This is a genomic window from Kineococcus sp. G2, assembly GCF_037154035.1.
GTDB lineage: Bacteria > Actinomycetota > Actinomycetes > Actinomycetales > Kineococcaceae > Kineococcus.
Genome location: NZ_JBBBEM010000020.1, coordinates 1 through 57,671, shown reverse-complemented (window position 1 = coordinate 57,671; position 57,671 = coordinate 1). Strand labels below are relative to the sequence as shown.

The following is a 57,671-nucleotide window of genomic DNA, read 5'->3' as shown; positions in this document are numbered from 1 at the left end:
GTGATCGCGCCCACGAGCAGCAGCACGGCCGCCACCGCCACCGCCGCGCTCGGCTCCGGCGGCTGCGCCACCAGCTCGGAGATGCGGGTGGTGCCCGTCTCGACGGCCAGCAGCACCACGCCCACCAGCAGCGCCAGGCCGCCCGCGGTGGTCACCAGCAGCGCGTGCACGGCCGCGCGCCGCGCCTCGCCGCTGCGCCCGCCGGAGCCGACGAGCCACCAGCTCAGGACGGTGGTGACCTCCCAGCACACGTACAGCAGCACCAGGTCGTCGGCCAGGACCAGCCCGAGCATCGCGCCGGCGAAACCGACCAGCGCCGGCACCGTGCGCACCCGGGCGCCGGCCTCCTCCTCGTCGGCGAAGTAGCCGGCCGAGTACGCGAGCACCAGGGCGCCGACGGCGGCGACCACCAGCACCAGCAGCCCCGACAGGGCGTCCAGCCGCAGCGCCACCGCCAGGTCCAGGCCCGGCACCCACGCCAGGTCCGCGGTGCGCACGGCGGAGACCCCGTCGGCCGCCCACACCGCCGCCAGCCACACCACCGCCGCCAGCGGCAGCAGCGCGGTCAGCAGGACACCGCGGGTGCCCCAGCGCCGCACGACGGGCACGGCGAGCAGGGCACCGGCGACGTGGGCGATCAGCAGCAGGGCCATGGCCGGGCCCACGCTAGGGGGGGACGGCGTCCTCGGCCCGTCGAGCCGGGCGCTCGGCCCGGCGGGGGAGGGGGGTCAGGCGTCGTTCGAGCGGCAGGGCCGCGCCCGCAGCGCCAGCACGTAGTCGTGCGGTGCGCCGCCGGCCTCGGCCGCGTCGGCCAGCCCGCCGAGGTAGCGGGCCGTGGGCTGCCCGCCCTCGTAGTCGTCCAGCACGTACGTCCACGCCACGACGTCGCCGTCCAGCGTCTTCACCCGCACCCGGACCTTGCGGAACAGGCCCAGCGCGGCGCCCTCCAGCTCGTCCAGGCGCTCGGCGTCGGCCTCGGCGATGTCGTACAGCGCCACGTACACCTGGTCGCCCGGGGCCTCCACGACCGTGGCGACCGGACCCTGCCAGCTGCGCTCCTCCCCGCCGAACGTCAGCCGCCAGTCCAGCAGCCAGCCCGTCGAGCGCAGCGGCGAGTGCGGCGCCTTGCGGGCCATCGTCTCCGGGTCGAGGTTGCTGGCGTACGCGGCGTAGGCGGGCACGTGGGCGGGCACGAGGGAAGACTGTAGGGCGCCGCGCGCCCCCGCCCTCGCGCGGCGTGCGGCTGACGTGACCGATGTCGGGGGCGTGGGCGACCATGGTCCCGTGAGCCCCACCAGCGCGTCCCCCATCGCCCAGCGCCAGCGCGTCGCCGTCCTCGGCGGTGGCCCCGGCGGCTACGAAGCGGCCCTGGTGGCCGCGCAGCTCGGCGCCGACGTCACCGTCGTCGAGCGCCAGGGCCTCGGCGGTTCCACCGTCCTGACCGACGTCGTGCCCTCCAAGACCCTCATCGCCACCGCCGAGACGATGGCGACCGTGGGCGGCGCCAGCGAGCTCGGCGTGCGCTTCCCCGGCGGTCCGACCGGCGACACCGAGCCCGCCGGGGCCGTCAGCGTGGACCTCGCCCGCGTGCACCAGCGCGTGAAGTCGCTGGCCCTGTCGCAGTCGGCGGACGTGCGCGCCCGCCTGGAGAAGGAGGGCGTGCGCATCCTCTCCGGCGACGGGCGCCTGGACGGCCCGCACGCCCTGGTCGTCGCCGACGGCCCCGACGCGGGCGAGCGCGTCGAGGCCGACATCGTGCTCGTCAGCACCGGCTCCAGCCCGCGCACGCTGCCGGACGCCCAGCCCGACGGCGAGCGCATCCTCACCTGGAAGCAGGTCTACGACATCGAGGAGCTGCCCGAGCACCTCGTCGTCGTCGGCTCCGGCGTCACCGGCGCCGAGTTCGCCAGCGCCTACGACGCCCTCGGCGCGCACGTCACCCTCGTCTCCAGCCGCGACCGCGTGCTGCCCGGCGAGGACGCCGACGCCGCCGAGGTGCTCGAGGAGGTGTTCCGCCGACGCGGCATGGACGTCGTCTCCCGCTCGCGCGCGGAGAAGGTCGAGCGGCACGGCGACACGGTCACGGTCACGCTCTCCGACGGGCGCACCCTGGAGGGCTCGCACTGCCTCGTGGCGGTCGGCGCGATCCCCAACACCGCCGGCATCGGCCTGGAGGAGGCCGGGGTGTGGACGTCGGAGTCCGGGCACGTCGACGTCGACAAGGTCTCGCGCACCTCCGCGCGCGGCGTGTACGCCGCCGGCGACTGCACCGGCGTGTTCCCGCTGGCCTCGGTGGCCGCCATGCAGGGGCGCATCGCCATGTGGCACGCCCTGGGGGACACGGTCTCCCCGCTGCGGTTGCGCACGGTCTCCTCCACGGTGTTCACCAGCCCGGAGATCGCCACCGTCGGCTGGACGCAGAAGCAGATCGACTCCGGCGAGGCGCAGGGCGAGATCGTCAAGCTGCCGCTGTCCACCAACGCGCGCGCCAAGATGCTCGGCATCCACGACGGCTTCGTGAAGCTGTTCTGCCGCAGCGGCTCCGGCACCGTCATCGGCGGCGTCGTCGTCGCCCCGCGGGCCAGCGAGCTCATCTTCCCGCTGACGCTGGCGGTGGAGAAGCGGCTGAACGTCGACGACGTCGCGCACGCGTTCACCGTGTACCCCTCGCTGACGGGCTCGCTGGCCGAGGCCGCGCGCCAGCTGCACGTGACGGGGCAGTAGCGGGACGCCCGGTGGCGCCGGTTCCGCTGGTCGGCGCGTGTCGCCCGTGGTGGCCGGGTAGCGTCGGCGGCTCGATCCGACCGAGGGGGACGAGCGCGTGGCTCGACGGCTCCGGGGGCTGGTGACCGCCACCGCGGTCCTCGTGGTGGGCGCGTGCGGTGCCCCCTCCTTCGAGGAGGTGGTCCCCGTGCTGTCCCGGCCGCAGGCCGAGCAGGACCGGCTGCCGACCCTGGAGGACGGGACGAGCATCGAGGTCGTGGACGCCGACTCGACCAGGTACCTGGGCAGCACCCGGACGGCTGAGCACTGGGTGGGCCTCGACGGGAACGAGATCTGCCTCGTGCAGTTCCTGAGCCGCGCCCAGGTCGTGGGCTCGTCCTGCGCAACCGTCGAGGAGTTCACGCAGACCGGGCTCCGGGTGAGCACGGGCGCGCCCGGCGTGTCGGCCACGGGGCTCCTCGTCCCCGAGGGGTTCGACCTGGCCGACGCCGCGCAGGACGAGGACTGGGTGAGCGTCGGCGACAACCTGGCGGCTCCGGCGGGTGAGGTGGAGCCGGAGGCGTCGCCCGGGCGGTGAGCCGCCGGTGGACGACCACCGCGCCTCCCGGCGCGGTGGTCCGGACCGTGGGGCGGTGAGCCGGTGGCTGGAGCAGGTGGTTCTCCCCGCAGCACCGGCAGACGGTCGAGGACGTCGAGGAGGTCCACGCCCACCGACGGGGGAGGGGCGGTTCAGGCGTCGACCGCCTCACCGCGCACGTGCCCGGCCGCGCCGCCCTGCGCCGGCACCACCTGCCGCACCGGTCGCCCCCCGGCCCGCCGCCCCATCGCCCGCAGCGCCGCCGGCAGCACCAGGGCGCGCACCACGGTGGCGTCCAGCAGCACCGCCACCGCCAGCCCCACCCCCAGCTGCTTCAGGCCCGGGTCCGACAGCGTCCCGAACAGCGCGAACACCGCCACCATGACCGCGGCCGCGCTCGTCACCACCCCCGCGCTGCGCGCCACCCCCACCCGGACCGCCCGCGCGGGAGCGGAACCGGCGGCGAACTCCTCGCGCACGCTGGAGACCACCAGCACGTGGTAGTCCATCGACAGCCCGAACAGCACCACGAACATCAGCACCGGCAGGTACGCCACGACCGTGCCCGTGGACGTGAACTCCAGCAGGTCCTGCGCCCACGTGCCCTGGAACACCCCGGCCACCACGCCCAGGGCCGCTGCGCAGCTCAGCGTGTTCAGCAGCACCGTCACCAGCGCCAGCAGCGGCGAGCGGAACGCCACCGCCACCACCGCGAACGTCAGCACCAGCACGAAACCCACCACCCACGGCAGCCGGTCCACCATCCAGCGGGCCAGGTCGCTGCCCGTCGCCACACCGCCGCCGACGGACACCTCCGCGCCCGGCACCCGATCGGCCACCGCCGGGCCGACCCGCTCCCGCAGCGCCGCGACCGCCCGGTCGGCCTCCGGCCCGGAGTCCGCACCGCTGTCCAGCGGCACCGTCACCACGTGGGTGCGCCCGTCGGCGGAGGACCTCACCGGCGCCGCGCCCCCGCCCTCGCCCGCCAGGTCCGCCAGCGCGGTGCGGGCCGCCCCCGCGGAGGAGGCCGGTGCGGTCACGACGACCTGCGCCGTCGCTCCCTGCGCGGGGAACGCGTCCGTCAGCCGGTGCAGGGCCTGCACCGTCGGCAGCTCCCGGGGCAGCGCGTCGTCGCCGGGCAGACCCGTGCGCAACCCCGCCAGGGGCAGGGTCAGCGCCACCAGCAGCCCCACCCCCAGCACCAGCGACAGCACCGGCCGGCCCGAGGCGGCGGCCGCCGCCCGGCCCACCGGGGAGACGCGCTCCGCCCGCCGCGCGCCGCGGTGCGCGTCCCGGCGCCACGGCAGGCGCAGCGCGTCCACCCGCTCGCCCAGCACGTCCAGCAGCACCGGCAGCAGCGTCGCCGAGGCCAGCACCGCCACCGCCACCACGAACGCCGCCCCCAGCGCCAGCGACGTGTACAGCCCACCCGCGACCAGCATCCCCAGCATCGAGACGACCACCGTGGCGCCGGAGACGACCACGGCGTGACCGGCGGTGCGGGTCGCCAGCAGCACGGCCGCGCGCACCGGCAGCCCCGCCCGCCGGGCCGCGCGCGCCCGGTGCAGCACGAACAGGGCGTAGTCCACGCCGACCGCCAGGCCGATGAGCACCGTCAGGCTGGTCGCCTCGTCCGCCACGGGGTGCACGCGCGAGACCAGGGCGCTGGCACCCAGCGCCACGACCACCGCGACGACGCCCAGCAGCAGCGGCACGACGGCCGAGACCACCGAGCCGAACGCCAGCAGCAGGACCAGCAGCGTGATCGGCAGGCTCACCAGCTCCGCGCGGCGCAGGTCCCGCTCCAGGCGGCCACCGACCTCCTCGCTGATCGAGGCGGAACCGGCCTGCCCCACCACCACGTCGGAGCGGCCCAGCCGCTCGCGCAGCACCTCCTGCACGGCACCGGTGTGCTCCAGCACGGCGGGCACCCGCTCGACCGCGTCGTCGAACCCCGTCTCCGGGTCCACCGACAGCACCAGCGGGACCGCCACGACCCGCCCGTCCGCCGAGCGGGCCGGCTCGCCCACCTCGCGCACCAGGCCGTCGCCGCGGTGCGCGGCGGCGACCGCCTGCGCCGCGACGCCCTCGGTGCCCGCGGGCAGCGGCGCACCGCCCCCGGCGAGGGACACCACGACCGTCTCGGTCAGCGGCTCGGAGAACCCGGCCGCCTCCAGGGCGTTCGCGGCGCGCTGCGAGTCGCCGACGCCCTCCTCGTCGCTGGTGGTGGTGCCGCCGGCGACCGCTGCGAGACCGGCCAGGAGCAGCAGCAGCCAGGCCGCGACCACGAGGCCGCGGTGGCGCAGCGAGAAGCGCGCCACCCCGGACCCGCGGTCCTCAGGCGCGCCGTGCGGCCCCGGTGGTTCGCCGGGGCCGCCGGGGCCGCCGGGTTCTGCGGGGCGGGCGGTCGGTGCGTTCACGGGAACCTCCCGGTGGTGGGCTGGGGCGCACCCGGGCGGGTGCGGTCCGAACCTGCCGCTCCCGGAGCCCGTGGTCGCTGGCGCGCACCCCCGTCCCGCGGTGGGGTTGACCCCACCCCGGGGAGGACACCGGGTCGACTCGTGCGGTATGCGGATATGCTGATGTGCGTGCGCACCACGATCAACCTGCCGGACGAGCTGTACCGCGACGTGCGCGTCCGCGCTGCCGAGCAGGGGCGCACGGTCACCTCGCTGATCGAGGAGGCCCTGCGGCGGTCCCTCGCGCAGCCCGCACCGCCGGCCTCGCCCGCCTACCGCGTGCGGCCGCTGCCACCGTCCCCGTCGGGGGCCCGGTCGCCGGAGATCGACTACGACGACAACTCCGCGCTGCTCGACGCCATGGAGGGCGATGACCTGCGCGCGGGACGTGCCGAGCGACCCGCGTGAAGAGCGTCGACGTCAACGTCCTCGTCCCCGCCTGGGACGCCGGGGCGCCGGACCACCCCGCCGCCGCCGCGTGGCTCGAGGCCGCCGTCGCCGCCGCGGAACCGCTGGGCGTCAGCGAACTCGTCGTGTCCGGCGCGCTGCGCGTCCTGACGCACCCGCGCGTCCCCGGGATGGGGCACGACCCCGGCGCCGTCCTCGAGCGGGCCGGCGAGCTCCTGGACGCCCCGGGTGTCGTCCGCCTGCGTCCCGGCCGCCGCCACTTCGCGCTGTTCCGCGACGTGGTCCGCGCCACCGGGGCCACCGGCAACGAGGTGCCCGACTGCTACCACGCGGCGCTGGCGCTCGAGCACGAGGCGACCTGGATGAGCCGCGACGGCTTCTTCGCGCGCGTCCCCGGTCTGCGGTGGAGCCGCCCCTGGTGACCTCGCCCGCGGCGCCCGTCGCCCGCCGCGGTGGGGTTGACCCCACCCCGGACCGGGGTGCGCGCACGCTCCCGCCGCCACCGCCCACCGCCCTACTGTTCTCGACGTGAGCGACGAGACGATGCGCTGGGCCCCAGCGGTTCCGGCGGCGAACCACCCCGGCGGTGCGCTGCGCCGCTGGGCGTCCGGCTGGTGGTCGGTGGTGCACCTCGTGCTGCACCCCCTCGCCCTCGCCCTGCACGTGACCGCGCTGGTGCTGCTGGTGACGGGCACCGCCCTCGTGCCCGTGCTGGGCATCGGGTTCCTCCTGCTGGTGCCGGCGCGCCTGCTCGTCGCCGCCGGCGCGCACCTGGAGCGCTACCGCCTGGCCGCCGTGCTCGGCGTGCACGTCCCGGCGTCCGGGCCGTGCCCCGTGACCGGAGCGTGGTGGCGCCAGCTGGTGCTGGACCCGCGCCCGTGGCGCCGGGCCGGGCACCTCGCCCTCGTCAGCACCTTCGGGGTGATCGGCGCCGGCGTCGTCCTGGCCCTGGCCGGCACCGGCCTGGCCGCGCTCGCCGCCCCCGCCGTCAGCGCCGGCCTCGGCCACGCCGGCGAGTACTCCTGGCCGTTCGGCATCCCCGGCACCCTGCACGCCCCCGCCCTCCTCGTCGCCGCCGCCGGCGTCCTGCTGCTGGCCCTGACGCCGCCGGTGGCGCGCGCCTTCACCGCCGTGGAGGTGCTCACGGCCCGCGCCCTGCTCGGCCCCGGCCGGGGGGAGCGGGAGGCGGTGCTGCGCCGCCGCGTGGAGACCCTCACCGAGACCCGCTCGCGCACCGTCGACTCCGTGGAGGCCGAGCGCCGCCGCATCGAGCGCGACCTGCACGACGGCCCGCAGCAGCGGCTGGTCTCCCTGGCCATGCAGCTGGGCATGGCCAAGCGCGCCCTCGACCGCGGCGGCCCCGACGCCGCCCGGGAGTTCCTCGACGCCGCCAGCAGCTCCGCCTCCGCCGCCATCTCCGACATGCGGCACGTCGCGCGCGGCATCCACCCGCCGGTGCTCACCGACCGGGGACTGGACGCGGCCGTCTCCGCGCTGGCCGCCGCCAGCCCCGTGCCCGTGGACGTCGAGGTGCTCCTGCCGGCCGGCGGGCGACCCAGCCCCACCGCCGAGGCCATCGCCTACTTCTGCGTCTCCGAGGCGCTGACGAACACCGCCAAGCACGCCCGCGCCTCCCGCGCCGTCGTGCAGCTGTGGCACGAGGCAGCCCCCGGTGCCGGGCTGCTGCGGCTGCGCGTCAGCGACGACGGCGTCGGCGGCGCCGCCCCCGCCGGCGGGAGCGTCGCCGACGGCGGCAGCGGCCTGCGCGGCCTGGGCGACCGGCTCGCCGCCGTCGACGGGTGGCTGCACCTGGACAGCCCCCCCGGTGGGCCCACCGTGCTGGAGGCCGCCGTGCCGTGGACCGTCGGCGGCGACCGGTGAACGCGGACCCGGTGGGCGCGGCCCCGGTGGGCGCGGACCCGGTGAACGCGGACCCGGTGGGCGCGGCCCCGGTGGGCGCGGACCCGGTGAACGCGGACCCGGTGGGCGCGGCCCCGGTGGGCGCGGGTGCCCTGAGCGGGACCCCCGCCCCCGCGGCGCCCGGCGTGCGCGTGGTGCTCGCGGAGGACTCCGTGCTGCTGCGCGAGGGCCTCGTGCAGCTGCTGCGCGCCGAGGGCGTCGACGTCGTCGCCGCCGTCGACGACGCCGACGCGCTGCTGCGCGCCACCGCCGAGCACCGCCCCGACCTGGTCCTCACCGACGTGCGCATGCCGCCCACGTTCACCGACGAGGGGCTGCGCGCGGCGATCGTGGTGCGCAGCGAGCACCCCGGCACCGCCGTGCTCGTGCTCTCCCAGTACGTCGAGGAGCGCTACGCCGCCGAGCTGCTCGGCGGGCGGGCGCGCGGCGTCGGGTACCTGCTGAAGGACCGCGTCGGCGACGTCGACGAGTTCGTCACCACCGTGCACCGCGTCGCCGCCGGCGGCACCGCCGTCGACCCCGAGGTCGTCGCGCAGCTGCTCTCGCGGGCCCGCCGCGACGACCCCCTGGAGCGCCTGACCCCCCGCGAGCTGGAGGTCCTGCAGCTCATGGCCGAGGGCCGCTCCAACACGGCCATCGCCGCCCGGCTGGTCGTCACCGACAAGGCCGTGGAGAAGCACGTGTCGAACATCTTCGCCAAGCTCGCCCTGCCCCCGGACACCGAGGACCACCGCCGCGTCCTGGCGGTGCTGCGCCACCTGGAGGCCGCCGCGCGCCCGGGGAGCCCCGCGTGAGCGCCCCCACCGCGCCGCTGACCGTGCAGGCGCCGCCGCCCGCGCCGCCGCGCCGCCCACCGGGCCGCGCCGCGCTCGCGGTGCTCACCGCCCTCGTCGTCGGCTTCGGCGGCCTGGACGTGCTGGGCGACGTCACCGCCACCCGCACCGAGTCCACCCGCGAGTTCGAGGGGGCCGTCGCCGCCGTGCGGACCGTGGGCGGCACCGGCGACGTCGTGGTCGTCGCCGACCCCACCGCGCAGCGGGTGCAGCTGCGCACCCTCGTGCACGACGGCTGGTCGCGGGCCCGCTCCAGCGCCGACGTCGTCGATGGCGAGCTGCGGCTGAGCACCGACTGCGGCAGCGGCAGCTGGCTGAGCCCCTGCGAGGTGGACTGGGAGCTGACCGTCCCCGAGGGGCTCGACCTGGACCTGCGCACCGGCACCGGCGACCAGGAGCTGACCGGCTCCTTCGGCGCCGTCACCTCCCGCGCCGGCACCGGCGACGTGCGGTGGGACGGCGCGAGCGGCGGGCCGCTGGACGTGGAGACCGGCACCGGCGACCTGGACGTGCGCGGGCAGGTGGCGTCGTTGCGCGCCCGCGCCGGCACCGGCGACGTGGAGGCGTGGCTCGACAGCGCCCCCACCGCGGTGGAGGTGACCACCGGCACCGGTGACGCCACGGTGCGGGTGCCCACCGACGGCACCTACGCGGTGGACGTCAGCACCGGCTTCGGCGACGAGGTCGTCGAGGTGCCCGTCGACACCACCTCCGGGCGGCGGATCGCGGTGCGCACCTCCACGGGCGACGCCTCCGTCCTGCCGCGCTGAGGGCAGCGGTTCAGCGCCGGGCGGGTGCGGCCGGCTCGCCGGTCGCACCCTCGGCGGTGCCCACCGGCCGGCGCGACCACCAGCTCGCCAGCAGCGCACCGGAGACGTTGTGCCAGACGGAGAAGATCGCCGCCGGCAGCGCCGCGGCGGGCGTGAAGTGCACGGTGGCCAGCGCCGCGGCCAGGCCCGAGTTCTGCATCCCCACCTCGATGCTCACCGCGCGCCGGCTCGCCGGGGACAACCCGCAGACGCGGCCGACGCCGTAGCCCAGGAGCAGTCCGCCGGCGTTGTGCAGGACGACGGCCAGCACCACCAGGCCACCGACCTGGCGCACCGTGGCGGCGCTGCCCGCCACGACCACGAGCACCACGACGGTGATGCCGGCCACCGACACCAGCGGCAGCACGTCCAGGCAGCGCTCCACCAGCCGCGGCACCAGCAGGCGCAGCGCCAGGCCGGCCAGCACCGGCACCAGGACGATCCGCACGATCGAGGTGAACAGGTCGCCGCCGCTGACCGGCAGCGACTCACCGACCAGGGCGAGCACCAGCAGCGGGGTCAGGAACGGCGCCAGCAGCGTGGACACCGACGTCATCGCCACCGACAGCGCCGTGTCGCCGCGCGCCAGGTAGACCACGACGTTCGAGGCCGTCCCGCCCGGTGCGGCGCCGACCAGGACCATGCCGGCGGCCAGCACGGCGGAGAACCCCAGCAGCTGCGCGATGCCCCAGCCGAGCAGCGGCATGATCGTGTACTGCGCGACCACGCCCAGCAGCAGCGCCCACGGGCGCCGGCCGATGACCGCGAAGTCGGCCGGGCGCAACGTCATGCCCATCCCGAGCATGATCACGCTGAGCAGCCACGGCACCGCCGGCGACCACCCGGAGAACGTGCCCGGCGTCGCCAGCCCCACCGCACCCGCCACCAGCACGACGACCGGGAACCACCGGCCGACCACCTCGCCCACCCTGCGCACCCTCGTCACGGGCCCGAGGGTGCCACGGCCGGTGGGGCGCACCCGGCCGGACGCGCCCGCGCGCCCGGCCGGGGCGGGTTCAGTCGACGATCTCGCAGACCACCGTGCCGGTCGTGGTGGTCTCGCCCGGCGTCGCGGTCAGCCCGCTGATGGTGCCCGCCTTGTGCGCGGTCAGCGGCTGCTCCATCTTCATCGCCTCCAGCACGGCGACGAGGTCGCCGGCCTCGACGCGGTCGCCGTCGGCGACCTCCACCTTCACGATCGTGCCCTGCATGGGCGCCACCAGCGCGTCCGGGTTGCCCGAGGCGCCGCCCTGCGCCTTCGAGCCCCGCTTGCCGCGACCGCCGCGGTGGGTGGCCGAGCGGTAGGCGCGGGCGACGGCCGCGCCCGTGGCCACCCCGGCGCGGGAGATCTCGTGCCCGGCCCGGGACAGCTGCGCGTTCAGCTGCTCCACCGGCAGGGAGACCTCCAGGCGCTTGCCGGCGACCTCCACCACGATCGTCTCCCGGTGCGCCGCACCGCCGTCCGCGGCGTGCAGCTCCCCGGAACCCGGCAGCCCGGAGGCGTCGAACTCCGTCTCGATCCAGCGGGTGTGCACCGCGAACGCCTCCGGCGAGGTGGCAGCGAACGCCGGGTCGGCCACCACCGCGCGGTGGAACGGCAGCACCGTCGGCACGCCCTCCACCTGGAACTCCTCCAGCGCGCGCTTCGCCCGCGCCAGCGCCTGCTCGCGGGTGGCGCCGGTGACGATCAGCTTCGCCAGCAGCGAGTCGAAGTCCTGGGAGATCTCCACCCCGCCGCTGATCGCCGCCGCGCGCGGGTCGATGCCGGTGTCCACCCGCACCCCCGGCCCCGACGGCAGCGAGAACCGCGTCAGCTTGCCCGGGCGCGGCAGGAAACCGGCGTTCGGGTCCTCGCCGTTGACGCGGAACTCGATCGCGTGGCCGCGGGTGGGGACCTCCTCGTAGCCGAGCGCCTCGCCCCGGGCGATGCGGAACTGCTCGACCACCAGGTCGATGCCGGCGACCTCCTCGGTGACCGGGTGCTCCACCTGCAGTCGGGTGTTGACCTCCAGGAACGCCAGCGTCCCGTCGGCGGCCACGAGGAACTCCACCGTGCCGGCGCCCACGTACCCGGCCTCGCGCACGATCGCCAGCGACGCGCGGCGCAGCTCGGCCTCCTGCTCCGGGCTCAGGAACGGCGCGGGCGCCTCCTCCACCAGCTTCTGGTGCCGGCGCTGCAGCGTGCAGTCGCGGGTGGAGACGACCACGGCGCCGCCGTGCGCGTCGGCCAGCACCTGCGTCTCCACGTGCCGCGGGCGGTCCAGGTAGCGCTCCACGAAGCACTCCCCGCGCCCGAACGCGGCCTCCGCCTCGCGCACCGCGGACGCGAACAGCTCCGCGACCTCCTCGCGCCGGCGGGCCACCTTCAGCCCGCGCCCGCCACCGCCGAACGCCGCCTTGATCGCGATCGGCAGGCCGTGCTCGTCCGCGAACGCCAGGACCTCGTCCGCGCCGGCCACCGGGTCGGGGGTGCCGGCCACCAGGGGCGCGCCCGCGCGGGCGGCCAGGTGACGGGCGGAGACCTTGTCGCCCAGCGCCTCGATCGCCGCCGGCGGCGGGCCGATCCACGTCAGGCCCGCGTCCATGACGGCCTGCGCGAACGCCGCGTTCTCCGAGAGGAACCCGTAGCCGGGGTGCACCGCGTCCGCCCCGGCGCGCAGCGCCACGTCGACGACCTTCGCGGCGTCCAGGTAGCTCTCGCGGGCCGTGGTGCCGCCCAGGGAGTACGCCTCGTCGGCCATCCGCACGTGCAGCGCGTCGCGGTCACCCTCGGAGTAGACGGCCACCGACGCGATGCCGGCGTCGCGCGCGGCGCGCACCACGCGCACCGCGATCTCGCCGCGGTTGGCGATGAGCACCTTGGTGACGGGGCCCGTCACCGCCGGCCCGGTCGTCTCGACGGGGGCGGGGTCGGGGGAGGTCATGCGGGGTTCTCCGGGTGTTCGGCGGGGGTTCGGGCGACGGCTGAGACTACTGCCCGCTCCGCGGTGCCGCCCGTCCCGGACTACCGCCGGGTCCCGCCGCCGCGCTCCGCGCGCTCCCGGGCCGCCGGCGTCCACAGCTGCGGCCACGCCACGCCCGCCTCGCGCACCAGCTCGCGCAGCAGCGGCAGCGAGACGCCGACGACGGCGTGCGGGTCGCCCTCCACGCCGCGCACGAAGGCGCCGCCGAGGCCGTCGAGGGTGAAGGCGCCCGCCACGGCCAGCGGCTCACCGGTGGCGACGTACGCGTCGACCTCCTCGTCGGTGAGGTCGGCGAAGTGCACCGTCACGGACGCGACCCCGCCCAGGGTGGCGCCGGAGCCGTCCTCGCGGGCGTCGACCAGCCAGTGCCCGGTGTGCAGCACGCCGCTGCGCCCGCGCATCGCCCGCCAGCGCGCGCGGGCCTCGTCCGCGTCCGCGGGCTTGCCGTGCACCTGCTTGGCGCCGTCCGCGCCCTCGACCTCCAGCACCGAGTCGCAGCCCAGCACCAGGGCGTCGTCGGGGACCTCGTCGCGGCCGGCGACGTCCTCGGCCTTGGCGCGCGCCAGGACCAGGCACACGTCCTCGCCGTCGGTGACGCCGTAGCGCTCCACGACCGCCGGCTCGTCGACGTCGGAGACGATCACGGCGGGGTCCAGCCCGGCCGAGCGCAGGGTCGCGAGGCGGGCGGGGGAGGCGGAGGCGAGCAGCAGCGACGGCACGCCGGCATCCTCCCACCCGCCCCGCCGCGGTCCTCAGCCGAGCAGGGCCTCGCGCAGCACGTCCAGGCCCACCGAGCCCAGGTCCAGGGCGCGGCGGTGGAAGGCGACCGGGTCGAAGGCGGCGCCCTCGCGGCGCTGGACCTCCGCGTGCACCGACTCCCACAGGCGCTCGCCGACCTTGTAGCTCGGCGCCTGCCCCGGCCAGCCCAGGTACCGGTCCAGCTCGAAGCGCAGCACGTCCTCGTGGTTGCCCGAGCAGCTCGTCAGGTAAGCCCACGCCTTCGCGTACGTCCACGCCCCGCCGCCGACCTCGGCGGGCGCGTCGAAGCCGCAGTGCACGCCGACGTCGATGACCACGCGCGCGGCCCGCAGCAGCTGGGCGTCGAGCATCCCGAGGACCTCGCCCGGCCCGCGCAGCAGGCCCAGGTCCGCGGCCAGGCGCTCGGCGTACAGCGCCCACCCCTCGCCGTGCCCGGAGACCCAGCAGCCCTGCCGGCGCCAGCGGTTGAGGACCTCGGCGCGCACCGCGGCCTGCCCGATCTGCAGGTGGTGGCCGGGCACGCCCTCGTGGTGCACGGTGGTCGCCTCGCGCCAGGTGGAGAACGTCGTCTGCCCCGGCGGCACCGCCCACCACATGCGCCCGGGGCGGGAGAAGTCCTCGCTGGGCCCGGTGTAGTAGATGCCGCCGCCGGTGGTGGGGGCGATGCGGCACTCCAGCCGCCGCACCTGCTCGGGGACGTCGAAGTGGGTGCCCGCCACGGCGGCCACCGTCTCGTCGGAGCGCTGCTGCATCCAGTCGCGGAACGCCTCCGCGCCGGCGACGACGGTGGCCGGGTCGGCGTCCAGGGCGGCGACGGCGGCGGGCACGTCCGGCGAGCCGGTGATCTCCCGCGCGGTGCGGGCCATCTCGTCGCGCACCCGGGCGACCTCCTCCAGGCCCCACGCGTACGTCTCGGCGAGGTCCACGGACGCGCCGAGGAAGTAGCGCGAGAACAGGCGGTAGCGCTCCTCGCCGCTGGCGTCGGCGGCCGGTGCCAGCGGCAGCAGCTCGGTGCGCAGGAACCCGGCGAGGCGCTCGTACGCGCGCGCCGCGGCGGCCGCGCCGCGGGCGACGTCCGCGGCGAGGGCGCCGTCCAGGGGTTCGCCGTCCACGGCGGCCGAGGCGGCGAAGACGGCGAAGAAGCCGTCGCCGGCGGCGTGGGAGGCGGCCTCGGCGGCGCACCCCTCCACCTGCCGCCGGGCGGCGACCCGGCCGCGCGCCGCCGCCGCGCGCAGGCTCTCGACGTACCCGTCGACCGCCGCGGGCACCGCGGCCAGCCGCCCGGCCACGTCCGCCCAGTCCTGCGCGCTGGAGGTGGGCACGAGGTCGAAGACCATCCGCAGGTCCTGCACGGGGGAGGCGATGACGTTCAGCTCGCCGAGGTCCTCGCCGGCGTCGTGCAGCTCCAGCTCCACCCCGAGGCGCTCGCGCAGCGCGGCGGCCGTGACGCGGTCCACGTCGTCGGTGACCGGGGCGGCGTCGACGGCGGTGAGGGTGGTGCGCGCCAGGGAGGCCAGCTCGGCCAGGCCGGCGGGGGAGCGGTCGCCCAGGCCGGGCGCCGGGTCCGGGGCGCCCACGGACAGCGCCAGGGCCGGCTGCAGCCGCAGCAGGGCGGAGAAGTGGTCCTCGGCGATCGCGTCGAGGACGGTGGGCCGGCGCGGTGCGGTGCTCACCGCGCCGACCCTAGCGGCGCCCCCCACGGGGGGCGGACCTCACGCGGCGGACCTCACGCGGCGGCGTCCGCGGCGGTGGCGGCGTCGGCCAGCTGCGGCACGAGCCGGTCCATCTGCCACGGCAGGTTCAGCAGCGTGGTGGAAGTGGCGGCGATGAGGTTCGGGTCGGTCAGCCACACCACCGCGCCGTTCGCGACGGCCGGCATCGTGGCGTACACCGGGTCGGCCCGCAGCTCCTCGAGGGAGATGTCGCCGTAGCCGACGAGCACGTCGGAGTCGAGCTCGCGCACCCGCTCCTTGGCGACCTCGACGTAGAACTCCCCGGAGGACTCCGCCAGGGCGGTGACCCCGGGGGCGTCGACGAGGCCGAGGCCGTGCAGGGTGTCCACGCGCGAGTCGCCCGGAAGGTACACGGACAGGCCCGCGGAGGTGGCGTACACGTACGCGAAGCTCTTGCCCTCCAGCTGCGGGTTCGCGGCGGCGCGCTCGGTGAGGTCGGCCTCGGCCTCGGCGACGAGGTCCTCGGCCTCCTGCTCCTTGCCGACGGCCCGCCCGATGAGCCTGGCCTGGTCCTGCCAGGTGGTCTGCCACGGCTGGTCGGGGTAGGCGACCGTCGGGGCGATCCGCGTGAGGGTGGTCCAGTCCTGCTCGGTCAGGCCCGAGTTCACCGCCAGCACCAGGTCGGGGGCCAGCTCGGCGACCTTCTCGAACGGCACCTCGCCGGTCTCGCTCGCGCCGATCGACGTGGTGACCGAGGGGTCGTGGTGGCCCTCCCACCAGGGGTAGGCGCCGTCCTCGCCGCCGTAGGTGATCTCCGGGACGCCGACCGGCTGCAGGCCCAGCGCCCACAGCACGTCCTGCGAGCCCCAGCCCCAGGTGACGATCCGCTCGGGGGCGGCCTCGACGGTGGTGCTGCCCAGCGCGTGCTCGACGGTCACGGGGAAGGTGCCCTCCGCGCCGGCCGCCGCGGCGGTGCCCGCGGACCCGGTGGTGGTGCCCGTCTCCTGCGACCCGCAGGCGGTGGCGGCGGCCAGCGCCGCCAGGGGGGCGCTCAGCAGCAGGGAACGGCGGGTGGCGCGCACGGGCACGGTGGCCTCCTCGGGCAGGGCTGGGGTAGGAGAGGCAAACCTAAGCACACGGACGCCCCGGAGGGGAAACCCGGCCCGCCGCTACCGTGGCGGGCGTGGAGGAGGCCGCCGACCGCACGGGTGCCCAGCGTCCCTGGACCGACCTGGAGCGCCCGCCGCTGCACGCGCTCGCCCTGCGCCGCGCCCTCGTCGGCCCCGGCGGCTGGGCGGCGCTGGACGTGGTCGCCCGCACCGGCTCCACCAACGCCGACCTGCTGGAGCGCAGCGCCCGCCAGGACGTCGCCGACGGAACCGTGCTCGTCGCCGAGCACCAGGACGCCGGCCGCGGGCGGCTGGGGCGCACGTGGACCTCGCCGCCGCGGGCGGGCCTGGCCGTCTCGGTGCTGCTGCGCCCCGCGGCCGCCCCGGAGCGGTGGTCGTGGCTGCCGCTGCTGACCGGCGTCGCCGTCGTGGACGCGCTCGGCGCGCTCGGCGTGGACGCGGGCCTGAAGTGGCCCAACGACGTGCTGGTCGCCGGGCCGGGGCGGCCGGGGAAGGTGTGCGGGGTGCTGGCCGAGGTGCGCGGTGGCGCCGTCGTGCTCGGCGCCGGGCTCAACGTGACGCAGCGCGCCGACGAGCTGCCGCCCCCCGCCCCGGGAGCACCCGCCCCGGTGCCGCCCACCTCGCTGGCGCTGGCCGGGGCGCGCAGCACCGACCGCGACACCGTGCTGCGCCGCTACCTGCGGGCGCTGCGCACCCGGCTGGACGAGTGGGCCACCGACCCGGGCGCCACCGCCGACGCCTACCGCGCCGCCTGCCTCACCCTGGGTGCCCCCGTGCGCGCGCACCTGCCCGGCGGGGACGTGCTCACCGGCACGGCCGAGGACGTCGACGGCACCGGCCGCCTCGTGGTGCGGACCTCAGGCGGTGCCGCGACGAGCCTGGCCGCCGCCGACGTCGTCCACCTGCGCGGCGTGTGAGGTCCCCGGCGGACGCAGCGCCTCCCCGGGCCGGGGAGCCTCCCAGCCCTCCTCGCGCAGCTCCTCCACGAACACGAAGCGCCGGTACGCCCACCAGCGGAACAGCGTCCCCAGCCCCACGCCGACGACCTTCGCGGAGATGTTCGACGCCAGCGGCCCGCGCAGCCCCAGCACGTAGTAGGTGAAACCCAGGCAGGCGGCGCTGATGAGCAGCCCCGCGCCGTTCATCAGCGCGAACAGCAGCAGCTCGCGCGGGGCCGAGGCGCGCCGGCGGTGCCGGAAGGTCCAGTAGCGGTTGCCCAGCCAGGCCACCACGACGCTGACGGCGATGGCGATGCCGTTCGCGGTCAGCGGCTTGTGGTGCAGCACGCCCACGCCGTCCGGGCCCGCGAAGCTCAGCAGGTTGAAGACGCCGAAGTCGGTGACGAAGGCGACCGCCCCCACCACGCCGAACTTGGCGGCCTCCCGGGCCAGCACCTCGTAGGTGCTGCGCAGCCGTGCGATCAGCCCGGGGCGGGGCGTGCCGGGGGGTGGGTCGGCCGTGTGGGAAGCCACGGTGGGCGGTGCTCCGTTCTCGCGCCCCGCGGGCGGGGTCGTGCTCATCGACCCCGCAGTGTGGCGGATGCCGCTGGGAGCCCCCTGGGCGCGGCGGTCAGCGGTCGGCGCCGCTGCGGCTCTTCGACGGGTCGAGGTGGTCCTCCATCTTGACGGCACCCAGGATGCCGACGACGACGAGCGCCACGCAGGCGATGACGGTGAGCACTGCAGTTCCCCCTCCGTGGGACGCGCCGCGGGTCCGCGGAGCGGACCCAAGGATTCACCACCCGTCCGGTACGGGCATCCCGGAACCAGGGTGGACCCACAGGTCGTCACCGACCGTGTGAAGGCCCTCGACACGCCGTGCGGATCGGTGCCCGACACGCCGGGCGCGGGGGTTCGCGGCCGTCGCCTACCCTCCCTGCTGTGACGAGCGCCCCCTCCGACGCCGCCCCCGCCGCAGCCCCCGACGCGCCCGGCGCCACCGGAGCCCGCCCCGACCCCGCGCCGTATGACCGGCCCGGCGGGTTCCCCGTCGTCGGCGTCGTCGGCGGCGGTCAGCTCGCCCGCATGATGCAGCCGGCCGCGGTGGCCCTGGGCCTGCGCCTGCGGGTCCTCGCGGAGGGGGAGGGCACCAGCGCCGCCCAGGTCATCACCCCCGCCCCGGTGGGCGCGGCCGGCGACCTGGACGCGCTGCGCGCCTTCGCGGCGGAGTGCGACGCCGTCACCTTCGACCACGAGCACGTGCCCGCCGAGGGCCTGCGCGCCATGGCGGAGCTGACGAGCGTGCAACCGGGCGCCGACGCCCTCCTGCACGCCCAGGACAAGATCGTCATGCGCGAGCGGCTCACCGCCCTCGGCCTGCCCTGCCCGCGGTGGGCGCGGGTCGCCGGCCGCGCCGACGTGGAGGCGTTCGCGGCCGGCGCCGGCTGGCCGGTGGTGCTGAAGACCCCGCGCGGCGGCTACGACGGCAAGGGGGTCCTCGTCCTGGACGGCCCCGGCGACGCCGGGTGGGCCACCGCCGACGCCTGGTTCGCCGACTGGGCCGGGCGCGGGCCGCTGCTCGCGGAGGAGCACGTGCCCTTCACCCGGGAGCTCGCCGCCCTCGTCGCCCGCAGCCCCTCCGGCCAGGCGGCCGCCTGGCCGGTGGTGGAGACGGTCCAGCGCGGCGGCGTCTGCCACGAGGTCACCGCCCCCGCCCCGGACCTGGACCCCGACCTGGCCGCCTCCCTGACGGACGTGGCGCTGCGCGTCGCCGACGGCCTGGGCGTCACCGGGGTGCTGGCCGTGGAGGTGTTCGAGGTGGAGCGCGACGGCCGCCGCGAGGTGCTCGTCAACGAGCTGGCGATGCGCCCGCACAACTCCGGGCACTGGAGCATCGACGGCTCCGTCACCAGTCAGTTCGAGCAGCACCTGCGCGCCGTGCTGGACCTGCCGCTGGGCGACACCTCCGCCCGCGCGCCCTGGACGGTCATGGTCAACGTCCTCGGCCCGGCGAGCATCGAGGAGCGGCACGCCGACCTGTACCGCTCCTACCTGCACGTCATGGCGCACGACCCGGGTGCCAAGGTGCACCTGTACGGCAAGGAGCAGCGGCCCGGCCGCAAGCTCGGCCACGTCACCGTCTACGGCGACGACCTGGAATCCGTCCGCGCGCGCGCCCGGCACGCCGCGGCCTTCATCGCGGGGGAGATCGACGAGTGAACGCACGCGCGCAGGCGGTCGAGGTCGGCCTGGTCATGGGCTCGGACTCCGACTGGCCCGTCATGGAGGACGCGGCGAAGGCGCTGGAGGAGTTCGGCGTCGGCTACGAGGCCGACGTCGTCTCCGCGCACCGCATGCCGCACGACATGGTCGCCTGGGGCGCCTCGGCCGCCCAGCGCGGCCTGCGGGTCGTCATCGCCGGAGCCGGCGGCGCCGCGCACCTGCCGGGGATGCTGGCCAGCGTCACCCCGCTGCCCGTGATCGGCGTGCCCGTGCCGCTGCGGCACCTGGACGGGATGGACTCGCTGCTGTCCATCGTGCAGATGCCCTCCGGCGTGCCGGTGGCGACCGTCTCCATCGGCGGCGCCCGCAACGCCGGGCTGCTGGCCGTGCGGATCCTCGCCGCCACCGACGAGGCGCTGCGCGAGCGGGTCGTGGAGTTCCAGGAGTCGCTGCGGCAGACCGCGGTCGACAAGGGGGAGAAGCTGCGCGCGCGGGCCCGGCGCACCGGCACGGGTTTCGGCGCCTGACTCAGCCGGTGGGCACGAGGTGGCGTTCCTTCACGGCGCGCCAGGCCGTCTCGACGTGCGGCGGGGTGAACAGCGACGCCTTCCGAGGGCTCCACGCGCGGACCTTCGCGTGGGCGTCGCCCCAGGAGCCCGCCGCTGCTTCGTCGTGCTGCAGGAGCCAGTGGACCGTGGCGAGCAGCTCGAGGCCGTAGGTGCTCTCGAAGCCCTCGATGGCCGCCAGCACCTCGTGGATGCGTCGCTCCGTCTCGGGGTGCTCGGCCAGGTAGTCCGCGAGGACCGGTGCCGTCTCCGGTCGCACCCGGATCGGTTCCGCCTCGTCGACGCGGGCCGAGCCGTCCCCGAAGCCGCTGATGTAGTGCCCTTCCATCGCGCGCAAGGACTTCCGCAGGTCGTCGGCGTACGGGCCGTAGCGGTGCTGCACGAAGTGCAGGCGCAGAGGTTCGCCGGCGTTCTGCAGGAAGTAGGCGAGCTTCTGGACCTCGACGGGAGTCGGTGGTTCGAAGGTGAGCTGCTCGTAGAAGGACATGAGCGCGAGCAGGGCAGCCCGCCCCGGGGTGAGCTGCGGGGCGCGCTCGCGGTGGACCTGCTCCGCGGCGGGCGGCGCTCCCGCGGGGGCGAAGACCCGGACGTCCACCCTGTCGGCGACGGGGCTCAGGGCGCCCGCGATGAGCGGTTCGACGTCACGCCAGGCGAGCCCGCCGTTCCCGCACCCCAGGGGTGGGACGGCGATGGAGGTGATGCCGTGCTCGTCGACCACGCGGACGAGGTCGGTGAGGCCGCTGCGGACGTCCTCGAGTCGCGACCGGTCCTTCCAGTGACGCTTGGTGGGGAAGTTGATGATGAACCGCGGGCCGGTCAACGCCCCCGTCTCCCAGACGTGCATCCGTCCGGGCTGCACCTCGCCGCGCTCGCAGGCCACCGCGTAGGCGGTGAACATCTCGGGCCAGGCGCGTTTGAACTGCAGGGCGATGCCCTTGCCCATGACACCGACGGTGTTGACGGTGTTGACGAGGGCATCGACGTCCTGAGTCAGGAGGTTGCCGCTCGTGACGGTGATGGGCATCGACACCTCCTCAGAAGTACCAGTGGGGTCGGACATCGACGTAGGTCGTCCCGCCGCAGTCTCGCAGCACAGTCTCCACCTTCCGCGCCGCCTCCTCCGTCCGGGTGACCACTCCCGCCACGGCCGACCAGGGCACTGAAGGGTGGGCCAGGCACTCGGCCTGGCGCCTTTCCTTGCGGTCGGGCTGGTCGGGGGTCGGAGCCCACATCCGTGCCTCCATGAGCCCCCAGTCGACGAAGTCGTCGCCGTCGAGATCGGCGTCATCGGCGCTCAGCCGGGCGAGCTGGAGCACCGCGTGCCGGTCGCTCGCGACGACGGTGACGCCCGCCTCCCGCAGGCGCTGGGTGGAGCTGACCACGTAGACGATCTCTTCCGTCTGCGCGGCCTCGGCGCCGACCTGCCCCTTCGTGATCGCGTAGAGCATCGGGCTCCGCGGCGCGAAGTACCACCGCACGTAGTCGGCCAAGGTGCCGCCCGCGCCGCACGGGACGGTGCGGTGGGCGCGTCGCTCCTTGAGGTGGCTGTAGCCGATGCCGACCCCGGTGATCCCCCGGCGTCGGCACTCGGTGTCGGACAGCAAGCCCTCCCGGACCATGCCAGCGAGCCGCTCGATCCGCGTCATGTGGTAGACGAGGGTCGGCTGCGGGCGCGGCATGGCCTCATCCCGCCCTGACGCCGCGACAGCTCGGCCCGTGTCGGCGGCGATCGGTAGATTGGGCGGGTGATCACCGGCGAGCTCAAGGGCAGGATCGACCGCGTCTGGGACGCCTTCTGGTCGGGCGGCATCTCCAACCCGCTCGAGGTGATCGAACAGATCACGTACCTCCTCTTCATCCGCCGTCTTGACGAGCTGCACACCCGCGACGAGAAGATGGCCCAGCGCACGGGGGAGCCGATCGAGTCCCCGATCTTCCAGCCGGGCCAGGACGCCCTGCGGTGGTCGCGCTTCAAGGACCTCGAACCGGGTGTCATGCATCAGCTCATCGCCGACCAGGTCTTCCCCATGCTGCGCCGCCTGGGCGTCGACGGCTCGACGTACTCCGAGCACATGAAGGACGCCCGCTTCACCATCCCGACGCCGGCGCTGTTGTCGCGGGTGGTCGACATGCTCGACGACATCCCGATGGTCGACCGGGACACCAACGGCGACCTCTACGAGTACCTGCTGTCGAAGATCGCCAGCGCCGGGGTCAACGGCCAGTTCCGCACGCCGCGCCACATCATCCAGCTCATGGTCCACATGACCGCCCCGCAGCCCGACGACGAGATCTGCGACCCGGCGTCAGGGACCTGCGGCTTCCTCGTCGCCGCCTCGGAGTACCTGCGCCGCGAGCACCCGTCGATCATGACGAACGCGGAGCAGCGCCGGCACTTCCACCACAGCATGTTCCACGGCTACGACTTCGACTCGACGATGCTGCGCATCGGCAGCATGAACATGCTCCTGCACGGCATCGAGTCACCCGACGTGCGCTACCGCGATTCGCTGTCCGAGGGGGCCTCGGATGAGGAAGGCTTGTACTCCCTCATCCTCGCCAACCCGCCGTTCGCGGGGAGCCTCGACTACGAGTCGACGGCGAAGGACCTGCAGCGCGTCGTCAAGACGAAGAAGACCGAGCTGCTGTTCCTCGCCCTGTTCCTGCGGCTGCTCAAGCCGGGTGGGCGGGCGGCGGTCGTCGTCCCCGACGGGGTGCTGTTCGGCTCCAGCAAGGCCCACAAGGAACTGCGGCGGATCCTCGTCGAGGACCAGAAGCTCGACGCGATCGTGAAGCTGCCGTCCGGGGTGTTCAAGCCCTACGCGGGGGTGTCGACCGCGATCGTGTTCTTCACCAAGACCGACTCCGGTGGCACCGACGACGTGTGGTTCTACGACGTCGCCGCCGACGGGTTCTCGCTGGACGACAAGCGCAACCCCGTGGAGGCGAACGACCTGCCGGACGTGCTGGCGCGGTGGGGGCAGCGGAATGGGAGCGAGCGGAAGCGGGCGCGGACCGAAAGGAGCTTCTGCGTGCCGAAAGCGGATATCGCGACGCAGGGGTATGACCTGTCGGTGAACCGGTACAAGGATATGATTCCCGATGACATGGAACATCGGGAGCCAGCGGAAATTATTGCAGAGCTAGAGGCGCTAGATGGCGAGATTAGTCGAAATCTCAGCGTGCTCAAGGAGATGCTGGAATGAAGATCGTCTCGCTTGGCGATATTGTTCAGTTCGCGAGCGGGGGAACTCCTGCGCGCTCGCGACCCGAATATTATCGAGGGGATATTCCGTGGGTTACGGGGGCTGATATCACTCCTGAGGGGAATATCTTGGAACGTCACCGTATTTCGCGAGAAGCAGTCTCCCAGTCTGCTACTACGGTCGCATCACCTGGAGCACTCTTACTCGTTACTCGCACGAGCGTTGGAAAAGTGGCCCGGGTAAAGGATTCTGTGGCTTTTAGTCAAGACATCACCGCAATCCTGCCTGACGCGCTTGTCTGCGATGTAGGCTATATCGAGCATTTCCTGCGGTCGCGGCAGACGTTTCTTGTCGCCCAAGCCCGTGGAGCAACGATTCGAGGTATTACTCGGCAAGTCGTTGCATCACTTCGCATGGAGTTGCCGCCCCTCGCTGAGCAGCGTCGGATCGCGGCTCTCCTTGATGGAGTCGCCACTCTTCGACGCCAGCAAGAGAGTTTCGTCACTGCATGTCAGGACGCGAAGGCATCGTTGTTCAACAAGTACATCGAGTCCGACACCACGACTGCTCGAGATATGAAGCCTCTGGCTGCCGTTGTCCGTGACGGCACGGTCGTGACCTACGGGATCGTCCAGGCTGGCCCCGATGTTGAGGACGGAGTTCCCTATATCCGAACAGGCGATCTTGTTGATGGTCAGATAGCCGTAAATCAACTTCGAAAAACATCGCCGGAAATTGCTGAGAGATTCAAGAGATCACGCGTCTCGGTGGGGGACATCGTCATGAGCATTAGAGCCACTGTTGGTACGACGGCCATGGTTCCGCTCGGTCTTGAGGGTGCCAACTTGACGCAGGGAACAGCGCGCATCGCTCCAGGGCCGAGATTGCACCCCCTCTTCTTGCTGGAGTATCTACGCTCTCCCCGTGCTCAGCGATGGATTCAAGCTCAGGTAAAAGGGGCAACTTTCAGGGAGATTACACTGGCGCGACTTCGGCAACTCCCTGTAGTTCAGCCTCCGATGGAAGTGCAGCAGCGATTCGTCTCGGCTTTGGAGGCGGTGGAAGCGATGGCGCAGATTAGTCGACGAAAGAGCTATTTGCTGACCGAACTTCACGCTTCGCTGCAACACCGCGCCTTCTCGGGAGAGCTGTGACAAATTTCGTCTTCCTTGCCGACGATTGGCCACTCCTACACGCTGACTGTGCCCGCGCCGAGTCCTACCTTGCTTCCGACCCGCGCTCGGCATGCTTCTACGCCCGCCGTGCCGCCGAACTCCTCGTCGCCCACCTCTACGAGCTGAACCGCCTCCCCGCCCCGTACCGGGACGACTTCTCCGCCCGCCTGAACGACCCCGCGTTCCAGCAGGTCATCACGGTCGGCATCGGGCAGAAGCTCAACCTGCTGCGCAAGGTCGGCAACCGCGCCGTCCACGACGCCCAGCAGATCCCGGCGCGCACGGCGCTCGACGTCGTCCGCGAACTGCACCACGTCATGCTGTGGGCGGCGTTCCACTACTCCACGGATCCGGACGCGGTGCCGCGGCAGGCGACGTTCGACCCTGACCTCGCCGCGCAGCGGGCGCCGCTGAGCCGCGACGAGGTCGTGAAGCTCGCTGCGAGGTTCAAGCAGCAGGACGAGGAGCACGCCAAGGCGCTGCGCGAACGCGACGACCTCGCCGCCGCGAAGGATGCGGAGATCGCGGACCTGCTCCAGCAGATCGCCGCCGCCAAGGCCGCGTCGACGGCCAGCGACGACCGCGACTACGACGAAGCCACGACCCGCGCGCTCATGATCGACGAACTGCTCGCCGAAGCCGGGTGGCGCCTCGACGACGAGCGCGACCGCGAGTTCGAGGTCGTCGGCATGCCGAACGAGAGCGGCATCGGCTACGTCGACTACGTCCTGTGGGGGGCGGACGGCCTCCCGCTGGCCGTCGTCGAGGCCAAGCGCACTACGACAGACCCAGCGATCGGTCAGCAGCAAGCCAAGCTCTACGCCGACTGCCTGGAGGCCATGACCGGACGTCGGCCGGTCATCCTCTACACCAACGGGTACGTCACCCACCTCTGGGACGATGCCTCCGGCTACCCGCCGCGGAAGTTGCAGGGCTTCCTCACCCGCACCGAGCTCGAGCTCATGGTCGCCCGCCGCACCACGCGGCTCCCGCTCGCCGACGCCACGATCGATGCCGCGATCGTCGGGCGGCCCTACCAGACCCGCGCCATCCGGGCGATCGACGACGCCTTCACCCGCAAGCAGCGCGCCGCCCTGCTCGTCATGGCCACCGGGGCGGGGAAGACCCGCACCGTCATCGCCCTGGTCAAGCAGCTCATGGAAGCCGGCTGGGTCAAGCGCGTCCTCTTCCTCGCCGACCGGACCGCGCTCGTCAACCAGGCCGTCGGCGCGTTCAAGGAACACCTGCCCAACGTCGCGACCGTCAACCTCGTCACCGAGAAGATCAGCGAAGGTCGGGTCTACGCCTCGACCTACCCGACGATGATGAACCTCATCGACGCCACCGACGGCGGTGAGCGGCTCTTCGGGCCCGGCTACTTCGACCTCGTCGTCATCGACGAGGCGCACCGCTCCGTCTACCAGAAGTACAAGTCCATCTTCGCCTGGTTCGACTCCCTCCCCGTCGGCCTCACCGCCACCCCCAAGGACGAGGTCGACCGCAACACCTACGAGCTCTTCCACCTCGAGGACGGCGTCCCCACCGACGCTTACGGCCTCGCCGAGGCCATCGACGACGGCTTCCTCGTACCCGCCCGCGCCGTCGCGCTGCCGACGAAGTTCCTGCGGCACGGCATCACCTACGACGACCTCAGCGAGCAGGAGAAGGACGACTGGGACGCCGCCGAGTGGGGCGAGGACGTCGACCCGCCCGACGCGGTGTCCGCGGAGGAGCTCAACCGCTTCCTCTTCAACACCGACACCGTCGACAAGGTCCTGGCGAAGCTCATGGCCGACGGGCGCAAGGTTGCCGGCGGCGACCGCCTCGGGAAGACCATCGTGTTCGCGAAGAACCAGAAGCACGCCGAGTTCATCCGCGAGCGCTTCGACCAGGCCTACCCCCACCTGGCCGGCCACTTCGCGCGGGTCATCACCCACGCCGTCCCGTACGCGCAGACCCTCATCGACGACTTCTCCCAGCCCGACAAGGCCCCCCACATCGCGATCTCCGTCGACATGCTCGACACCGGAATCGACGTCCCCGAGATCGTGAACCTCGTCTTCTTCAAGACCGTGCGGGCCAAGAGCAAGTTCTGGCAGATGATGGGCCGCGGGACCCGGCTCCGCCCCGACCTCTACGGGCCCGGTCAGGACAAGGAGGACTTCTACGTCTTCGACTTCTGCGGGAACCTCGAGTACTTCCAGCAGGACCTCCCGGAAACGGGCGGATCGGTGCAGCGGTCCCTGGTGGAGCGGCTGTTCGAGGCGCGCGTATCGCTCGTCGCCGGCCTCGACGGTCAGCTCGGCCCTGAGCCGGCCGACACCGTCCTCGGCCGCGGCGACCAGGACGAACGCGGGTTGCGTGCCGACACCGCCGACCTCTGCCGCTCCTACGTGACCGGCATGAACCTCGACAACTTCCTCGTCCGTCCCCAGCGCGAGTGGGTTGAGATCTACGTCGACCCCGCCTCCTGGCACCGGCCGTTTACCCCCGACCGAGCCGGTGACGTCGCCCAGCACCTCGCCGGGCTCCCCTCCTCCGAAGGGGCCGACGAGGAGAACAGCAAACGGTTCGACCTCCTGCTGCTGCGCCTGCAACTCGCCCACCTCGACGGTGACGTGGGCACCTTCGACCGGTTGCGGACGCAGGTGCAGGAGATCGCGAGCTCCCTCGTCTCCCGAACCAGCATCCCCGCCATCGCCGCCCAGGCCCAACTGCTCGATGACGTCGCCGGTGACGAGTGGTGGGTGGATGTCCCCCTCCCGCACCTCGAACGGGTGCGACGGCGGGTGCGGGACCTCGTGCAGTTCATCGAGAAGTCCCAGCGCGCCGTCGTCTACACGAACTTCGCCGACGAACTGGGGCACGAGAGCGTCGTCGATCTCCCCGGCATCACCCCCGGCACGAACTGGGAACGCTTCCGCGAGAAGACGACGGCCTACCTACGCCGGCACGAGGACCACCTGGCGCTGCAACGGTTGCGCCGCAACATCGCACTGACCACCGATGACCTCACCGCGCTCGAGCAGATGCTCCTGGAGTCGGGGGCCCAGGACGCCGACATCGCCCGCGCGAGCGAGGAAGCTCAGGGCCTGGGGTTGTTCATCCGCTCCCTCGTCGGCCTCGACCGGCAGGCGGCCACCGAAGTCTTCGCGGACTTCCTCGACGACACGGCCTTCAGCGTCGACCAGATCCGCTTCGTCCAGTTGATCATCGACCACTTGACCGCTAACGGCGCCGTCGAGGTGAGGGCGCTCTACGCCGCCCCCTTCACGGACAGCGCACCGCACGGGCCCGACTCCGTCTTCGCCGACGAGCAGGTCGACGCTCTCATCGCCCGGCTGCGCGACGTGCGCCGGCACGCGACCGTCGAGGAGGCCGTGGCATGACCACGCCAGACATGATCACCGAGTCCCACCGCGTCGACGGCCACGACGTGCACGAGCACGTCCTGACCGCCCCCCTGGACCGCACCGGCACCGAGCCGGGGACGGTCGAGGTGTTCGCCCGCGAGTACGTGCGCGACGGGCGCGAGCGCGCCCCGCGCCTGGTGTTCCTCCAGGGCGGCCCCGGGAACCCCGCCCCGCGACCGGACGTGGTGGGCGGCTGGCTGGAGCGGGCGCTGGAGGAGTTCCGCGTCGTGCTGCTGGACCAGCGCGGCACCGGCCACTCCACCCCCCTGGACGCGCAGTCCCTCGGGGAGGTCGGTGACGCGGCCGCCCAGGCGCGGTACCTGGCGCACTTCCGCGCCGACGCCATCGTCGCCGACGCCGAGGCCTTGCGCCGCGCGCTGCAGGGGGACGAACCCTGGTGGGCGCTGGGGCAGAGCTACGGCGGTTTCGTCATCACCTGCTACCTCTCGCAGGCGCCGGAGGGCCTCGCCGGGGCACTGGTCACCGCGGGGTTGCCCGGCCTGTCCACCGGCGCCGACGACGTGTACCGGCTCACCTACGCGCAGACCGCCGTGCGCAACGAGGAGTTCTTCGCACGCTACCCGCGCGACGAGGCCGTGGCCCGCGCCGTCGCGCAGCACCTGGACGGGACGGAGGAACTCCTGCCCACGGGGGAGCGGCTGAGCTCGCGGCGCTTCCGCACCCTGGGGATCGCCCTGGGTCAGCAGTCGGGTTTCGACGCGCTGCACTTCGCGCTGGAGGACCCGTTCACCACCGTGCGCGGCGAGCGGCGGTTGCGGCAGCGGTTCCTCGTGGAGGCCGGCCGGCGGTTGTCGTTCGCGGCGCACCCGCTGTACGCGGTGCTGCACGAGTCGATCTACGCGCAAGGGGCCGCCACGGGCGGGGCGACGCGCTGGTCGGCGCACCGGGTGCGCGAGGAGTTCCCCGAGTTCTCCCTCGACGCGCCCGCCGGTGCGCCGTTCCGGTTCACCGGCGAGCACGTCTACCCGTGGCAGTTCGAGGAGGACCCGGCACTGGTGCCGCTGCGCGGTGCGGCGCAGCTGCTCGCCGAGCGCGCGGACCTGCCGCCCCTGCACGACCCGGAGGTGCTGGCCGCCAACACCGTCCCGCTGGCCGCCGCGGTGTACGTCGACGACATGTTCGTCCCGTACCCGCTCAGCGCCCGCACCGCCCGCGAGGTCCGTGGGACCCGCACGCTCGTCACCAACGCCTACCAGCACGACGGCCTGCGGATGGACGGTCGCAGGCTCCTGGACGGGCTGCTGGAGCTCCTCCGGCGCTGACGGAGGCCGGTCACGGGAAGGTCGCGATCGACGATCTGCCCAGCGCGCCCCCTTGTCTGTGAGCACTGTGAGCACCACACTCGGCCACGCTGTTGCGCCGGACGGGTGAACCCGCCCGCCCGGTCCCCCCTGGCAGGAGGCTCCGTGCGCAAGATCGTCCTCTCCTCCGCGGCGAGTCTCGCCCTCGTCGCGGCGACCCTGGCCGCCACGCAGACCGCGTCCTCGGCCGACCCCACCACCACCGGCACCGGTGCGGTCGAGCGCGCCTCCCGCGCCGTGACCGCAGCCGACGAGTACGTGGTCCTCTACGAGACCGGCACCGCCGACGCCGCCGCGCGCGCCGCCATCGAGGCCGCCGGCGGCACCGTCGTCTCCAGCAACCCCGAGGTCGGCTACGCGCTCGTGCGCTCCGAGGCCGGCGACTTCGCCGAGAAGGCCGCCGCCGCCGCCGGTCTCGTCGGCGCCGCCGTGAACCGCGAGATCGGCCGCGCCCCCGAGGACGTCGCCGACGACGCCGACGCGATCGAGCGCCTCACCGCCGCCGAGCGCGCCGCCGCCGAGGCCACCGCGCAGCTGAAGTCGCTGCAGCGCAAGGAGCCCGACGCGGAGCCCCTCGCGCCGCTGCAGTGGGACATGGACGCCATCGACGCCACCGTCGAGGGCTCCTACGAGGTGCAGCCGGGCAGCCGGAAGGTCACCGTGGGCGTCATCGACACCGGTGTCGACGGCTCCCACCCCGACATCGCCCCGAACTTCGACGCCGAGGCGAGCCGGAACTTCGTCACCGACATCCCCGAGATCGACGGCGAGTGCGAGACCGAGGACTGCGTCGACCCCGCCGACGTCGACGGTGACGGCCACGGAACCCACGTCGCCAGCACCATCGCCTCCCCCATCAACGGCCTCGGCATGGCCGGCGTCGCGCCCAACGTGACCCTGGTGAACCTGCGCGCCGGCCAGGACTCCGGGTACTTCTTCCTGCAGCCCACCCTCGACGCGCTCACCTACGCCGCCAACACCGGCGTCGACGTCGTGAACATGAGCTTCTACGTCGACCCGTGGCTGTACAACTGCCAGGCGAACCCCGCCGACTCGCCCGAGGAGCAGGCCGAGCAGCGCGTCATCGTGCAGTCCGTGCAGCGCGCCATCGACTACGCCCGCAGCAAGGGCGTGCTGCCCGTGGGTGCGGCCGGCAACGAGTCCACCGACCTCGGCGTGCCCGGCGTGGACACCTCCAGCCCGGACTACCCGGTCGACGCCGACGGCAACCCCGTCGACGCCCGCGAGCGCACCATCGACAACTCCACCTGCCTCAGCGTCCCCGCCGAGAGCAACGGCGTCGTCACCGTGACCTCCACCGGCCCGTCCGGCCGCAAGGCGTACTACTCGAACTACGGCACCGAGCAGGCCGACGTCGCCGCCCCCGGCGGCGACGCCTACGACACCCCGGACAACCGGGTCGACCCGGCCGGCCTGATCCTCGCCGCCTACCCCGAGGACCTGGCGATCGCCAACGGCGACGTCGACGAGGCGGGCGAGCCCACCACCCCGTTCGTCATCCGCCAGCAGACGGAGGACGGGGAGGACGCGTACTACCAGTACCTGCAGGGCACCTCGATGGCCGCGCCGCACGCCGCGGGCGTCGCCGCCCTCATCGTCAGCGAGTACGGGAAGAAGGACCCCGCCCACCCGGGCACCCTGACCCTCGACCCGTCGCTGACCGAGGCGCTGCTGCTCGGCACCGCCGAGGACGTGGCCTGCCCGGTGCCGGCGGAGTTCACCTACCGCCGCGTCTCCGCCGCCGGCGAGTCGATCAGCACGGCCACCTGCGCCGGCCCGGCCGACGTGAACGGCTTCTACGGGCAGGGCCTGGTGAACGCCCTGGACGCGGTCACCGCGTTCTGACCTGACGGGTTCCCCGGGACCACCTGAGCGCGAGGGCGCGGGTGGCGGCAGCAGCCGCCGCCCGCGCCCTCCGTCGTCCCGGCGGCCGTGCCCCTGCGGCTCGCGCCGCCGGGCGCAGCCGGGGCCGCGGTGCCAGGATCGGCCCATGGCCGACGAGCAGACCGACGTCCTCGACCTCGACCGCATCGCGCACGCCGTCCTGGCCATGGACCCCGCCGAGGTCCACCGCCTGGTGGCCCGCGAGGGCGGGGGACCGTGGCTGGCCGGGCCGGCCTACGGGGACGGGAGCGAGCTCGCCGTGTTCCCCGCGGTCGGGGGCCGCGGCGCGACGGTGGCGCGCGCTGACGCGGCGGAGCTCGTCCGTCGCGTCCTCGACCACCGCCTCGCCGAGGGGTCCCTCGACGAGCAGCAGCACGACCAGATGCTCACCGAGGCCGTCGTCGGCCTCACCGGCACCCTCTGACCCGCCCCTGCCGGCGGGGAGCGCTCAGGGGAGCAGGGAGCGCAGCGCCTCGGTGTCGTCGGCCTCCAGGTCGGCGAACATCTCCAGCGCCCGCTCGGTGTCCCACTTCACGGCGAGCCCCGAGGAGGTGCGCAGGTTCGCGTTCGCCACCGGCACGGTCATGGAGATCCCGTCCGAGCCGGTCGCCGAGCGCATCCCGTTCGCGAACGTCAGCAGCGCACCCAGCGAGGCGTCTTCGTCGACGGTGAGGGCGCCGCCGGCCGCCGAGGCCAGCGAGAACGCCCGGAGGGGGTTCAGCAGCGTGGTGGGCGAGGTGGCCTCGTCCACGATGGCCGCCAGCAGCTCGCGCTGGCGCGCCGCGCGGCCCAGGTCGCCGGCGGGGTCGGAGTAGCGGTAGCGCGCGTACCCCAGCGCGGTGGCGCCGTCCATCTCCTGGCAGCCGGCCGCGATGTCGAGGCCGGCGCGCACGTCCTGCACCGCCGCCGGCGGGCACATCTCGACACCGCCGACGGCGTCCACGATGTGCGCGAAGCCGGCGAAGCCCGTCTCGACGTAGTGGTCCACGCGCAGGCCGGAGACCTCCTCGACCGTCTGCGTCAGCAGCGGCGCACCGCCCAGGGCGAACGCGGCGTTGATCTTCCCCGAGCCGTGGCCGGGGATCGGCACGTAGGAGTCGCGCGGGACGCTGATGAGCGCGGCCGGCCCGGACTCCGGCACGTGCAGCAGCATGATCGTGTCGGTGCGCCGGCCGAGGATGTCGTCGCCGCCGGCGGAGTACTGCGCCAGCTCCTCGGCGCTCATGCCGTCGCGGGAGTCGCTGCCGACCACCAGGTAGGTGGTCCCGGGGGTGTCGGCGGGCCGCTCGCCGGTGGGGGCGGCGGCGGTGTGCTGCACCGCGGACAGCCCGCGCCAGGCCAGGGTCAGCGGGTAGACGACGAGGGCGACGACGAGCAGGACGAGCAGGACGCGCCGGCGGCGCCGGGCCACCGAGCGGTGCGGGCGGCGCGGCGGCGGGGGACCGGCGGGTGGCGGCGCGGTGCGGCGGGCGGGCTCCTCCGGCTGCCGCAGCTCCGCGAGGCGCTGCTCGCGCCCGGGGGTCTGCGCGGCGGCGCGCTCGGGACGCCGGCGCGCCGGGCGCCCGTAGGTGGTGGCCGTGTAGCCGGTGCGCCCGTCGACCGTCCGGTCGTCCCCGGCGGGCGCGGGCCGCCCCGGCGTCCGGCGGGGGGACGGCTGCGCCGGGTCGGAGGTGGGGGGCGGCGGGACGGGCACGTCACCACAGTAGGGGCACGCGGTGTCGCGCACGGGTGACCCGCCGCGAGCTCTCCCGGGTCCTCGCCGGGCCCCCGCGCGGCTCCCCGCGAACCCCCGCACTTCCCCCACACCCACCCCCGGTGATCGAGGAAGTGGCAACTTCCTCGATCACCGGGGGTGGGAGGGGTGGGGGTGGGTCAGGCGCGGGGGCGGCCCAGGGCGCGGTAGGTCCAGCCCGCCGCGCGCCAGCGGGCCGGGTCCAGGGCGTTGCGCCCGTCCAGGACGCGCTTGGCGGCGACCAGGTGCGAGATCGTGGCCGGTTCCAGGTCGCGGTACTGCTTCCACTCCGTCAGCAGCAGCACCACGTGGGCGCCGGTGACGGCCTCCTCGACCGTCTCGGCGAAGCCGATGGAGGGCACGGCCTTGCGGGCGTTGTCCAGCGCGGCCGGGTCGGTCAGGACCACGTCACCGCCCTGCAGCTGGATCTGCGCGGCCACGTTCAGGGCGGGGGAGTCGCGGATGTCGTCGGAGTCGGGCTTGAACGCCGCGCCCAGGACCGCCACGCGCTTGCCGATCAGGGAGCCGTCGCAGACCTCGCGGGCCAGGTCGACCATGCGGATGCGCCGGCGCATGTTGATGGAGTCGACCTCGCGCAGGAAGGTCAGGGTCTGGTCCGCGCCGAGCTCGCCGGCGCGGGCCATGAACGCGCGGATGTCCTTGGGCAGGCAGCCGCCGCCGAAGCCCAGGCCGGCGTTGAGGAACTTGCGCCCGATGCGGTCGTCGTGGCCGATGGCGTCGGCCAGCTGGGTGACGTCGGCGTTGACCTTCTCGCACAGCTCGGCCATGGCGTTGATGAAGGAGATCTTCGTGGCCAGGAACGAGTTCGCGGCGACCTTGACCAGCTCGGCGGTCTGGTAGTCGGTCACGATCGTGGGGGTGCCGCGCTTCAGGGGCGTGGCGTACACCTCGTCCAGCAGCGCCTTGGCGGCCCGGCCGGTCTCGGACTCCGGGCCCTCGGGCACACCGTAGACGAGGCGGTCCGGGTGCAGGGTGTCCTGCACCGCGTGCCCCTCGCGCAGGAACTCCGGGTTCCACGCCAGCGAGGCGCCCGGGGCGAGCTCGGTCACCTTCGCGGCCAGGCGCGCGGCGGTGCCCACCGGCACGGTGGACTTGCCCACCACCAGCTCGCCGGCGCCCACGTGCGGCAGCAGCGCGTCGACGGCGGCGTCCACGTAGCGCATGTCGGCGGCGAACTCCCCGCGCTTCTGCGGGGTGCCCACGCACACGAAGTGCACCGCCGAGCCGGCCGCCTCGGCCACCTCGGTGGTGAAGCGCAGCCGGCCGGTGGCCATGGCGCGCTCCAGCAGTTCCGGCAGGCCCGGCTCGAAGAAGGGCGCGCGCGCCTCGCGCAGCGCCTCGATCTTCTCCACGTCCACGTCGACGCCGACCACCTCGTGACCCAGCTCGGCCATGCACGCGGCGTGCACGGCGCCCAGGTACCCGCACCCGATGACAGTCATGCGCATGCCGCGCACAGTAGTGGTCCGAGAGCGCACGGAGAACACGCTGGGCCGTGCGGAGGACGTGGGCCCGCACTCCCGCCCCGACCGTGTGAGCCGCCTCACACGTCTGCGGGCCGTGCGACCCTGTCCCTCAAGGTCGAGCCCGTCCGGTCCGACACCGGTCGGGTCCGCGCGTCCCGCGCGCCGGCCCACGCACACCCCCGGAAGGTCCCCATGCGCCTGCGTCCCAGCTCCCTGGCCCTCGCCGCCGCCCTCGCCGTCGCCGTCGTCGGTGGCGTCGCCGCGCCCGCCGGTGCGGACCCCGGCGACGCGCAGCTGAAGGCCGCCACGGTCAGCCGCGTCTCCGGCGCCGACCGCATCGCCACGGCCGTCCAGGCGTCCCGGGCGTTCTCGCAGGAGAAGGTGCCGGCCGTCGTGCTGGCCCGCTCCGACTCCTTCGCCGACTCCCTCGCCGCGGCGCCCCTGGCCTCCGACGCCGGCGGCCCGCTGCTGCTGACCCCCAGCGCCGGCCTCGACCCCTCCGTCGCCGACGCCATCCGCGACGTGCTGGCCCCCGGCGGCACCGTCTACCTGCTCGGCGGGACCTCGGCGCTGTCCGGTGCCGTCGAGCAGTCCGTGCGCTCCCTCGGCGTCGCGGGCACCGTCCGCCGCGTCGCCGGCGCCGACCGCTTCGGCACCGCCGTGGAGATCGCCAAGCTGCTGCCCGAGGCGACCACCGTCTCCGTCGTCACCGGCTGGAACTTCCCCGACGGGCTCGCCGCCGGCGCCCTCATGGGTGTCGTGGACGCCGAGACCGACCACAGCGTCGGCGTCGTCCTGCTCAGCGACGGCAACCAGCTCGGCGCCACCACCGCCGGGTACCTCGGCAGCCGGGACTTCGCCACCAGGATCGCCATCGGCGGTCCCGCGGCCGTCGCCGTCACCGGCCGGGCCGGCTGGGCGCCCATCGCCGGCGCGGACCGCTACGACACCTCCGCGCGCATCGCCCGCCAGTTCACCTCCAGCAGCTTCTTCGAGGACGCCACCACCATCGTCGGCGTCGCCACCGGCGAGGGCTGGGCCGACGCCCTGTCCGGTTCCGCGCTGCTCGCCTACGGCGGCGGCCCGCTGCTGCTGACCCAGCCCGGCGATCTCCCCGACGCCACCGCCGCCGCGCTGCGCGACCTGCAGGCCGACGCCCGCGCCACGAAGGACGACCAGGGCGACCCGCTCGAGGTCGGCACCGCGCTCGTCTTCGGCGGCCCCAACGCCGTGCAGGACTCGGTGCTCACCGAGATCCGCGCCGCCCTGGCCTGACCCGGGCGCCCCGGCCCCGCGACCGGCCCCCGCTCAGGCGCGGGGCCGGTCCCGGGGGGCCGGGGCGTGCTCGTGGCGGGCCCGCGCCAGCGACGGCGGCTCCGCCTCGTCCAGCGCCAGCCGCCGCGTCAGCTGCGTCAGCCGCTCCTCCATCGAGCGGCGGTGGCGGTAGGAGGACACCAGCACCCCCAGGAACGCCACCACCAGCCCGTACAGGAGCAGGTCCGTGCCGCGGCCCACGCCCAGCGCCTGCGCCACCGCGGTCACCGCCCCCGGTGCCAGGATGCTGGCGACCGCCAGCACCACCAGCCCGCCCAGCAGCAGCCGCCGCACCGCCTGGTGGCGCGCCCCGGCGGTGCTGCGCACCAGGAGCACCCCCACCGCGAGCACCGCGGTGATGAGCAGCAGCTGGATCAGCAGCACGACGTCCCCCTCCCCGGTCCCGGCATCAGCCCAGCAGCGTCTCGACGAGGATGTTGACGCTGTTCAGCAGCGACTGCCCCTTCGAGCGCGAGTAGTCGGTGTAGCGGATCTCCACCGGGTGCTCCGCCCAGCGCAACCCGCCGCGCCCCACCTGCTCCACGATCTCGCTGGCGTGCGCCATCCGGTCGTGCCTCAGGCGCAGGTGCGCCGCCCCCCGCCGCGAGAACACCCGCAGGCCGTTGTGGGCGTCCGTCAGCCGCACCCCCGTGGAGCGGTTCGTGTAGAGCGTGGCCAGGCGCAGCACCACCCGCCGCAACGGGTCCAGCTGCGTGCGCCGGTCCAGGAACCGCGAGCCGAACAGCACGTCCAGCTCCTCGCGCCCCAGCCGGCGCACCATCGCGTCGGCGTCCTCCACCCGGTGCTGGCCGTCCGCGTCGAACGTCACCACCGACGTCGTCAGCTCGTCGCGCAGCGCGTAGGCGATGCCCGTCTGCAGCGCCGCCCCCTGCCCCAGGTTCACGCCGTGGCGCACCACCGTCGCCCCCGCGGCCTCCGCCACCGCCGCCGAGTCGTCCGGGCTGCCGTCGTCGACGCACACCACGTGCGCGAAGCGGGTGCGCAGCTCGCGCACCACGTCGCCGACCACGCCGGCCTCCCGGTACAGGGGCACCACCACCCACGTGCCCGGGTGCCGGTCCGCGGCCGGCGGCGGGACGGGCGGGGTGCCGGCCTCGGCCGGGCGCGCGCCGCGCGGCGCGTCGTGCGGGGTGCTCCTCACCCGACCATCATGGCCGCTCGCCCCGCCCGCGTCGGGGAGGATGGCCCGCGTGCGCGAGCTGCTCCGGACCGTGAAGGCCCTGCTGAGGCTCCTCCCCGCGGGCAGCGGGCGCTTCGTCACCGTCTACAGCGGCGCCCAGGCCGCGCTCGCCGTCCTCGACGTCGTCGCCCTCGGACTGCTCGCGGTGCTGCTGCCGGTCGCCGTGCGCGGCGGCGCCGGGCAGCTCACCGTGCCCCTGCCCGGCGTGGGTGACGAGATCGGCACGGGCACCCTCGTGGCGCTCGTCGTGGTGGTCAGCGCGCTGCTCGTCGTCAAGAGCGTCGCCAGCCTGCTGCTCGTGCGCTGGGGCGTGGTGCGCTTCGCCGGGCACGAGGTCGACGTCGCCGACCGGCTCGTGCGCGCCTACCTCTCGGCCTCCTGGAGCTACCGGCTGCGGGCCAGCTCCGCGCGCGCCGTGCGCACCGTGGACGAGTCCCTCAACCAGACCTTCAACGGCTTCCTCATGCCGTTCTCCAGCCTCGTCGCCGAGGTCGCCAGCCTCACCGCGGTGGGTCTCGTCGTCCTCGTCGCCGCGTGGCAGACCGCCCTGGTGGCCGCCGCCTACTTCGCCGTCGTCGCGTTCGTGCTCTACGCGGTCATCGCCCGGCGCGCCGCCGCGGCCGGGCGCACCGCGGTCGCCACCAGCGTCGACACCGTCCGCCTGGTGCAGGAGTCCTTCGCCGCCACCAAGGAGATCACCCTGCGCGGGCGCGGTGAGCAGCTCGCCGGGGTGGCCCGCGACGTGCGCAGCCGCAGCGCCCGCGCCCGCGGCATGGCCTTCTTCTACTCGGTGGGGCCGCGGTTCGTGCTGGAGGCGGCGCTGCTGGGCGGCTTCCTCGTCGTCGGCGCCGTCGCCGTGCTGACCCAGGGCCTCACCGAGGCGATCACCGCGATCGGCCTGTTCGCCGTGGCGGGCTTCCGCGTCGTGCCGTGCCTGACGCGCCTGCAGTCCGTCTTCGCGACCATGCACGCCCACCAGCCCAACGCCCGCGAGGTGCTCGACGCCCTGCGCGAGACCGGCGCCTCCGAGGGGCCGGCGCCGGTGCTGACCCCCACCGGTGACGCCGACGGGCTGCCCGCCGGGGCGGTCGAGGTGCGCCTGGAGGGCGTCTCGTTCACCTACCCCGGCAGCGCCTCGCCCGCCCTGGACGGGGTGGACCTCGTCGTGCCGGCAGGTGCCCGCGTCGCGGTCGTGGGCCGCTCGGGGTCGGGCAAGTCGACGCTGGTGGACCTCGTGCTGGGCCTGCTGCTGCCCACCGGCGGCCGCCTGCTCGTCGGCGGCCGGCCGCTGGAGGAGGTCACCGGCGCGTGGCGGCAGCGGGTCGGGTACGTCCCCCAGGACGTCGCCCTGCTGGACGCCGACGTGGCCCGCAACGTCGCCCTGAGCTGGAGCGAGGAGGACGTCGACCTCGCCCGGGTCGAGCGGGCGCTGGCCGCCGCGCAGCTGAGCGAGGTGGTCGCCGCGCTGCCGCAGGGGGTGCGCACCCCGGTGGGGGAGCGCGGGCTGCGGCTGTCCGGGGGGCAGCGCCAGCGGCTCGGCATCGCCCGGGCCCTGTACGCGGACCCGCACGTGCTCGTGCTGGACGAGGCCACCAGCGCGCTGGACGCCGCCACGGAGGCCGCCGTCACCGGGACCGTCACCGCGCTGCGGGGCGTCACCGTGCTCGTGGTGGCCCACCGCCTGGCGACCGTGCGCGACTGCGACGCGGTCGTCGTGCTGGAGGCCGGGCGGGTGCGCGCCGTGGGCACCTTCGACGAGGTCGTCGCCGCCGTGCCCGACTTCGCGGTGCAGGCCGAGCTCTCCGGCCTCGCCTGACCCCGCCCCCGCGGTGACCCCGCCCCCACCCCGCCGGTCCCCGCCCCCACCCCGCGGTGATCAAGGAAGTTGCAACTTCCTTGATCACCGCGGAGTGGGTGGGTGGGTGGGGCGGGCTCAGGGGCGCGGGGTGGGCAGGGTGGACAGGACGGCGTCGAAGGCGGCGGCCACGGCGGCCGGGGAGAAGCGCTCGCGCACCGGCGCCGCGATCCGCTCCGGCGGCAGGCGCTCCGCGGCCGCGCGCTGCACCGCGTCGGCGAACGCGGCCGGGCTGCGCTCGTCCACCAGGTGCACCCCGGGCCCGGCGAAGTCCCGGGCCCCGCCGCGCCCGCCCAGGACCGCCGGGCGCCCCGCCGCCAGCGCCTCCGCGCCCGCCACGCAGAACGTCTCGTGCCGGCTGGGCAGCAGGAACACGTCGCACGCCGCCCACTCGCCGGCGAACTCCGCCGGCGCGCGCCGCCCCAGCAGCTCCAGCGACCCGGCCACCCCCAGCAGCGCGGCCCGCTCGCGCACCGCCGCCTCCAGCGGCCCGGCCCCCACCCAGCGCAGGCGCGCGTCCACGCCGCGCCGGCGCAGCTCCGCCAGCGCCGCCACCGCCAGCAGCGGGTCCTTCACCGGCCGCAGGTTTCCCACCGCCAGCAGCCGCAGCACCGGCCCGCCCGGCGGTGGCGTCAGCCCCGGCGGTGCCGGCACGACGTTCGGCACGACGTGGCAGGTGCCGTCCCGGCGGAAGGGCACCACCGCGTCCGCCAGGTAGCGGCTGACCGCCGTCACCGCGTCCGGGCGCGCCAGCACCCGGCGCACCCCGGCCGCCCGCCGCCACAGCGGCCCGCCCGAGGCCGGGTCCGACACGCCCGACCAGTGCTCGGTGTGCAGCCACGGCACCGGCGGCCGCCACCGCCCGGCCAGCGGGCCCAGCAGCAGCAGCGCGGAGAACACGTGCGTGTGCAGCACGTCCGCGCCCCGCGCCGCCCGGTCCGCCGCCGCCAGCGCGGCCGCCACCGACCGCGGTGAGCGCCGGTCCAGCACCAGCCGCTGCACGCCGGGCTCGGCCGCGGCCGGCCGGGACGCCAGGTGCAGCACCGACACCTCGTGCCCGCGCCGCAGCGCCTCGACGTGCCGGTGCACGAACACGCCCTCCACGCCGTCGGCGCTGCTGGGGTACCAGGTGGTCACGACGGCGATGCGCACGCCGCGATCCTGCCGCGCGCCCCGCCGCCGGTCACAGCGCGTCCGGGTAGGGTCCCCGACCGTGTCGCCCCTGGTCCGCATCGCCACCCGGACCTGGGCGCCCGACGTCGGCGCCGCCCCCTTCCGGCTGCGCGCCCTGGCGCTCGCCCTGGTCGCCGCCGGCTGCGAGGTGGAGGTCCTCACCACGACCCCGCCCGGTGCGGCCCCGCCCGACGAGGACGGCGTGCGCACCCGCCGCGCCCCGGTGCTGCGCGACGCCGAGGGCGTCGTGCGCGGCTACCTGCCGTACCTCAGCTTCGACGTGCCGCTGACCGGCCGGCTGCTGCTGGGCCGGCGCCCCGACGTCGTCGTGCACGAGCCGCCGCCGACCACGGGCCTGGCGACGCGGCTGGCGAGCCGGCTGCGCGGTGTGCCGTACGTCTCCTACGTGCCGGACGTGTGGTCGCTGGGTGCGGTGGCGGCCGGGGCACCCCGGCCGGTGCTGACGGCGCTGCGCGCCGCGGAGGCGGCCGCGCTGCGCGGAGCGGCGGCCGTGCTGGCCGTCACGGACGGCATGGCCGAGGAGGTCGTGCGCGCCGGCGTGGACCGCGCCCGCGTGCACGTGGTCGGCAACGGCGTGGACGTCGGCGTCTTCCGGCCCGCCGACCGGGTGCCGGACGCGCCCGGCCTGCGCGCCGTCTACAGCGGCACCATGTCGCAGTGGCAGGGCGCGGAGGTGTTCGTGCGCGCCTTCGCGCGGGTGGCCCGCACCGACCCGGCCGCCCGCCTGGTCATGGTCGGCGGCGGCGTCGACGCGCCCCGGCTGCGGGCGCTGGCCGCCGAGCTGGCGCCCGCAGCCGTGGAGCTGCCCGGCACGGTGCCGCCCGCCGAGGCCGCCCGCCTGCTCGGGGAGGCGGACGTGGCGCTGGCGTCCCTGGTGCCCGGCAGCGGCTACGACCTCATGGCCCCCACGAAGATCGCCGCGGCGGCCGCCTGCGGCACCCCCGTGCTGTTCGCCGGCGTCGGCAGCGGCCGCGACGCCGTCCTCGCCGGGGACCTCGGCGAGGTCGTCGAGCACGACGCGACCGCGGTGGCCGCCGTCCTGAGCGCCTGGCAGCGCCCGGACGCGGCGCGGCGGGCGCGGCTGCGGGCGTGGGCGCTGCGGCACGGTTCCCTGGCCGCCGCCGCCGAGCGCGCCGCCGCCGCGGTGCTGGCGGTGCTGCGGTGACGTCCGCCGCGGTCTCCTGGCCCGCCGGCGACCCGGCCGCCGACGCCGCCACCCTCGCCCTGGGGGCGCTGTGGGTGCTGCTGCCGGGCGCGCTGGTGCTGCGCGCCGCGGGAGTGCGCTCACCGGCCCTGCTGGCCGGTGCCGCACCTGTCGTCGGGATCGGTGCGTTCACCGTCGCCGCGGTCGCCACGGCCCCGCTGCCGGTGCCCTTCACGTGGTGGACGGCGCTCGCGGTCACCGCCGCCCTCGCGGCCCTGGCCGCCGCGGTGGCCGCGGCCGTGCGGGCCCTCGCCGCCCGGCGACCGGCCGCCCCGCCCCCCGGGGCGCACCCGTCCGCCGGTGCCGGCGGGCCCGGCGGGCGCACCGCCCGCGCGGTGGGGGCGGTGCTGCTGGTCACCGCGGCCGCCTGGGCGGTGCACGTCTTCCGCGCCGGGCTGGGCTCCCTGGCGGTGCCCTCCCAGGAGCACGACTCCGTCACCCAGTCCCTGGTCGCCGCCCGCATCGCCCGCAGCGGTGAGGCGGCCCCCTGGACCGCGCAGCCCCTGGACGTGGTGACCGGTTCCCCGGCGCTGTACTACCCCAGCGGCCTGCACGAGTGGGTCGCGCTGCTGGCCGGCACGTCCGGTGCGTGGGGCGGCACCGTCGTCACCGCGCTGAACGCCACCAGCGTCCTCGTCGTGGCGCTCGTGCAGCCCCTGGGGCTGTTCGCCCTGGCCCACCGGGTGCTGCCGGGAGCGGGCGCCGTGGCCGGCGGGGCGGCGGCGCTCGCCTCGGCGCTGGCGTACCAGCCGCTGCTGGCGATGCACCACGACTCCGGCGCCGTCGCGAACGCGGCCGCGCTCGCCCTGGCGCCGGGGCTGCTGGCCCTGGTGCTGCCGCCGCCGGCGGCCGAGCGTCCCGCACCCGCCGCCCGCGTCCTGCCGCTGGCGCTGGGCTGCGCGGGTGCGCTGAACGTGCACCCCAGCGCGGCCGTCACCGTCGGTGCCGGGGCGGTGGCGTGGGTGCTCGCCGACGGGCTGGTGCGCCGCCGCTGGCCGCTGCCGTGGCGGTGGGCCGGGGCGCTGGCCTGCGGCGGGGCGCTGGCGGCCGCGCTGGTGCTGCCGGCGCTGGCGGCCGCGGCGGGCGCGGGCGGCGGCTCCTCGGAGCGCTTCGCCCGCGACGTGCCCGTGCTGGAGCTGCCCGCGGCCCTGCGCCGGGTGCTGGTGCTGCCGCTGCAGGGCGGCATCGACCCGGAGGGGGTCACCGCGCAGTGGTGGCTGGCGGGTGCGGTGCTGCTCGGCGCGGTGCTGGCGGGCCGGTGGGCCGGCGCGGTGGCGCTGACGTGGCTGGCGTGGGCCGCGGTCTCGGTGCTGTACCTGGTGGGTGCCTCCGCCCCCGGGCTGGACGTGCTGTGGGACACGGCCTGGAACTCGTACTACCGCGTCGCCGCGCACGGCGCGCCGTGGGCGTGGCTGCTGGTGGGGGTGGCGGCGGTGCGCCTGCCGGGCCTGCTCGCCCGCCTGGTCCCGCCCGCGCCGCGCGCCGCGCTGTCCGGTGCGCTGGCGGTGGTCCTGCTGGCCGGGACGGCCGCCGGCACCGGCGACGCCGTGGTCCGGGCGCTGCGCGAGAAGCACGCCGACCCCGTCTACCAGCGCGTCAGCCCCGACGACCTCGCGGCCGCGGCGTTCCTCGCCGAGCGGGTGGGCCCCGGCGAGCGGGTGCTGAACAACGGCAACGACGGCTCCACCTGGGGGTACGTCCGCCACGGGGTGCCGGTGCTGGCCACCACGCCGATCGGCTCGCCGCGCGCGCCGCGGGTGCGCGAGCTGCTGCGCTCCTTCCGCGAGTTCCCCACCGACGCGCGGGTGCGCGAGCTGGTGCGCGAGCTGGGGGTGCGCTGGGTCGTGGTGGACGCGGACGCGCCGTGGCTGCCGCTGGGCGGTGCGGACGCGGCGTTCTACGGCTCCGACTCCTACACCGTCCCGCCCGGGCTGACGGGGCTGGACGAGGTGCCGGGCCTGCGGCCGGTCTTCCGCAGCGGCACCGTCACCGTCTACGAGGTGCCCGAGCTCCCCGCCCCCTGACCTCGCCCCCCTCCCCGCGGTGATCATGCACTTCGTCACACCCGTCACACGTGGGCGGTGTGACGGGTGTGACGAAGTGCATGATCACCGCGGGGAGGGGCGGGGTGCGGGGTGCCCGGGGCCTGGCAGGGTGTCCGGGTGCAGAACCCGCCCGGCCCGTCCCAGACCCCCGAGCAGCCGCGCCCCGGCGATCCCCGCGTCGTCGCCGTCGTCGTCGCGCACGAGCGCCGCGAGCTGCTGCTCCAGGCCCTGGACGCCCTCGCCGCCCAGACGCGGCGCCCGGACGCGCTGGTCGTGGTGGACAACGCCTCCACCGACGGCAGCCCCGCCGCCGTGCGCGGCTGGGCCGCCGTCCACCCGGAGCTCCCGGTGGACCTGGTGCCGCTGGAGCGCAACACCGGCGGGGCGGGCGGCTTCGCCGCGGGCGCGGCCCGGGCGCTGCGCCGGCACGAGCCGGACCTGCTGTGGCTGATGGACGACGACACCGTCCCGCGCCCCACCGCGCTCGCGCGGGCCCTGGCCGCCCGCGCCGCGCTGGACGGGCCCGCCGGGCCGCCGGCCGTCGTCGCCAGCGCCGTGGTCTGGGGCGACGGGCGCGCGCACCCCATGAACACGCCCCGGCCCCGCCCGCGGCCCGCACCCGGTGAGCGCGAGGCCGCCGCCGCGGCCGGCTGCGTGCCGATCCGCTCGGCGTCCTTCGTGGCGATGCTCGTCGACGCCGCCGCCGTGCGCGCCGACGGGCTGCCGCAGGCGGGCTACTTCCTGTGGAACGACGACTTCGAGTTCAGCACGCGCCTGCTGCGGCACCGCCGCGGCGTCTTCGCCCCGGCCAGCGTCGTCGAGCACCGCACGCGCGTCTTCGGCGGCACGGACGCGGACCCGGGGGAGCGGTTCGTGTGGGAGGTGCGCAACAAGGTCTGGCTGTTCACCCGCGACCGCACCCTGGACGCGCGCGACGGCGCCCTGTACGGCGGGGCGACGCTGCGGCGCTGGGTGCGCACCGTGGCGCGCTCGCCGCGGCGAGCGCTGCTGCTGCGCGGCCTGGCGGACGGGCTGGCGCAGGGGCTGGGCGGGCCCCCGCCGCCCACCGCGCAGGTCCTGGCCGGGCTGGGGGAGGTCTCGCGCGACGTGCTGGCCGTGGAGGCGGCGGCCGGGCGGCCGCTGGGCACGGCCGCCGCCGCCCTGCCGGTGCCGCAGGCGGAGCCGGCCGACGGCGGGCTGCCGCCGTTCTCGGTGCTGCTGCCGGTGTGGGCCGGCGACGACCCCGGCCAGGCGCGCCGCGCGGTGCGCAGCGTCACGCTCGAGCAGGAGCTGCGACCGGCCGAGGTGGTGCTGGTGCGCGACGGGCCCGTGCCGCCGGCGCTGGCGGCGCTGCTGGCGGAGCTCGCCGCCCCCGGCGCGCCCGACACCGGCGGGGTGCCGGTGCGGCTGGTGCCGCTGGCGCGCAACGTCGGCCTGGCCCGGGCGCTGGAGGCCGGGCTGGTGGCGTGCGCGCACGACGTGGTGGCCCGCATGGACGCCGACGACGTCAGCCTGCCGCAGCGCTTCGCCCGCCAGCTGCCGCTGGTGGCCGCGGGCGCGGACCTGGTCGGCTCGGGGCTGCTGGAGATCGGCGAGGACGAGCACGACGTCGTGGGCCGGCGCACCCCGCCGGTGGGGGCGCAGCGCATCGCCTCCTACGCCCGCTTCCACGACCCGTTCAACCACCCCACGGTGGTGTACCGGCGCTCGGCGGTCGCCGCGGCGGGCGGCTACCGGGACCTGCCGCTGATGGAGGACTACTGGCTGTTCGCCCGGATGATCGCCGCCGGGGCGCGCGCGGAGAACCTGCCGGAGCCGCTGGTGCTGTACCGGGTGGGCCCGGCGGCGGCGGGCGGGGCGTACGCGCGGCGCGGCGGGGTGCGGCTGTGGCGCTCGGAGGTGCTGCTGCAGGCGCACCTGCGCCGGGAGGGCTTCACGAGTTCCGCGCAGGCCCTGCGCAACGTCGCCGTGCGCGGCGGCTACCGGTTCGTGCCGCTGCCGGTGCGGCGGGCGCTGTACCGGCGCTTCATCGCGGCGCGGGGCGCGGCGTCGTCCGTCCCGGGCGCCTCGGACGGCTAGTCTGTCGGGCACCATGCCTACGAACAGCGCGTCCAACGGAGCGTCGGCGGACCTCGTCGTCGTCGGGTCCGGCTTCTTCGGTCTCACCGTGGCCCGGCAGTGCGCCGAGGACCTCGGGCTGAAGGTCCTCGTGATCGACCGTCGCTCCCACATCGGGGGCAACGCGTACTCCGAGGCCGAGCCGCGCACCGGCATCGAGGTGCACCGCTACGGCGCGCACCTGTTCCACACCTCGAACGAGCGCGTGTGGGAGTACTGCAACCGCTTCACGCGGTTCACGAACTACGTGCACCGCGTGTTCACGAACTACCGCGGTGAGGTCTACCCGATGCCGGTGAGCCTCGCGACGATCAACCAGTACTTCCGCAAGGCGCTCTCGCCGGCCGAGGCGCGCGCGCTGGTGGCGGAGCAGGCGGGGGAGATCGACACCGCGACGGCGGAGAACTTCGAGGACAAGGCGATCTCCCTGATCGGCCGCCCGCTGTACGAGGCGTTCTTCCGCGGCTACACCGCCAAGCAGTGGCAGACCGACCCGCGCGAGCTGCCCGGGGCCACGGTCACCCGCCTGCCGGTGCGCTACACGTACGACAACCGCTACTTCAACGACACCCACGAGGGCCTGCCCGTCGACGGGTACACCGCGTGGCTGGAGCGGATGGCGGACCACCCGAACATCGAGGTCCGTCTGGACACCGACTTCTTCGCCCCCGGCGACGTCTCCAAGGACGCGGTCGTCGGCCAGGTGCCCGTCGTGTACACCGGCCCGGTCGACGAGTACTTCGGCCACGCCGAGGGCGAGCTGACGTGGCGCACCCTGGACTTCGAGCAGGAGGTCCTGGAGGTCGGCGACTTCCAGGGCACCCCGGTGATGAACTACGCCGACGAGGACGTGCCCTACACCCGGATCCACGAGTTCCGGCACTTCCACCCCGAGCGCGCCTACCCCGAGGACGCCACCGTGATCATGCGGGAGTTCTCGCGGTTCGCGCAGCGCGGCGACGAGCCGTACTACCCGGTGAACACCGCCGCCGACCGCGAGCGCCTGCTGGCCTACCGCGACCTGGCCAAGGGCGAGACCGGCGTGCTGTTCGGCGGCCGCCTGGGCACCTACAAGTACCTCGACATGCACATGGCGATCGGTGCCGCGCTGTCGACGGTGGACAACAAGCTGGCGCCGCACTTCCGCTCCGGCGGAGCGGTCGGCTCCCTGACGAGCGGTGGGGTGGACGCGTGAGCCTGGACGTCTCGCAGGACCCGGTGACGGGCACGGTCCTGGCGCCGGACGACGGCCGCTGGCGCGAGGTGCACCGGGTGGTGTTCCCCTCCGGCGCCGACGTGGACGTGCTGCCGCTGTACGTGGACTTCGCCCAGTCGGAGGGGTACTCCTCGGGCGAGGACGACTCGGTGCAGTTCGTCAGCACCGGCGCGGAGGTCCACGACACCGAGGCCGCCGGTACCCGCCGCAGCCTGAAGGTGCCCGAGGGGCGCCGCTACTCGCTGGGCACCTACTTCAACGCCTTCCCCGCCTCGTACTGGCGGCGCTGGACCCGCGCGGAGTCGGTGCGCTTCGACGGTTCCTTCGAGGGCCGCGGCACCGTCGTGGTCTACAAGTCGAACGCGCGCGGGCAGCGCCAGCGCGTCACGAGCTGGCACGTGGACGGCACCGCGCAGCTGCGCGAGGAGCTGACGCTCGCGCCGTTCGCCGACGGCGGCTGGTACTGGATCGACCTCGTCGGCGGGACCGAGGGGCTGCGGCTGGTGGAGGCGTCCTGGAGCGCGCCGGTCGCCGACGTCGAGCCGGGCCGGGCCACCATCGGCATCACCACCCTGAACCGCCCCGACTTCCTCGTGCGGCTGCTGACGCAGCTGGGCGCCGACGAGTCGGCGCTGTCGGTGCTCGACGAGGTCATCGTCGTGGACCAGGGCACCCAGAAGGTGCGCGAGCAGCCCGGCTACGAGCAGGCGGCCGCCGTGCTCGGCGACAAGCTGCGCCTGATCGAGCAGGCGAACCTGGGCGGTTCCGGCGGTTTCGCCCGCAGCATGTTCGAGACGGTGCGCGCCGACCGCAGCCGCTACGTGCTGCTCATGGACGACGACATCGAGATCGAGCCCGAGGGCATCGTGCGGGCCGTGCAGTTCGGCGACGCGTGCCGGCAGCCGACGATCGTCGGCGGGCACATGTTCGACCTCTACGAGCGCTCGGTCCTGCACGCCCTGGGCGAGCAGGTGAACCTCTACCGGTTCTTCTGGGGCCCGGCGCGCGGGCTGCACGCTGACCACAACCTGGCCGCCTCGAACCTGCGCCAGACGCCCTTCATGCACCGGCGCGTCGACGTGGACTACAACGGCTGGTGGATGTGCCTGATCCCCACCGAGGTGGTGCGGGAGATCGGCCTGTCGCTGCCGGTGTTCATCAAGTGGGACGACGCCGAGTACTGCCTGCGCGCCGGGCAGGCGGGGTACCCGACGGTGTCGCTGCCGGGGGCGTGCGTGTGGCACGTGTCGTGGACCGACAAGGACGACACGATCGACTGGCAGGCGTACTACCACCAGCGCAACCGCTTCCTGGCGGCCATGCTGCACTCGCCGTACGAGCGCGGCGGCCGGCTGCTGCGCGAGGCCGTCAACGGCGACGTCAAGCACCTGATCTCCATGCAGTACTACGCCCAGGCCCTGCGCAACCGGGGCCTGCGCGACCTGCTCGAGGGGCCCGAGCACCTGCACCGCACGCTGGGCAGCACGCTGGGCGAGGTGCGCGCGCAGCGCGCCGACTTCCCCGACGCGCACGTGTCCGCCGAGCCCGACGCCTTCCCGCGCCCGCGCCGCGGCAAGCCGCCGCACAAGGGCAGGGAGCCGAAGGCGCCCAACCGCTTCACGCTGCTGCCGTGGGCGGGCAAGACGGTGCTGCGCCAGCTGCTGCCCACCGAGGCGAAGGCCGACGAGCGCCCGCAGGTGGCGCTGCCGGCCGCCGAGGCGAAGTGGTGGGAGCTGTCGCTGTACGACAGCGCCGTGGTGTCGATGGCCGACGGCAAGGGCGCGGCCTGGTACCGCCGCGACCCGCAGCGCTTCCGCGCGCTGCTGGCCGAGTCGGCGGAGCTGCACCGCAGGGTGTTCACCGACTGGGCGCGGCTGCGCGAGGAGTACAAGCGGGCGCTGCCCGAGGTGACCTCGATGCGGGCCTGGGCGAGGACGTTCGGCATCGACCTCGACGCGGAGCCCGCCCGCCCGGGCGAGCACCACCCGGAGGGCTGAGCACCGTGGCCGCCGCGTCCACCACCGGTGCGGCGAGCCCGTCCGTGCCCCCGCTCGTCGCGCCGGGGCACGGCCGCGGCCTCGCCGACGTCGTGCGCTACCGCTTCCTGCTGAAGCTGCTGGTGCGCAAGGAGATGCGCGTGCGCTACCGCGGCTCCGTCATGGGGCTGCTGTGGAGCTACGTGAAGCCCGGCGTGCAGTTCGCCGTGTTCTGGGTCGCGATGGGCTGGTTCCTGCGGCTCAACGACACCCTGGAGAACTTCGCGATCTACCTGTTCTCCGGTGTGGTCGTCATCAACTTCTACTCCGAGGCGTTCGGCAACGCGACGCGCTCGGTGGTGGGCAACGCCCCGCTCATCAAGAAGATCTTCCTGCCGCGCGAGCTGTTCGCCGTCAGCTCCGGCTGGGTGGCGGCGGTGCACTTCCTGCCGCAGCTGGTCATCCTGCTGGGGGCGTGCCTGGCGGTGGGGTGGCGGCCCTCGGTGTGGCAGCTGGCCGGCGGCCTCCTCGGCTTCGTGATCGTCGGCGTCCTGGCGATCGGGCTGGGCCTGCTGTTCGGGGCGATCAACGTGCTGTACCGGGACTTCGAGAACATCGTGGACCTCATGCTCATGGTCGCCACCTGGGCCTCCCCGGTGCTCTACGACTGGCAGCGCGTGGCGGCCGTGGTGGGCGGCCCCGACTCGCTCGGCATGCTGCTGTACCAGCTGAACCCGATCACCGCCGCCGTGGAGCTGTTCCACTGGTGCTTCTGGTACCCCACGACGGCCGGTGGGTCCCCGCTGCCGCCGCACCTGCTGTGGACGGGCCTGCTGGGGCTGGCGCTGGCCCTCGTGCTGCTCGCGATCGGCCAGGTGGTGTTCCGCCGCATCGAGGGCCGCTTCGCGCAGGAGCTGTGATGACCGTGACCACGATCCCCGCCACCACCACCGCCGTCACCGCCATCGAGGTCGACGGTCTCGTCAAGGACTTCACGCTGCGGCACAACCGCTCCCTGAAGGAGCTGGCGATGGCCAAGCTGCGCCGCCGGCCCGTCGCGGACACCTTCCGCGCCCTGGACGGGGTGGACCTGCGCGTGCACCAGGGGGAGTCCCTGGCGCTGCTGGGCTTCAACGGCTCGGGCAAGTCCACGCTGCTGAAGCTGATCTCCGGCGTGATGCTGCCCGATGCCGGCCGCGTCGGCGTGCGCGGGCGCATCGCCGGGCTCATCGAGGTCGGCGCCGGCTTCCACCCGGACCTGACCGGCCGCGAGAACGTCTTCCTCAACGGCGCGATCCTCGGGATGGACGAGGCCACGATCCGCGCCCGGTTCGACGACATCGTCGCCTTCTCGGAGATCGAGCGGTTCATCGACACCGAGGTGAAGTTCTACTCCTCCGGCATGTTCCTGCGGCTGGCGTTCGCCGTCGCGGTGCACACCGACCCGGAGGTCTTCCTCATCGACGAGATCCTCTCCGTGGGTGACGAGCCGTTCCAGCGCAAGTGCCTGGCCCGCGTGGAGGAGCTGCGCGCCGAGGGCCGCACCCTCGTCATCGTCAGCCACGACCTGGACATGGTGTCGCGCTTGTGCACCCGCGGGGTGCTGCTGGAAGGTGGCCGCATCGTCGCCGACGACACCGCGGTGCGGGTCGTGGCGCGGATGCGCGGGCAGGACCCCGACGAGGCCGAGCGCGAGCACGCGCGGCGGCAGGAGCGCGAGGCGGGTGCGGACGCACCCGCCCACGACGACGAAGGGCCGCGGGACTGACGTGGTGACGAAGGAGATCGACTCGACGGTGACCGCGCGGCGCGCGCCCGCCCCGCTGGGCTGGCTGCCGCTGGTGGGCGTGGGCGCGCTGGCGGCGGCGACGTTCCTGCTGCTGCGCACCGCCCTCGTCGACGACGCGTACATCACCCTCGCCTACGCCCGCAACGTCGCCTTCCACGGCACGTGGGGGCTGCTGTCGGACATCACCTCCAACACGGCGACCTCCCCGCTGTGGGTGATCGTGCTGTCGGTCGTCACGTTCGTGGTGCGCCGGCCGGTCCTGGCCCTGGGGATCCTGCACGTGGCGATCGCGGTGGGGCTGGCGGCCTCGCTGCGCTCCAGCGCGCTGCGCACCGGCCTGCCCGGCTGGGTGGGGCCGCTGGCCGCCGTGGCGGTGGGCGTGAACCCGCTGCTGCTGTCGTCGGTGGGCCTGGAGTCCGCGTTCGTGCTGCTGCTGCTCTCGCTGCTGCTGCGCGCCGGCATCGCCGGGCGGGCGGTGCCGTACGGGCTGCTCGCCGGTGCCGTGGTGCTGGCGCGCATGGACGCCGCCGTCGCGGTCGTGGTGGTGACCCTGCTGCTGCCGGCCGTGCTGCGCCGCCTGCACGTCGCGGTGGGCGCCTCCCTGGTGGTGGCGGTGCCGTGGCTGGCGTTCAGCTGGGTGTTCCTCGGCTCGGCGCTGCCGGACACGCTGGTGCTGAAGGTCCAGCAGTCCAGCTGGGGGCCGTGGGACGTGCGCAACGGCGCCCTGCTGTACGTGCAGGTGTTCGCCGAGAACGGGGCGCTGGCGTTCCTGCCGGTGCTGCTGGGCGCCCTCGGCTGGCTGGTGCTGGCCGGGTTCGCCCTGCACGCGCGCAGCCGCGCGGTGGACGCGGTGGACGTGACCGCCACCGGCGCGCACCCCGCCGGCGCGGCGCTGCGGCCCGTGCCGTGGCTGGCGCTGGGGCTGGGCGGTGCCGCGCACTACGCGGCCCTGAGCGTGCTGGGCGTGCCGCCGTACCACTGGTACTACTCGATCCTCGTCGGCACCACCACCATCGTCGCCGCAGCCGCAGTCGGTGCCTGCTGGGGCCGTGCCGCGTCCTCGCCGCTGCGGCCGGTCGGCTGGGGCGCGCTCGTGGCCGCCGCCGCGATCGCCGTCGTCAGCGGCGTCGCCGACGTGCGCCACGGCACCCCGTGGCCCATCGCCCCGGTCCAGACGAACTTCGCCACCCCGGCGCAGTACGACGAGATCGCCGAGGACGTCGAGGCGCGCCTGGCCGCCGAGGGCGGGCCGCGCTACGTCACCTCCCCGGGCGAGATCGGTCACCTGGCCTACGCCTGCGACTGCGTCGTGGACCAGTTCGCCGACCCGGGCCGCATCCAGCCGCAGATCGACGCGGCGCTGGAGAGCTCCTCCGGCGTGGTGCGCGAGCTGCTCGAGCTGAACTACCGCTTCCGCGACGACCCGGAGCCCGTGCCCGTGGCCTACGACCTGTTCCGCTACGACCGCGGCACCGAGCCGCCCGGCTCGACCTGGTGGCCGATCACCACCACCTGGGCGATGCCGCTGAGCAGCATCGTGATGCTCCCGGCGGGGCAGCAGTGAGCGGCCCGCAGCAGACCGCGCAGGAGCAGCCGGTGCCCGCCGCCCCCGAGGCGCCGCCGTCCGCCTCCCCGCTGGCCGCCGCGGACCTCGCCGCGCTGCGCTTCGTGCAGCAGCACGTTCCCGGCGACGCCGCGGTGCGCACCGCCACCGTCCTCAGCCACGCCGGCGAGCACGCGGCCGCCTGGATCGGGATCGGCGCGCTCGGCGCCCTGGTGGACCGCCCCCGCCGCCGCGACTGGGTGGTCGCCACCACCGCCGTCGTCGCCGCCCACGGCGCCAGCGTGGTCCTCAAGCGGGTCGCGCGGCGGCACCGCCCCGTCGACCACCGCGTGCACGTGCGGGTGGGGGTGCCCAGCCGATGGAGCATGCCCAGCTCGCACGCCACCTCCACCACGGCCGCCGCGCTCGCCTTCGCGCCGCTGCTGCCGGTGCCGACGTGGCCGCTCGTGCCGGCCATGGCGCTCTCCCGCCTCGTGCTGGGCGTGCACTACCCCTCCGACGTCGCCGCCGGCACCGCCCTGGGCGCGCTGACGCAGGCGGCCGTCCGCTCGGCCGCCGGCCGGCTCGCCGAGCGCGGGGGGAGGCCGTGAGCGGCGCCCGCGAGGACACCGGCGCCCCGGTGCGCGTCGAGGGCACCTCCTCGAAGCTGCCGGCGTGGCTGCGGGCGATGCGCCCGCACCAGTGGGTCAAGAACGTCCTCGTCCTGGCGCCGGTGTTCCCCGCCGGGGCGCAGGTCGACGGCGGCACCCTCGTGGGCGTCGCCGTCGCGTTCGGGCTGTTCTGCCTGATCTCCAGCTCGATCTACCTCATCAACGACGCCCGCGACGTCGAGGCCGACCGCGCGCACCCGCGCAAGCGGTTCCGGCCCATCGCCGCCGGTGAGCTGGGCGTGCGCACCGCCGTCGTGCTCGCGGTGGTGCTGGCGGCCGCCGCCATCGCCTGCGGGGTGCTGTGGCAGCCGTCCCTGGGCCTGGTGCTGGGCGTCTACTTCGCCGTGCAACTGGCGTACTGCTTCGGCCTGAAGCACGAACCGGTGCTGGAGCTGGGGTGCGTGGCCTCCGGGTTCCTGCTGCGCATGCTCGCCGGCGGCACCGCCGGCGGCATCCCGCTGTCGGGCTGGTTCCTGCTCACCGCCGCGTTCGGCTCGCTGTTCATGGCGGCCGGCAAGCGCTACGGCGAGGCCCGCCGCGGGGAGCTGACGGGGGAGCCGGTGCGCCGCGTGGTGCAGAAGTACTCCACCACCTACCTGCGGTTCGTGTGGACGCTGGCCGCCACCATCGCGGTGGCCACCTACGCCCTGTGGGCCGTGGAGGTCCTCGGCCGGCAGAACGGCGGCAGCCCCGTCGCCGGTGTCTCCCTCGTGCCGTTCGTGCTGGCGGTGCTGCGCTACGCCGTCGACGTCGACCGCGGCGCCGCGGAGGAACCCGAGGACATCGCCCTGCACGACCGGGTCCTGCTGGTCCTGGCGCTGCTGTGGGTGGCGTCCCTGCTGCTGGCGGTGTGGCTGTGAGCGCGGAAGGGGGCGCCGTGGGAGCGGTGCGCCGCGTCCTGGCCTCCGAGCGCGGCGGCGAGGTGTTCCGGTTCCTCGTCTCCGGCGGGCTGGCGTACCTCGCCGACCTGATCGTGTTCAACGCCCTGATCTTCTCCGGCGTCGGATCGGCGTGGGCGAAGGTCGTCTCCAGCGTCGTCGCCATCGCCATCGCCTTCCTCGGCAGCCGCTACTACACCTGGCGCGACCGCCGCAGCGAGAACCCGTGGCGCGAGTACGCGATGTTCTTCCTCCTCAGCGTCATCGCCGCCGGCATCCAGCTGCTGTGCCTGGTGATCACCCACTACGGCCTCGGCTGGACCAGCCCCCTGGCCGACAACCTCTCCGGCAACGTCTTCGGGATGGCGCTGGCGATGGTGTTCCGCTTCTTCACCTTCCGCTCCCTGGTGTTCCCGGACCGCTCGGCGGCCGGGTCGCGGTGAGGCCGGCGCTGCGGGCCGCCGCGCCCGTCGCGCTGGCCCTGGCGTGGACGGCGCTCGCGCTGCGCACCGGGTGGGGCGACCAGGCGTGGCAGCCCGGCTACGACCTGGCGGTGTACCGCCACGGCGCCGCCGACCTGCTCGCCGGTGCCGACCCGTACGCGCGCGTCACCGAGCGCGGCCACTACTTCGTCTACCCGCCGCTGGCGACGGCGCTGTTCACCCCGTTGCTGCTGGTGCCGCCGGGCACCGGCCTGCTGCTGTGGCGGCTGCTGCTCGTGGCGGCCGCCCTGGTGCTCGCGGTGCTCGCCCTGCGGGCCGTGCGGGCACCGGCCGCCGCGGTCGGCTGGGGCGCCGCGGCGCTGCTGGTCGCCGACCCGTTCCGGGAGGCGCTCGTGCTGGGGCAGGTCAGTCCCCTCGTGGTGGCCGCCCTCGTCCTGGGCTGCCTGGCCGGCGGCCGCGGCGGGGCGGTGCTCGCGGCCTTCGCGGGTGCGGTGAAGGTGACCCCGGCGCTGGTGGTGGCCGCCGCGGCGGCCCCGGCGGCGCGCCGCTTCGCCGTGCGGGTGGCCGTGGCCGGGACCGTGCTCACCCTCGCCGGGGCCCTGGTCGCCCCGGCGTCCTGGCGCTCCTACTTCACCGACCTGCTGTGGGACTCCTCGCGGGTGGCCGCGCCGGACACCATCTCGAACAACTCCCTGGCCGGGGCGTTCACGCACGCCGGGCTGGGCGAGGCGGCCGCCTCCGCGCTGGCGCTCGCGGCCGCGGTGCCGCTGCTGGTGCTCGTGCCGGTGGCCGCCCGCCGCACCGGGTGGGGCGAGCCGGCCGCCCGGCTGCGCTTCGGCCTGCTCGTCAGCGTCGTCACCTGCCTGGTCTCGCCGGTGACGTGGAGCCACCACGCGCTCGCGGCGCCGCTGGCGGCGGTGGTCGTGGCGGTGGCCGCGCCCGGGCGGGTGCGCGCTCTCGTCCTGGCCGCGCTCGCACCGTGGCTGCTGCCGGTGCTGCAGGCCGCCGCGGACCTCGGCGGTGCGGGCGGCGCGCTGCTGGCGCTGACCCGCCCGGTCTCGCTGCTGGCGCTCACCGTCCTGCTGCTGCCGCGCCGCCCCCGGGCACCGCGCCCCGTCCAGGTGCCGGCGGTTCCAGGTGCAGCCGGTGTCCCCGCCAGCCGGCCCGGAACCGCCGGTCGTGGCTGACGACGACGACCGCGCCGCCGAACGCGGCGATCGCCTCCTCGAGGTCCTCGACGAGCCGGGGGGCGAGGTGGTTGGTCGGCTCGTCCAGCAGCAGCACGTCGTGCGGGTCGGCGAGCAGCCGCGCCAGGTCCAGGCGCCGGCGGCCCCCGGTGGACAGCCGCGCCACCGGCACGCCCAGCTGGTCGCGGGTGAACAGCCCCAGCGTCAGCAGCCGGTGCACGTGCTCCTCGGCGCCGCCGCGCCGGCCCGCGGCGAAGGCGCGCAGCACGTCCTGCCCGGGCACGGGCGCCGGTGGGTCCTGCGGCAGCAGGCCGACGCGGGCGCGACCCCGCACCGCGCCGGTGCCCGGGGGCAGCTGCCCGGCCAGCACGGCCAGCAGCGTCGACTTCCCGCTGCCGTTGGCACCGGTGACCAGCAGGCGGGTGCCGGTCCGCAGGTCCAGGTCGGTGGGGGCCAGGCGCCCGGCGACCGAGACGCCCTCGGCCACCAGGTGCGCCCCTGAGCGCGCGTGCAGGCCGGCGGGTGCGGTGAACCTCAGCGGCGCCGGCGGCAACGGCACCTCCGCCGCCTGGAGCCGCCGCAGCCGCTCGGCGTTCGCCCGCACGCGCGCCGCCAGCGACTCCTGCACCCGGCCGCCCTTGAAGTCGTACTGCATCTTGTCGCCGTCGCGGGGCGGGCGGTCGTGCGCCACCCGCCGGGCGGCCGCGTCACCGGTGGTGCGCAACCGCCGCACCTCCTCCTCCCACGCGGCGCGCTCCTGCTCGGCGCGGGCGCGCTCGGCGGCCTTCGCGGCGCGGTAGGCGTCGTACCCGCCGGGGTAGCGGGCCGCGCGCCCGGCGTCGACCTCGATCAGCTCACCGGCGGTGCGGTCCAGGAACTCCCGGTCGTGGCTGACGACGACGGTGGTGCCGCGGCGGGTGCGCAGGTGCTGCTCCAGCCAGCCGGCGGCGGTGTCGTCGAGGTGGTTGGTCGGCTCGTCCAGCAGCAGCACCTCCGCGTCGGCGGCCAGCAGCGCCGCCAGGTGCAGCCGGGAACGCTGCCCGCCGGACAGCTCACCGAGGCAGCGCCCGCGCGGCAGCCCAGCCAGGCCCAGACCGGCGAGGGCCCGCTCGACGCGGGCGTCCGCCGAGAACCCGTCGCGCAGCTCGAACGCGGTGCTCACCTCGCCGTACTCGGTCAGCAGCGCGTCCAGCTCCGGCGACCCGTCGCCCGCACCACCGGCGCGGGCCATCGCCTCCTCCAGCTCGCGCAGGCGGCGCTCGAGCCGGCGCACGCCGGCCAGCGCCTCGTCCACCACCCGCTGCACCGTCCACGACGGCGGGGCGGCCGGCTCCTGCGGCAGGTGCGCCAGACCGGCGCTCGCCACCGCGACGACGTGCCCGCTGTCGGGTTCCTCCACGCCCGCCAGCAGCCGCAGCAGCGTGGACTTGCCGCAGCCGTTCTCGCCGATCACCCCGGTGACCGCACCGGGGGTGATCGAGGCGGTGAGGTGGTCCAGCACGACGCGGTGGTCGTACGTCTTCGTCACCTCCCGCAACGCCAGGGAGGTGGTGGCGCCCGTCGTCGTCCGGGTGGACACGGCGGGGCGCGGGGTCGGGTCGGTGAGGGGGTTCGTCGGCACGGGGGCTCCTGGTGACGTGGTCGCTCGGGACCGCGCGCGGCGGCGCGGGTCCGTGGGTGCGGGGCACGTCAGGCGAGCACCCGGGCCTCCTCGGGTCGACGGCAGGACGGCAGGACGGCAGGACGGCACGAGGGTGCGCCCGCCGGTGGGGGAGCGGCAACGGGTTTTCCGGGTCTTCGGACCCGAGCGCGAGGAGGCGGACGTGATCCGCCGGCGGGGGGCGCAGACGGAGGGGTGAGCCGGCGCGGACGCCCGTGCCACCCCGTGCGCGAGGTGGTCGCGTTCCCGAGCGTCGCTGTCCGGCCGGCGTCGCCGAGCTGCCGAACTCACCGAGCCCACTGGCAGGAGGACGCCTCGGCCGGCGGCACGACTGAGGTGCACGGCGCGGCGTGGTGATGTGCGAGTGAGCGGTGCAGGGGGGTTCTTGATCGACGTCGAAGCCGTACGCCGGCGAGTCGAAGCGCTGCTGGAGGTGGCGCACGATCCACGGACCGAGGTGCTCGGTACCCGGTACCACCGTCTCCTGGACGGCGCGGTAGTTCTCGATGTCGTCTTCCACGACGGCACTGACGACGTGCACCTGTTGAGGACGAACCTCACCGCCTACGCCGAGAGCTCGGACACCGACACCGAAGACATGGCCAACGAGGTGGCCAGCCGGGTTCACAACCTCAGCTCCACCGTGAGCGACGGGCAACGGCGCAGCACGCTGCACTACTGGCGCTGACCTCACCGCGCGGTCGGTACGAGGGGACACCTCGCACCTGGGGACAGCGTGGACGGCGCCGGATGCGGACGTCCACGACAGCGCCGTGACCGTGAAGTCGACTGGTGACGCTCGACGCCTCACACCGACGTGGCGGCGACACGACGAGCCTGCTCGCGTTGGCGTGCTCGCTTGAGGCTCACCGAGCACGCCGTGGCGACGAGGGGTGGCAGGCCCCACACGACAGGCGGGATCTCGTAGAAGTGGGCTGCCACCCAGATGGTGAACAGCGGGAGGAGAGGGAGCAGGAAGGGACGCTGGTGCCAGCGGCGACGGCGGGGGCCCTGTGCCGCGCGCATCTCGTCTGAGCTGGTCACCGGTTCATCCTGACGCCTGCGGCCATCCACCGCGTGCTCATCGGCATTATGTGGGTGATCGGTGTCAAGGGGCTCAGGACGCGGACTCGTCGAGGTCGTCCAGCAGGCGGC

General features: G+C 75.0%; 49 protein-coding genes (1 of these 49 running past the window's edge). 31 read left to right on the top strand and 18 right to left on the bottom strand.

The genetic code is table 11. The annotated features are described in order from the left end of the window. Together V9U69_RS04485 and V9U69_RS04480 are read right to left on the bottom strand one after the other, a co-directional pair. A protein-coding gene (locus V9U69_RS04485) for a Na+/H+ antiporter subunit A (protein WP_337060104.1) crosses the window boundary here: on the bottom strand, nt 1–653 show its 5' end (the start). Its footprint begins 2,275 nt before the window's first position; only the first 653 of its 2,928 coding nucleotides appear in the window; it begins with the start codon at nt 651–653; its stop codon lies off the left edge, out of view. Nucleotides 654–728: 75 nt separating this feature from the next. Then, nucleotides 729–1,181: a gamma-glutamylcyclotransferase gene (locus V9U69_RS04480; protein ID WP_442907589.1), complete on the bottom strand. Its 453-nt coding sequence runs from the start codon at nt 1,179–1,181 to the stop codon at nt 729–731. Between the two features lie 103 nt (nt 1,182–1,284). On the opposite strand from V9U69_RS04480, the gene V9U69_RS04475 reads away from it, so the two are divergent. Next, nucleotides 1,285–2,724, top strand: a complete 1,440-nt coding sequence (locus tag V9U69_RS04475) for an NAD(P)H-quinone dehydrogenase (protein WP_337060102.1) — start codon at nt 1,285–1,287, stop codon at nt 2,722–2,724. Nucleotides 2,725–2,821: 97 nt separating this feature from the next. Next, nucleotides 2,822–3,301, top strand: a complete 480-nt coding sequence (locus tag V9U69_RS04470) for a hypothetical protein (RefSeq protein ID WP_337060101.1) — start codon at nt 2,822–2,824, stop codon at nt 3,299–3,301. Between the two features lie 152 nt (nt 3,302–3,453). Here V9U69_RS04470 and V9U69_RS04465 read toward each other — a convergent pair whose 3' ends face one another. Further along, entirely contained in the window at nt 3,454–5,721 is a 2,268-nt protein-coding gene (locus V9U69_RS04465) for an MMPL family transporter (protein ID WP_337060100.1), read from the bottom strand. Between the two features lie 168 nt (nt 5,722–5,889). Between V9U69_RS04465 and V9U69_RS04460 the strand changes: the two genes are divergently transcribed. The 5 genes from V9U69_RS04460 (at nt 5,890) to V9U69_RS04440 (ending at nt 9,691) form a co-directional block, all read left to right on the top strand. Then, nucleotides 5,890–6,168 carry a ribbon-helix-helix domain-containing protein gene (locus V9U69_RS04460; protein ID WP_337060099.1) on the top strand — a complete coding sequence of 93 codons (279 nt, stop codon included), beginning with the start codon at nt 5,890–5,892 and terminating at the stop codon, nt 6,166–6,168. Further along, on the top strand, nt 6,165–6,590 hold the full coding sequence (locus V9U69_RS04455; protein ID WP_337060098.1) for a TA system VapC family ribonuclease toxin: 426 nt from the start codon (nt 6,165–6,167) through the stop codon (nt 6,588–6,590). Before V9U69_RS04460 ends, V9U69_RS04455 begins: the two co-directional genes overlap by 4 nt. A gap of 106 nt (nt 6,591–6,696) precedes the next feature. Then, a complete protein-coding gene (locus V9U69_RS04450; RefSeq protein ID WP_337060097.1) occupies nt 6,697–8,049 on the top strand; it encodes a sensor histidine kinase in 1,353 nt (450 codons plus the stop codon). Between the two features lie 164 nt (nt 8,050–8,213). Then, complete coding sequence (locus tag V9U69_RS04445; protein ID WP_337060162.1) at nt 8,214–8,882, top strand: response regulator transcription factor; 669 nt, start codon at nt 8,214–8,216, stop codon at nt 8,880–8,882. After that, a complete protein-coding gene (locus V9U69_RS04440) occupies nt 8,879–9,691 on the top strand; it encodes a DUF4097 family beta strand repeat-containing protein (RefSeq protein WP_337060096.1) in 813 nt (270 codons plus the stop codon). The genes V9U69_RS04445 and V9U69_RS04440 overlap by 4 nt, the downstream gene beginning before the upstream one ends. Nucleotides 9,692–9,701: 10 nt before the next feature. Here V9U69_RS04440 and V9U69_RS04435 read toward each other — a convergent pair whose 3' ends face one another. The 5 genes from V9U69_RS04435 to V9U69_RS04415 form a co-directional block, all read right to left on the bottom strand. Beyond that, a complete protein-coding gene (locus tag V9U69_RS04435; RefSeq protein ID WP_337060095.1) occupies nt 9,702–10,676 on the bottom strand; it encodes a bile acid:sodium symporter family protein in 975 nt (324 codons plus the stop codon). Nucleotides 10,677–10,746: 70 nt separating this feature from the next. Continuing rightward, nucleotides 10,747–12,654 (bottom strand): acetyl/propionyl/methylcrotonyl-CoA carboxylase subunit alpha, encoded by a 1,908-nt coding sequence (locus V9U69_RS04430; RefSeq protein ID WP_337060094.1) that lies wholly within the window; start codon nt 12,652–12,654, stop codon nt 10,747–10,749. Between the two features lie 80 nt (nt 12,655–12,734). Continuing rightward, complete coding sequence (locus V9U69_RS04425; protein WP_337060093.1) at nt 12,735–13,412, bottom strand: Maf family protein; 678 nt, start codon at nt 13,410–13,412, stop codon at nt 12,735–12,737. A gap of 33 nt (nt 13,413–13,445) precedes the next feature. Beyond that, nucleotides 13,446–15,125, bottom strand: coding sequence for a DUF885 domain-containing protein (locus V9U69_RS04420; RefSeq protein ID WP_337060092.1), 1,680 nt, complete (start codon nt 15,123–15,125; stop codon nt 13,446–13,448). Nucleotides 15,126–15,178: 53 nt separating this feature from the next. After that, nucleotides 15,179–16,213 (bottom strand): iron-siderophore ABC transporter substrate-binding protein, encoded by a 1,035-nt coding sequence (locus V9U69_RS04415; RefSeq protein ID WP_337060091.1) that lies wholly within the window; start codon nt 16,211–16,213, stop codon nt 15,179–15,181. Nucleotides 16,214–16,308: 95 nt separating this feature from the next. Between V9U69_RS04415 and V9U69_RS04410 the strand changes: the two genes are divergently transcribed. After that, the gene (locus V9U69_RS04410) at nt 16,309–17,172 is read left to right on the top strand and encodes a biotin--[acetyl-CoA-carboxylase] ligase (RefSeq protein ID WP_337060090.1); all 864 of its coding nucleotides are present in this window, start codon (nt 16,309–16,311) and stop codon (nt 17,170–17,172) included. Here the strand turns inward: V9U69_RS04410 and V9U69_RS04405 are convergent. Further along, entirely contained in the window at nt 17,113–17,727 is a 615-nt protein-coding gene (locus V9U69_RS04405; protein WP_337060089.1) for a GtrA family protein, read from the bottom strand. The two genes, V9U69_RS04410 and V9U69_RS04405, sit on opposite strands and share 60 nt — an antisense overlap. Before the next feature lie 408 nt (nt 17,728–18,135). Here V9U69_RS04405 and V9U69_RS04400 point away from each other — a divergent pair, with 408 nt between their 5' ends. Further along, nucleotides 18,136–19,413 (top strand): 5-(carboxyamino)imidazole ribonucleotide synthase, encoded by a 1,278-nt coding sequence (locus tag V9U69_RS04400; protein ID WP_337060088.1) that lies wholly within the window; start codon nt 18,136–18,138, stop codon nt 19,411–19,413. 35 nt (nt 19,414–19,448) lie between these two features. Continuing rightward, on the top strand, nt 19,449–19,943 hold the full coding sequence (purE, locus tag V9U69_RS04395) for a 5-(carboxyamino)imidazole ribonucleotide mutase (protein WP_442907588.1): 495 nt from the start codon (nt 19,449–19,451) through the stop codon (nt 19,941–19,943). A gap of 1 nt (nt 19,944) precedes the next feature. Here the strand turns inward: purE and darG are convergent, their stop codons facing one another. Together darG and darT are read right to left on the bottom strand one after the other, a co-directional pair. Continuing rightward, entirely contained in the window at nt 19,945–21,006 is a 1,062-nt protein-coding gene (gene darG, locus V9U69_RS04390) for a type II toxin-antitoxin system antitoxin DNA ADP-ribosyl glycohydrolase DarG (protein ID WP_337060086.1), read from the bottom strand. 10 nt (nt 21,007–21,016) lie between these two features. After that, a complete protein-coding gene (darT, locus tag V9U69_RS04385) occupies nt 21,017–21,661 on the bottom strand; it encodes a type II toxin-antitoxin system toxin DNA ADP-ribosyl transferase DarT (RefSeq protein WP_337060085.1) in 645 nt (214 codons plus the stop codon). Between the two features lie 66 nt (nt 21,662–21,727). Between darT and V9U69_RS04380 the strand changes: the two genes are divergently transcribed. The 6 genes from V9U69_RS04380 to V9U69_RS04355 all read left to right on the top strand — a co-directional run bounded on the left by V9U69_RS04380 (nt 21,728) and on the right by V9U69_RS04355 (nt 31,427). Then, complete coding sequence (locus V9U69_RS04380; RefSeq protein ID WP_337060084.1) at nt 21,728–23,188, top strand: type I restriction-modification system subunit M; 1,461 nt, start codon at nt 21,728–21,730, stop codon at nt 23,186–23,188. Next, the gene (locus tag V9U69_RS04375) at nt 23,185–24,342 is read left to right on the top strand and encodes a restriction endonuclease subunit S (protein ID WP_337060083.1); all 1,158 of its coding nucleotides are present in this window, start codon (nt 23,185–23,187) and stop codon (nt 24,340–24,342) included. Before V9U69_RS04380 ends, V9U69_RS04375 begins: the two co-directional genes overlap by 4 nt. Continuing rightward, nucleotides 24,339–27,752: a DEAD/DEAH box helicase family protein gene (locus V9U69_RS04370; RefSeq protein WP_337060082.1), complete on the top strand. Its 3,414-nt coding sequence runs from the start codon at nt 24,339–24,341 to the stop codon at nt 27,750–27,752. The genes V9U69_RS04375 and V9U69_RS04370 overlap by 4 nt, the downstream gene beginning before the upstream one ends. Next, a complete protein-coding gene (locus V9U69_RS04365) occupies nt 27,749–29,059 on the top strand; it encodes an alpha/beta fold hydrolase (RefSeq protein WP_337060081.1) in 1,311 nt (436 codons plus the stop codon). Before V9U69_RS04370 ends, V9U69_RS04365 begins: the two co-directional genes overlap by 4 nt. 144 nt (nt 29,060–29,203) lie before the next feature. Continuing rightward, nucleotides 29,204–30,964, top strand: a complete 1,761-nt coding sequence (locus V9U69_RS04360) for a S8 family serine peptidase (RefSeq protein WP_337060080.1) — start codon at nt 29,204–29,206, stop codon at nt 30,962–30,964. Between the two features lie 145 nt (nt 30,965–31,109). Then, entirely contained in the window at nt 31,110–31,427 is a 318-nt protein-coding gene (locus V9U69_RS04355; RefSeq protein WP_337060079.1) for a hypothetical protein, read from the top strand. A 24-nt stretch (nt 31,428–31,451) separates the two neighbouring features. Here the strand turns inward: V9U69_RS04355 and V9U69_RS04350 are convergent, their stop codons facing one another. Both V9U69_RS04350 and V9U69_RS04345 read right to left on the bottom strand, forming a co-directional pair. After that, on the bottom strand, nt 31,452–32,696 hold the full coding sequence (locus tag V9U69_RS04350) for an LCP family protein (RefSeq protein ID WP_337060078.1): 1,245 nt from the start codon (nt 32,694–32,696) through the stop codon (nt 31,452–31,454). A gap of 179 nt (nt 32,697–32,875) precedes the next feature. After that, complete coding sequence (locus V9U69_RS04345; RefSeq protein WP_337060077.1) at nt 32,876–34,204, bottom strand: UDP-glucose dehydrogenase family protein; 1,329 nt, start codon at nt 34,202–34,204, stop codon at nt 32,876–32,878. Nucleotides 34,205–34,414: 210 nt separating this feature from the next. On the opposite strand from V9U69_RS04345, the gene V9U69_RS04340 reads away from it, so the two are divergent. Beyond that, nucleotides 34,415–35,497 (top strand): cell wall-binding repeat-containing protein, encoded by a 1,083-nt coding sequence (locus tag V9U69_RS04340; protein ID WP_337060076.1) that lies wholly within the window; start codon nt 34,415–34,417, stop codon nt 35,495–35,497. Nucleotides 35,498–35,530: 33 nt separating this feature from the next. Here the strand turns inward: V9U69_RS04340 and V9U69_RS04335 are convergent, their stop codons facing one another. Together V9U69_RS04335 and V9U69_RS04330 are read right to left on the bottom strand one after the other, a co-directional pair. Continuing rightward, nucleotides 35,531–35,920, bottom strand: coding sequence for a DUF2304 domain-containing protein (locus tag V9U69_RS04335; RefSeq protein WP_337060075.1), 390 nt, complete (start codon nt 35,918–35,920; stop codon nt 35,531–35,533). Nucleotides 35,921–35,945: 25 nt separating this feature from the next. Then, nucleotides 35,946–36,593, bottom strand: a complete 648-nt coding sequence (locus tag V9U69_RS04330) for a glycosyltransferase family 2 protein (protein WP_442907587.1) — start codon at nt 36,591–36,593, stop codon at nt 35,946–35,948. A 154-nt stretch (nt 36,594–36,747) separates the two neighbouring features. Between V9U69_RS04330 and V9U69_RS04325 the strand changes: the two genes are divergently transcribed. Next, nucleotides 36,748–38,553, top strand: coding sequence for an ABC transporter ATP-binding protein (locus V9U69_RS04325; protein ID WP_337060073.1), 1,806 nt, complete (start codon nt 36,748–36,750; stop codon nt 38,551–38,553). A gap of 117 nt (nt 38,554–38,670) precedes the next feature. On the opposite strand, the gene V9U69_RS04320 is transcribed toward V9U69_RS04325, so the two are convergent. Then, nucleotides 38,671–39,744, bottom strand: coding sequence for a glycosyltransferase (locus V9U69_RS04320; RefSeq protein WP_337060072.1), 1,074 nt, complete (start codon nt 39,742–39,744; stop codon nt 38,671–38,673). A gap of 61 nt (nt 39,745–39,805) precedes the next feature. Between V9U69_RS04320 and V9U69_RS04315 the strand changes: the two genes are divergently transcribed. From V9U69_RS04315 to V9U69_RS04260, 12 genes are all read left to right on the top strand, one after another. Continuing rightward, nucleotides 39,806–40,951: a glycosyltransferase gene (locus V9U69_RS04315; RefSeq protein ID WP_337060071.1), complete on the top strand. Its 1,146-nt coding sequence runs from the start codon at nt 39,806–39,808 to the stop codon at nt 40,949–40,951. Beyond that, nucleotides 40,948–43,014, top strand: coding sequence for a DUF6541 family protein (locus V9U69_RS04310; protein WP_337060070.1), 2,067 nt, complete (start codon nt 40,948–40,950; stop codon nt 43,012–43,014). The genes V9U69_RS04315 and V9U69_RS04310 overlap by 4 nt, the downstream gene beginning before the upstream one ends. A gap of 138 nt (nt 43,015–43,152) precedes the next feature. Beyond that, entirely contained in the window at nt 43,153–45,114 is a 1,962-nt protein-coding gene (locus V9U69_RS04305) for a glycosyltransferase (protein ID WP_337060069.1), read from the top strand. 13 nt (nt 45,115–45,127) lie between these two features. Further along, nucleotides 45,128–46,348, top strand: a complete 1,221-nt coding sequence (gene glf, locus V9U69_RS04300) for a UDP-galactopyranose mutase (RefSeq protein ID WP_337060068.1) — start codon at nt 45,128–45,130, stop codon at nt 46,346–46,348. Next, complete coding sequence (locus V9U69_RS04295) at nt 46,345–48,366, top strand: glycosyltransferase (RefSeq protein WP_337060067.1); 2,022 nt, start codon at nt 46,345–46,347, stop codon at nt 48,364–48,366. The genes glf and V9U69_RS04295 overlap by 4 nt, the downstream gene beginning before the upstream one ends. Nucleotides 48,367–48,371: 5 nt before the next feature. After that, nucleotides 48,372–49,265: an ABC transporter permease gene (locus tag V9U69_RS04290; RefSeq protein ID WP_337060066.1), complete on the top strand. Its 894-nt coding sequence runs from the start codon at nt 48,372–48,374 to the stop codon at nt 49,263–49,265. After that, nucleotides 49,265–50,113, top strand: coding sequence for an ABC transporter ATP-binding protein (locus V9U69_RS04285; RefSeq protein WP_337060065.1), 849 nt, complete (start codon nt 49,265–49,267; stop codon nt 50,111–50,113). The genes V9U69_RS04290 and V9U69_RS04285 overlap by 1 nt, the downstream gene beginning before the upstream one ends. Nucleotides 50,114–50,117: 4 nt before the next feature. Beyond that, the gene (locus V9U69_RS04280; protein ID WP_337060064.1) at nt 50,118–51,698 is read left to right on the top strand and encodes a hypothetical protein; all 1,581 of its coding nucleotides are present in this window, start codon (nt 50,118–50,120) and stop codon (nt 51,696–51,698) included. Then, nucleotides 51,695–52,288, top strand: coding sequence for a phosphatase PAP2 family protein (locus V9U69_RS04275; RefSeq protein WP_337060063.1), 594 nt, complete (start codon nt 51,695–51,697; stop codon nt 52,286–52,288). The genes V9U69_RS04280 and V9U69_RS04275 overlap by 4 nt, the downstream gene beginning before the upstream one ends. Further along, nucleotides 52,285–53,208, top strand: coding sequence for a decaprenyl-phosphate phosphoribosyltransferase (locus V9U69_RS04270; protein ID WP_337060062.1), 924 nt, complete (start codon nt 52,285–52,287; stop codon nt 53,206–53,208). Before V9U69_RS04275 ends, V9U69_RS04270 begins: the two co-directional genes overlap by 4 nt. After that, nucleotides 53,205–53,669 carry a GtrA family protein gene (locus V9U69_RS04265; protein ID WP_337060061.1) on the top strand — a complete coding sequence of 155 codons (465 nt, stop codon included), beginning with the start codon at nt 53,205–53,207 and terminating at the stop codon, nt 53,667–53,669. The genes V9U69_RS04270 and V9U69_RS04265 overlap by 4 nt, the downstream gene beginning before the upstream one ends. Next, nucleotides 53,666–54,856 carry a glycosyltransferase family 87 protein gene (locus V9U69_RS04260; protein ID WP_337060060.1) on the top strand — a complete coding sequence of 397 codons (1,191 nt, stop codon included), beginning with the start codon at nt 53,666–53,668 and terminating at the stop codon, nt 54,854–54,856. Before V9U69_RS04265 ends, V9U69_RS04260 begins: the two co-directional genes overlap by 4 nt. On the opposite strand, the gene V9U69_RS04255 is transcribed toward V9U69_RS04260, so the two are convergent. Continuing rightward, nucleotides 54,741–56,435, bottom strand: coding sequence for an ABC-F family ATP-binding cassette domain-containing protein (locus V9U69_RS04255; RefSeq protein WP_442907586.1), 1,695 nt, complete (start codon nt 56,433–56,435; stop codon nt 54,741–54,743). The two genes, V9U69_RS04260 and V9U69_RS04255, sit on opposite strands and share 116 nt — an antisense overlap. Nucleotides 56,436–56,901: 466 nt before the next feature. Between V9U69_RS04255 and V9U69_RS04250 the strand changes: the two genes are divergently transcribed. Next, nucleotides 56,902–57,204, top strand: a complete 303-nt coding sequence (locus V9U69_RS04250; RefSeq protein WP_337060058.1) for a hypothetical protein — start codon at nt 56,902–56,904, stop codon at nt 57,202–57,204. A 119-nt stretch (nt 57,205–57,323) separates the two neighbouring features. Here the strand turns inward: V9U69_RS04250 and V9U69_RS04245 are convergent. Continuing rightward, a partial coding sequence (locus V9U69_RS04245) for a hypothetical protein (RefSeq protein WP_337060057.1) occupies nt 57,324–57,671 on the bottom strand: 348 nt, incomplete at its 5' end.

Coding starts and splice junctions, on each gene's coding strand:
- V9U69_RS04430 (WP_337060094.1), bottom strand. CDS start 12,654: ATGACCTCCCCCGACCCCGCCCCCGTCGAGACGACCGGGCCGGCGGTG.
- purE (WP_442907588.1), top strand. CDS start 19,449: ATGGGCTCGGACTCCGACTGGCCCGTCATGGAGGACGCGGCGAAGGCG.
- darG (WP_337060086.1), bottom strand. CDS start 21,006: ATGCCCATCACCGTCACGAGCGGCAACCTCCTGACTCAGGACGTCGAT.
- darT (WP_337060085.1), bottom strand. CDS start 21,661: ATGCCGCGCCCGCAGCCGACCCTCGTCTACCACATGACGCGGATCGAG.
- V9U69_RS04375 (WP_337060083.1), top strand. CDS start 23,185: ATGAAGATCGTCTCGCTTGGCGATATTGTTCAGTTCGCGAGCGGGGGA.
- V9U69_RS04365 (WP_337060081.1), top strand. CDS start 27,749: ATGACCACGCCAGACATGATCACCGAGTCCCACCGCGTCGACGGCCAC.
- V9U69_RS04355 (WP_337060079.1), top strand. CDS start 31,110: ATGGCCGACGAGCAGACCGACGTCCTCGACCTCGACCGCATCGCGCAC.
- V9U69_RS04345 (WP_337060077.1), bottom strand. CDS start 34,204: ATGCGCATGACTGTCATCGGGTGCGGGTACCTGGGCGCCGTGCACGCC.
- V9U69_RS04340 (WP_337060076.1), top strand. CDS start 34,415: ATGCGCCTGCGTCCCAGCTCCCTGGCCCTCGCCGCCGCCCTCGCCGTC.
- glf (WP_337060068.1), top strand. CDS start 45,128: ATGCCTACGAACAGCGCGTCCAACGGAGCGTCGGCGGACCTCGTCGTC.
- V9U69_RS04285 (WP_337060065.1), top strand. CDS start 49,265: ATGACCGTGACCACGATCCCCGCCACCACCACCGCCGTCACCGCCATC.